This window comes from Pseudomonas sp. BP01 (assembly GCF_022760795.1).
Classification (GTDB): domain Bacteria; phylum Pseudomonadota; class Gammaproteobacteria; order Pseudomonadales; family Pseudomonadaceae; genus Aquipseudomonas; species Aquipseudomonas putida_Q.
On record NZ_JAFBKA010000048.1, the window covers coordinates 1 to 41784 of the forward strand.

Here is a 41784-nt window from a genome sequence, read left to right on the forward strand (position 1 = left end):
CGTGTATCCGGTACCAGGGCGCGGCGTAGCGGCAGGATCGGCAGGCCCTGGCGTTCGCAAGCCATGCACTGGTCAGAAGGGAGCCCGGCTTCGGCTGTCGCAATGGCGATACGTTGACTGAGGGTCATAAGCGCCTCTCGTTTACTGGGAGGGGATCGATCAGGCGACACCATTGCGCCTCAGAATAACGAGCGAGCATTGGGGCAAGAGGACGGCGGTCGTTTACGGCTGCCTCAACCATGCTGCGCACTGCAGCAACGGTATTCAGCTTGGGATGGATGCACAGGTGATGAAGAGCGAAAACCATGATGTCCTCCTCTGCACTCAGGCCCAACGCTCGTGCGTCGTCAATATGGTTGGATACACGCACGGCGGCTAATGGCGGTACCTGGCACTGGCTCGCGTCCTTCGAGCCCGCACGCAGCACTCTCCAGACAGCCAGCACGCGCTCGACCAACGCCACATCCTGCTGAATCCGCTGGGCAGGCTCCGGCAAAGAGTGCCGCGGTCCGCTCTGCCCTTTGAGGTGGGCCAACCTTCCACCGCTACTCAGGAACAACCAGCTGTTGACCGGCCACCACGGGCCATGCTCGACCTGCTTGAACGTTGCCGCGAGCAGCTCCAGGCGAACGGGTTCATAGACTGGGTAAAAGTTGACGTGGCGCTTGGCATCGGGTATTTGGCACATGGCCGTGAGGTGGGCGGCTACCGTGGCCGGTGTTGCCTCGCTGAACAGCCAGCCACTCAAGTAGCGTCGGTGCTGGTGCAGCCCTCTGTACGCTGCACGAGCCGTCAGCTCGAGCAAGTCACTGCGGGGAAAAGATCCGGGCGAGGCCAGGCAGGCCAATACCGGGTGCAGGTGAGGCGCATGGGCGAGATCGGCCCTGTGCACACGCGTCAACGCTGCTTCGCCCAACGTTTCGCGCAGTCGAGCAAGCAAGTTATGGTCGCTTCTAGCCGTGACCGCTAGTGGGTCTATCAGCACATGGCAATGCAAATGCGCCGCATGGTGCCCTTCAAGGCTGCGGGCCAGGTGCTCGATCTTCATGCCTTGACCTCGCACTTGTTACTGCCATCAGCCGTAAACTCAAGTGACTGGCTATTGCCATCCCCCTTCGCTACCGCCTTGGTCTGCCCCTGCAGATCGAGTGTCAAGCCGTTGATGGTAATGCCCTGTGCATCCAGCACGATGCTGCCGCCAGGGCTTCTGAACTCGATGCGTTCACTGGCCAGCAACTGGTAGACCGTCGTGCGTGTTTGCACCCCCTGCCCGACGCTGATCGATTGAGCCCCTTTGATCACAAGCTCGCTGTTGTTACCAACGACGACACGTTGGTTGGCACCCGTTGTCTCGCTACGGTTGTTGCCCACTTGTTCAGTCAGATCTTGCTTGATGTCAACACGGCTGTTTTGCCCGATGAACTGTATATGGTCACGCGCCGTTTCCTGGCGGAAGTTGTTGCCGATGGTCAGTTGCTCATCCTGGCCGACTTGCTCGACACGGTTACGCCCGACACGCGTGGTCTCATCATTGCCGACGATGTTGTTCTGGTCCCGCTGTGCATGGATGAACACTTCCTCCTTGCCCAGTTCATCCTCGAAACGCAGTTCGTTGAAGCCTTTGCCCTTGTGGGTCTGGCTCTTGATGGTCATGCGCGTCTTGTGCTTAGGCAGGTCATACGGCGGCAGCTGATTGCCACAGTAGGTGCGCCCGGTGATCATCGGCTGGTCCGGGTCGGCGTCGACGTACTGGATGATCACGTCCTGGCCAATGCGCGGAATGGCCATCGAACCCCAGCTGCCACCGGCCCAACCCTGCGACACGCGCACCCAGCAGGAGCTGAACTCGTTGTCCTGGCTTTCCCGGTCCCAGGGAAAGCTGACCTTCACCCGGCCCCATTGGTCGCAGTAGATCTCCTCGCCCTTGGGCCCCACCACCGTCGCCATCTGCGGGCCGTCGATGCGCGGCTTGGGTAGCGGCGCCGGGCGCCATTCGGTTCTGCCGGGCACCAGCACGGCTGCCTGCGTGTAGCGAGTGCCTTGCTGGGCACCCGCAGCCTCTTCCTGAAGGCTGGTGAACTGGCTGCCTTCGTGGTGCACGCGGTTTACCCGCCAATGCATGTTCAGGTCTTTGCGCGGGTGCTCGGTCAAGGTGAAGCTCAGCCCCGGCTGCAGGCGCACGTCGTCGCCTTCCACCTCGGCCAGGCGGGCGTCATGGCGTAAAGCTGTGATGCGGGTGGCGGTGAAGGGTGCGCCGACGGCCCCGCGCTTGTAGCGGCCGGGGTAGTCGAAGCGCTCGTACGTGGTGGACTGGTGCTTGAGGTCGCTGCCATCGGCACGCTGCTCCTGGCGGTAGGCGGGGTGGGTGAAGGTGTAGTCGCGCTGCACCTGGCGCGCGGTACGCACCTGCTCGCTGTAACGCAGGTGGCGCAGGCACGGCCTGGCCTGGTCGCCGCCGCTGTTGGCGTGGTACAGCACCTGGTTAGGGTCAATGTCGTCCTGTTCGAAGAAGCCTTCGTCCTCCTCATCGCCCTTGATGGCGCCCTGGCTGATCTGCCCCAGCCCCAACAGCCGGTCGGTGATCAGCAGCCTGTGCAGTTTCGGCGTGTGCTCGAAGCGGTAGACGAAGCCCTCTTCGGCGGCCAGGCGGGCGATGAAGTCGAGGTCGGTTTCACCGGCCTGCACGCAGAATTCGCGCACCTCATGCTTGTCGATGCTCTTCAGCTCGTAGCCAGTGATGCCCTGGCGCTTGAGCATGATCTCGAGAATCTGCGGCACGGTTTTCTGCTGGAAGATGCGCCAGTTCGAGCGCAGCCCGGCGCGGGCCAGCACGGGTTCGACCAGGGCGCGGTAACAGGTGCGATGGAAGCCCGTCTCACCCTGGCTGAAGGTGCTGACCAGGCCGTGCACGTAGCGCAACGGGCGCTCGCCACGCCAGATCGTGAACAGCACCGGCTTGTCGAGCAACTGGCCGAAGTCGACATCGTCTTCAAAACTGACCAGCTCCAGCTTCAGCTGGAACGGCGTGCTGATGGCTTCGTCCAGTTCGAACGACACCACTTCGAATTCACTCCGGCCCACCAGCGGCTGGAAGGTAAAGCGCAAATCGGATTGGCTAGGCATGTGGCGTCCCCCGCTACTGCTGCAGAATCGCGTCGAGCGATTCCAGGACTTCGGCGGTGAGCAGGTCGAGGCGGTAGCTGTAGTAGCTGTAGGCGCAGACCATGGCGACGGCGGAGATCACCAGCGGGCTCCACCAGGGCCACTCCCAGCGTCGCGGGCGGTGGGGGCAATGAACGACGTTGGTGTAGGGGTCGCACACCTCTTCCGGCGTGGGGCCACGCAGTTCGCGGATGACCGTGTGCATGCGCGAGATCAAGGCTTTGATGATCTCTTCGCACTTGGGGTCCAGGGCGTGCTTGCCCCTGAGGCCCAGGCAAAAGCAGTAGTACAGGAACTCCAGTACATCCTGGAATTCCTTGGGCGCCTGCATGACCCGTTCGAGCAGCACGAAGATCTTTTCGCCGCCCTGGGTTTCGTCGTGGAAGATGCTGAGCAGCGGCTCGTGGCTCCAGCACGAATTGTTGCCCCACGGGCGGCTCATCACGGCCTCGTCCAGGTACAGGCACAGGGCATAGGAATAGACTTCCTGGTGCACGATGGGGTACCCGTGCTGCTGGATTTCTTCGCGAATGTTGCTGACCTGGTTTTGCACGGTCTTGTGCACGTAGGCGAGGTTGGGCAGGTCATCCAGGGTGCGCAGGCGAATGACCAGCCCGAACAGCGGGCTTGCCGCGTCGAGCATCAGGTTTGCGAAGCCGCCACGCAGCTGGAACTCCGGGTCGGCGGGGTAACCTTCAAAATCCGGGTCACCTGCTCGCTGCCCCTGGTCAGCCGGATAGGGTGAATCGCTGCCCTCCGGCACTTCGAGCATCGCGTAGACGCTGCGTTCTGAAGCGTCATGAGCATCGACAGCGCCGTCGGGTTTTACCGGAGGCAGATCGGATGGGCCGGGCATGAAGTGGTCCTTGTCTTCGGGAAAACTGAAGACATGAACACTATCGGGGAATCAATTCTCCAAGGAGTCTGGGGCTTCCCAAATGCTTGTAGGATCCTTCTCTACATCAAGTTTCCAAACGTTTCCCTGGCAACATCCTGCTAGCGAATAGCGCCCTGCAGGAGCGGGTTTTCCGCTCCTGCAGGAATCGCACACCCCCTCCACAAGCGCGTCGCGCTCAGCCAAAAAGCCTGGCCAGGCAGGCCAGTTTCTTCTTGTACGACCGCCGCGCCTCCAGCGCCTGCTCCAGGCTCACCGCCAGGAACCGTGCCTGTTGGTTGGGCTGCATCTGGCCGATCAGGTCGAGGTCGGCGCTGATCACCGTGCCGATCATGGCGTAGCCGCCACCCGACACCGCATCACGGTGCAGGATGATCGGTTCCAGCCCCGCAGGCACCTGGATAGAACCGATCGGGTAGCAGCTGTCGACGATGTTGGACGGGTCCGAGCCGGCACCGAACGGTTGCTCCCGCGGCTGGAAGCTCAAGGCGTTGCCGCCTTTGTAGCGATAGCCGATACGGTCCGCTTCGGAGCCGACTGTCCAGGCCTGGGTGAAGAAGCTTTGCGCTGCGGCCTCGGTCAGCCGATGGAAGTACAGCCCCGGCACCACCCGCACCACCACCTCGCCGCCCAGGGCCTGGCGCAGGGCCATGGGCAGGCTTGCGCCGGCGCGGGTCTTGCCGCTGGGCACACCGACCGGCAGCACGTCGCCTGCCATCAGCTTGCGCCCCTGGAACCCGCCCAATGCCCCCAGCGCGTAGGTGGAACGGCTGCCGAGCACCTCAGGTACATCAATGCCGCCGGCAACGGCCAGGTAGGCACGGGCGCCCGCCGTGGGGAAGCCGAAGCGCAACACCTGCCCTGCGCGCACGGTAAATGCCGTGTCGGGGCGCTGCTCGCGGCCATCCAGCAAAGCGGGCATCTGTGCACCGCAGACCGCCACCAGCGCATCCTGCTGGAACTCCAGCTCCGGCCCCACCAGCGCACACTCAAGGGCTGCTGCGCCGGCCGGGTTGCCCACCAGGTGGTTGGCCGCGCGCAGGGCGTACTGGTCGAGTGCACCGGACGGCGGAATGCCCAGGTGGTAGTAGCCTTCACGGCCCAGGTCCTGCACCGAGGTGGCCAGGCCGGGTTTGAGTACCTTGATCATGCCAGTACCTCCTGCAGCGACTTGGGGTAACCGACCGGGTCGGCAAGGAAGGCATCCAGGGAGAACTCGACCGGGCGAATACGCAGGTCGAAGCGGCCCTCCTCCACCTCTGCCACTGCCTGGTCGTAGGCCCGGCGATCAATGGGCTTGAACTGCACGATGTCACCCGGGCGGAAAAACACCATGTGCGCCTTCAGGTAGTTCAGTGTTTGCTGAGGGTCGTAGATCGGTGCCGGGGTGACGCCGAACATCTGGTAGCCCCCTGCACCGCGTACCGAGTAGATGCAACCGAAGCAACCGCCATGGCCTAGGGTGAGTTTGGGCGTGTCGGTACGCGGGCGCAGGTATTTAGGCACCTGCAACTGCCGCTCGCGCTCGACCATCTGGAACATGAACGGCAGGCCGGCCACGAAACCGACCATCGACACGAACCAGGGCGCACCACTGTGGGCGGCAATGAAGGCGTCGACATCGGCCAGCCCATTGATGCGCGCCGCGTATTCCAGGTCGGTGCTGGCCGGGTCCTGGTGGCGGTCTCGGAAACGCATCAGGGTTTCATGGGTCCAGGGGTCGTTGTACAGCACCGGGATCTCGATGATCCGCGTCTGCAAAGAGCGCTCGGCCACAGCCTCGGCCTCGGCACCTTGCACCGCTTCAAGCAGCGCCTGCGGCGCAATGCGGTCGGGGTCGAAGCGGATCTGGAACGAGGCATTTGCCAGGCACACGTCCAGCACGCCATCCAGAGCCAGCCGTTCAACGGCGCGGGTGACGGCCATGCCCTTGAAAAACGCTTCCAGCGACATGCTGTCGCTGACTTCGGCAAACAGGTGCTCGTCTGCGCCGAAGCTGTAGCGGATCGGGGTTGTAGCAAGCGGTTCGGCCATGACTGTTCCTTTTCTTGGAATCTTTATAGAAAGGCAGGCGAAAAAAAATACACGGGCTCCGGCTTGTGCCAGACGGATGCCTCACGGGCTCAGCGTGGCGCGCGCACCACAATACCGGCCGCGTCCAGCGCCCTGCGCGTGGCCTCGACCAGGTCGAGAGCGCCGGGGGTGTCACTGTGCAGGCAGATGGAATCGAATTCGATGGCCAGGTCCTGCCCCTCGACCGTGCGCACCAGGCCCTGCTGGCATGCCCGCAATACGCGCTCGGCAACCGCGTTGGGCTCATGGCCGCGCACATTGCGGGTGAACACGATCGAGCCGCTCAGGTCGTACTCACGGTCGGCGTAGAACTCGCGAACCACCGGCTGGCCAAGCGCTTGGGCAATACGGCAGATCAACGAACCCGGCATGCAGTACAACAGCAGCTCCGGCTCTATCACCCGCAGGTTTTCCACCAGCAGGCGGGCAGCTTCCTCGTCACGCGCCAGGTGCATGTACAGCGCACCGTGCGGCTTGATGTGCTGCAGGCGTACCCCTTGGGCACGGGCAATTTCGCGCAGTGCACCCAGCTGGTAGAGCATGTCGTCGACCAGTTCCTGGGCTGGCGCGTTGATGTGCCGGCGACCGAAGCCGACAAGGTCACGAAAACCCGGGTGCGCACCCACCGCCACGCCCAGGGCCTTGGCCCGCTCAACGGTACGGCGCATGGTACCGGGGTCGCCAGCATGAAAGCCCGTGGCGATGTTTGCCGTGCTTATGTAGCCCATCAGCTCGTTGTCGACGCCGTCGCCAATGGTCCACGGACCAAATCCCTCACCCATGTCCGAGTTGAAATCCACCACCTGCATGACTGTCTCTCCTGGTGCTTGTGACTGCATGCAAGCCACGTTAGATTCTCCTTATCCCCTTGGGAAGATCTATAAACAGATAGGGTGTATTCTGAAAATCAGATACCCCAGGAGCCAACCGTGTCACTGACCCTGCGGCAGGTCCGCTACTTCGTTGCCACCGCCGAGATCGGCCAGATTTCCCAGGCAGCCATCCACCTGAACATCTCCCAGTCGGCGGTGACCACGGCAATCAAGGAACTGGAAGCCATGCTTGGCGTGCTGCTGTTCCAGCGCTCGGCCCAAGGCATGAGCCTGACCGAGGCTGGCCGGCACTTCCTGAACCGCGCCTACGTGATTCTGCGCAGTGTTGACGACGCGCTGAACAGCCCGCTGCCGAACGTGCGCGCCAGCGGCCTGCTGCGCCTGGCGGCAAGCTACACAGTGATCGGCTACTTCCTGCCACACCACCTGCAGCGCCTGGAACACTGGCACCCGGATGTGACCCTGGAGCTGTACGAACAGGAGCGCAGCGCCATCGAGCAAGGTTTGCTGGAGGGGCGTTTCGACATGGCGGTTGTGCTCACGGCCAACCTCACTCACCCCGACATCGTCTCCGAAACCCTGTTCAACTCCGAGCGCCGGCTATGGCTGCCCGGCCACCACCCGCTGTGCGAGCGCTCGGCGGTAAGCCTGGCCGATGTGGCCTGCGAACCGTTCATCCTGCTGACCGTAGACGAGGCCGAGCAAAGCGCCATGCGTTATTGGGAACTGGCCGGGCAGCGCCCGAGCGTGCGGGTGCGGACCAGTTCGGTGGAAGCCGTGCGCAGCATGGTTGCCAATGGCAGTGGTGTGGCGGTCTTGTCAGATCTGGTGCACCGCCCTTGGTCACTGGAGGGCAAGCGCATCGAGACGGTGACCATCAGCGACCCGGTGACACCTATGAGTGTAGGGCTGGCCTGGCACCGTGAGCGGGCATTCAGCCCGGCGATGCAGGCCGTGCGCGATTACTTCCATGATGCGTTTCTGGCGCCCCAGCAGTTGTCCGCCCGGCGCTGAGGGTGTGCTAGCAGGGCCGGCCTCTTCGCGGGTAAACCCGCTCCCACAGCTACTGCACCGGCCTTGAGAACAGTGGCTACCTGAATAAGCCACCGCCCCCTGGTGCGACGCGGTCAATGTGGGAGCGGGTTTACCCGCGAAGAGGCCATCACAGGTTTCAGCCGAACGATCAGGCCACAATGCCGTCATAACCTGAGCCGGTGCCGACACGCAAAGAGGACGCGAAATGACCCAGCCCGACCCGTCATACGTCAAATGGCTCGAAGACCGCGCCATGCTCAAGGCTTCCCAGGCGCGTGCCAGCCTGTATTCAGGGCAGTCACGCCTGTGGCAGCAGCCCTACGCCGAAGCCCAGCCACGCCGCGCCACCGAAATCGCCTCGGTCTGGTTGACCGTCTACCCCGACGCCATCATCGCCCCACAAGACTGTTCCGTGCTCGGTGCGCTTGCCCACGAAGCCCTGTGGAAACGGCTGTCAGAGATCGGCATCCAAGGCCTGCACACAGGCCCCATCAAGTTGTCCGGCGGCATCCGTGGCCGCGAACTCACGCCCAGCGTTGACGGTAACTTCGACCGCATCAGCTTCGATATCGACCCGCTGTACGGCAGCGAACAGGAACTGGTGCAGATGAGCCGCATGGCCGCCGCGCACAATGCCGTGACCATCGACGACCTGATCCCATCGCACACCGGCAAAGGTGCCGACTTCCGCTTGGCCGAGATGGCCCACGGCCCTTACCCGGGGCTGTACCACATGGTCGAAATCCGCGAAGAAGACTGGCCGCTACTGCCAGAGGTGCCCACCGGCCGCGATTCGCTCAACCTGCTGCCGGCCCAGTGCGACGAGCTCAAAGCCCGCCATTACATCGTCGGCCAGTTGCAACGGGTGATCTTCTTCGAGCCCGGTGTGAAGGAAACCGACTGGAGCGTCACGCCGCCCATCACCGGTGTCGATGGCAAAACCCGTCGCTGGGTATACCTGCACTACTTCAAGGACGGCCAACCCTCGCTGAACTGGCTGGACCCGACCTTCGCTGCCCAGCAAATGATCATTGGCGATGCCCTGCACGCCCTGGACTGCCTGGGCGCGCGCGGCCTGCGTCTGGACGCCAACGGTTTTCTCGGCGTGGAAACGCGGGCCAGCGGCACAGCCTGGTCGGAGAGCCACCCACTGTCGATCGTCGGCAACCAGTTGATCGGCGGCATGATCCGCAAGGCGGGCGGCTTCAGCTTCCAGGAACTGAACCTGACCCTGGACGACATCGCGCAGATGTCCAAGGGCGGGGCCGACCTGTCCTACGACTTCATCACCCGGCCGGCCTATCAGCATGCACTGCTGACCGGTGACACTGAGTTCCTGCGCCTGATGCTCAAGGAAATGCACGCCTTCGGCATCGACCCGGCCTCGCTGATCCATGCCCTTCAAAACCACGACGAGCTGACCGTGGAACTGGTGCACTTCTGGACCCTGCACGCCCACGACATGTACCTGTACAAGGGCCAGACCTTGCCCGGCAGCATCCTGCGTGAGCATGTCCGCGAAGAGATCTACGAACGCCTCTCGGGCGAGCACGCGCCCTACAACCTGCGCTTCGTGACCAATGGCATCGCCTGTACCACGGCCAGCCTGATCACCGCAGCCCTGGGCATCCGCGACCTTGAGCAAATCGGTGCAGCAGACATCGAGCTGATCCAGAAAGTGCACCTGCTGCTGGTCATGTACAACGCCATGCAGCCAGGGGTGGTCGCGCTATCTGGCTGGGACCTGGTCGGTGCCCTGCCCTTGCCCGCCGAAGCAGTCGCGCAGCGGATGCTGGATGGCGATACCCGCTGGATTCACCGGGGCGGTTATGACCTGGCCGGTCTCGACCCACAGGCGGAGGTATCGGTGCGTGGCATGCCACGGGCCAGGGCACTGTATGGCAGCCTCGACAGCCAGCTGGAAAACGCTGATTCATTTGCCTGCAAGGTGAAGAAGCTACTGGCTGTGCGGCAGGCCTACGGCATAGCCACCAGCCGCCAGGTGCTGGTGCCTGAGGTCAGCAGCCCAGGGTTGCTGGTGATGGTGCACGAACTGCCAGCCGGGCGCGGTATCCAGATCAGCGCACTGAACTTTGGCCAGGCAGCGATTGCCGAGGAGTTGCAGCTGACCGGGTTCACGCCCGGGACGGTAGTGGACATGATCAATGAAACGGTCGAAGGGGACCTGACCGAGGATGGGCGATTGCTGGTGAACCTGGATCCGTACGAGGCGCTGTGCCTGCGCATCGTCAACAGCAGCGCTCATGTGTAACGGGCGCCGCAGCTAAGGCGGTGCAGTAGCCGTGGGAGAGGCCGGTCTTGCATTTACCGCTCCAGGGGCATAGCGTTCGGAAAGTTTCTTTTCCGTGCCCAGGAGCAACTCCATGTACACCGGCATCGTCCAGGCCGTCCGCCCTCTGCTTGATGTGGCCACCCACCCGGGCCACAAGCAGTTCACCATCGACCTCACCCCGGAGCTGCTCGACGAGCTGAAGATCGGCGCCAGCGTCAGTGTCGAAGGCACCTGCCTGTCGGTCACCGAAATCGCCGGCACGCAAGTCAAATTCGACGCCATGACCGCCACCCTCGAACGCACCAACCTGCGCTTCTTCAAGGCGGGCCAGGGGGTCAACATCGAACGTTCGGCGAAAATGAACGCCGAAGTCGGTGGCCACCTGATGGCCGGCCACATCGCCACCACCGCCGAAATCGTCGAACTGTCGATCAAGGAAACCGGCGCCTTCATCAAGTTCCGCATGCCGCCGGAATGGGGCAAGTACGTGTTCCCGCGCGGTTTCATCGGGGTCAATGGCTGCAGCCTGACCGTCGCCGATGTCGACGACAACGTCATCACCATCAACCTGATCCCGGAAACCCTGCGCCAGACCACTTTTGCCAGCTACAAGGCCGGCGAACAGCTCAATATCGAGGTCGATCACCAGACCATGGTGCTGGTCGATGTGGTGGAGCGCACCATCAAAGGCACTCTGGCCCGCGAAAAACTGCTGCCCTGAGGCCTGCCCATGCTGCCCAACGCCCTCCCCGCGCGCACGGCCACGCGGCTACGCCTGCAAGTGTTGCGTGGCCGGGTCGGCCTTGGCCTGGTCGCCGGTTTGTCGGTGCTGGCTGGCATGACCGATGCTATCGGCCTGCTAGCGCTGGGCGACTTCGTGTCGTTCATGAGTGGCAATACCACACGCCTGGCCGTGGCCATCAGTGAGGCAGACCTGGCCCTGGTGCTGCGCCTGAGTGGCGCGATACTGGGCTTTGTCGCTGGCAATGCGCTGGGCGTGCTGCTGGCCCGTGGCTTGCGCCGTCGGGCCTGGCCTGTGTTGCTGATGGTCGCCGTGCTGCTGGCGTTTGCGGCCGCCTGGCCATTTGCAGCCACCTTTCCGGCTTTATTGGCCGCCACGCTGGCCATGGGCATGATCAATGCCGTGGTTGAGCAGGTGAACGGCCTGCCCATCGGTCTGACTTACGTCACCGGGGCCCTGTCCCGCTTTGGCCGTGGCCTGGGCCGTTGGCTGCTGGGCGAGCGGCGCAACGGCTGGCGGGTGCAGCTGGTGCCCTGGGCCGGCATGCTGCTGGGGGCCGCGTTGGGCGCCTGGTTGCAGCAGCGCCTGGGCCTGCAGGCACTGGCTGGCAGCTGCGCGCTGGCCTGTGTGCTGGCCCTGGTGTCGCGGTTCATCCCACGCGCCTGGCAGCGTGGCTACATGCCGCGCTGATCAATCGATGCGCGGGTGCTGCTGTGCCAGGGTCTGGCGCTTGGCTTCCAGCTCGGCGATCTGCGCATCGATGTCCTCGATCTTCTGCTCGATGTTGTCGTGGTGCTCCTGCAACAGCTCACGCGCTTCCTCGATGTCCGACGCCGCCGGTGCCGCGCCGCGCAGCGGCTTGTTGGCGGTTTCCTTCATGGTCAACCCGGTCAGCAGGCCAATAGCAGCGATCACCATCAGGTAGTAGGCCGGCATGTACAGGTCGCCAGTGCTTTCCACCAGCCAGGCTGTGACGGTGGGGGTAAGCCCGGCGATCAGCACCGAAATGTTGAAAGCGGCCGCCAGCGCGCTGTAGCGGATGTGCGTAGGGAACATCGCGGGCAGCGTCGAGGCCATTACACCGATGAAGAAGTTCAGCAGCACGGCAATGATCAGCAGCCCGGCAAAAATCACCCCCAGCACGCCGCTGTTGATCAGCATGAACGCCGGAATGGCCAGGGCAAACAGGCCGACACTGCCCACGATGATGAACGGCCGGCGGCCGAACTTGTCGCTGAGCAGGCCGATCACCGGCTGCACGAACAGCATGCCGACCATGATCGCAATGATGATCAGCACGCCATGGTCTTCGCTGTAATGCAGGTTGTGCGACAGGTAGCTGGGCATGTAGGTGAGCAGCATGTAGTAGGTGACGTTGGTGGCAATCACCACGCCGATGCAGGTCACCAGGCTGCGCCAGTGCTGTGTGGCCACTTCCTTGAACGACACCTTGGGCCCGGAGGCCAGGCCTTCGCGGTCGCCCTGCTCCAGCTTGTCGACATGCTGCTGGAACGCAGGTGTTTCTTCCAGCGCATGGCGCAGGTAAAGGCCGATGATGCCCAACGGCAGGGCCAGGAAGAACGGCAGGCGCCAGCCCCATTCAAGGAACTTTTCTTCGCCCAGAATGGTGGAAATCAGCACCACCACGCCCGCGCCTAGCACAAAGCCGGCAATCGAGCCGAAGTCCAGCCAGCTACCGAGAAAACCGCGTTTGCGGTCGGGGGCGTATTCGGCCACGAAGATCGAGGCGCCGGTGTACTCGCCGCCCACCGAAAAGCCCTGGGCCATCTTGGCCAGCAACAACAGGATCGGTGCCCAGATGCCGATGCTGGCATAAGACGGTATCAGGCCGATGGCAAAGGTGCTGAGCGACATGATGACGATGGTCGCCGCGAGGATTTTCTGCCGCCCGAACTTGTCGCCCAAGGCGCCGAAAAACAGCCCGCCCAATGGCCGAATCAGGAACGGCACCGAGAAGGTGGCCAGCGCCGCGATCATCTGCACGCTGGGGTCGGCGTTGGGGAAAAACACCTTGCCCAGGGCATAAGCCACGAAGCCGTAAACGCCAAAGTCGAACCACTCCATCGCATTGCCCAGTGCGGCAGCGGTAATCGCCTTCTTCATCTTGGCGTCGTCGACGATGGTAATGTCCTTCAGGCCGATTGGCTGGACTTTTTTCTTGCGAGGTTTCATACCCGTATCCCTGTCGATGAATGCTCTAAGGGATCAGATACAACGGGACACTAAATAATTCAGCGCTTACTGATTTTTTGTGCGTTTGCGCCGCCTCACCCACCGCGCACAAAGAAAAGCCGCTGCAACTGCAGCGGCTTGTTTTACCGAAGGCCAGGCCTCAGATACCTTCGCGCGCCAGGTCCATGGCGAAGTAGGTCAGGATCAGGTCGGCACCGGCACGCTTGATCGCGCCGATGCTTTCACGCACCACCCGGCCTTCATCGATGGCGCCCGCAAGGCCGCCGAACTTGATCATCGCGTACTCGCCACTCACCTGGTACGCCGCCAACGGCAGGCGCGAGGCAGCGCGGATGTCGGCGATCACGTCAAGGTAGGCGCCAGCTGGCTTGACCATCAGCACATCCGCACCCTCTTGCTCGTCCAGCAGCGATTCGCGCACTGCTTCGCGGCGGTTCATCGGGTTCATCTGGTAGCTCTTGCGGTCGCCCTTCAGCGTGGTACCGCCGGCTTCACGGAACGGGCCATACAGCGACGAGGCGAACTTGGTGGAGTAGGCCATGATCGCGGTGTCGCGGAAACCGGCACCATCAAGCGCGCTACGGATGGCCTGTACCTGGCCGTCCATTGCTGCCGACGGAGCGATGAAGTCGGCACCGGCAGCGGCGGCGATGACCGCCTGCTTGCCCAGGTTGGCCAAGGTGGCGTCGTTGTCCACACCATGGTCATGCAGCACGCCGCAGTGGCCGTGGCTGGTGTATTCGCAGAAGCAGGTGTCGGACATCACCACCATTTCCGGCACGGTGTCCTTGCAGATGCGCGACATGCGCGCGACCAGGCCGTTTTCGTTCCAGGTGTCGCTGCCGGTGGCGTCCAGGTTGTGCGACACGCCAAAGGTCATCACCGACTTGATACCGGCACGGGCATAACGCTCGATTTCCTGGGCCAGCAGCTTCTCGGGGATGCGGTTGACCCCAGGCATGCTGGAGATCGGCACGAAGTCATCGATGCCCTCTTCGACGAAGATCGGCAGGATCAGGTCTTCCAGGCGGAATTCGGTTTCCTGGAAGATCGTGCGCAGGGACTCGTTCTGGCGCAGGCGGCGTGGACGAACGGACGGAAATTGGTTGGACATGACAGCTCCAGGGCATTTTGAACGGCGTATACCTTATGCCTGTCGCGCGCCAGTGAAAAGGCTAAATGACGAGATTGTGTCTTGCGTCAATGGTAATGGCCGGGTTTGCCTGTGCCGGCCCCTCCGCGGGTGAACCCGCTCACGCAGAGACAGCACAGCTTCGGGAAAGCCCCACAAAGATGTGAGGCGCCTGCAACGCCTTATTGCAACCAGGGCGGCGTGGGCTCCTCTGCCTTGACCGCGCCATGCTCAGCCTCGTCACGCGCTGCACGGCGGCGTGCATCATCCAGCCGGGCGGCGTCGATTTCGCGCATTACCCCGGACACGTCAGCTTCATGTTCGTCATCTGCGAACACCCCAGTCAACGGGCTGTCGGGCAGCAAATCACCGGCCTCGAACAGCGCCCACATTTCCTGCGCATACCGGGTGCTTTTCAGCTCTGGGGCAAAGCGCCCGAAATAATGGGCCATGTTATCCACATCGCGCTGGAGCATGCTGAAAGCGTGGTTGTTAGCGGCTGCATCCACGGCCTGCGGCAAATCGATGATCACCGGCCCGTCCGGGCCGAGCAGCACGTTGAACTCGGATAGGTCACCGTGCACCAGCCCCGCACAAAGCATCAGTACGATCTGACGAATGACAAAGGCGTGGAACGTGCGGGCTTCCTCGGCTTCCAGGTGCACGTCGTTCAGGCGCGGGGCAGCGTCGCCATCGGCATCGGTCACCAGCTCCATCAACAGCACGCCGTCCTGGAAGTCGTAGGGCTTGGGCACCCGCACACCCGCACTGGCCAGGCGGAACAATGCCGCAACTTCGGCGTTCTGCCAGGCATCTTCGGCTTCTTTACGGCCGAACTTGCTGCCTTTGGCCATGGCCCGGGCCTGGCGACTGTTACGTACCTTGCGGCCTTCCTGGTACTCGGCGGCCTGGCGGAAACTGCGCTTGTTGGCCTCTTTATAGACCTTGGCGCAGCGCACCTGGTTGCCGCAGCGCACCACGTACACGGCGGCCTCCTTGCCACTCATCAACGGCCGCAGTACTTCGTCGACCAGGCCGTCTTCGATCAGGGGTTCGATTCTTTTGGGTGTCTTCATCAGGCTGTGTTCGGGGTCCTGGCTGTGATGGTGGACATCCTCTCACAGCCGGGGACGACTTGCTCGTCTGTCTTCAGCCCAGGCTGATCAGGCGCCCTGCCCTAAGCTGTTGATCGGCACCCCGCGCGCCCGCCGGCGCGTGACCAGCAAGCCGGAACACACCACCAACACAGCCAACACCATGGTCGACACCACTTCCAGGCGATGGTCCGGACGCAGCAGCATCACGACCAGCACGCTGCAGATGAATACGATCACACCCCAAGTGAGCCACGGGAACAGCCACATGCGGTAACCCAGGGTCTTGCCCTGCGCGGTCAGGCGCTGGCGCAGGCGCAGCTGGGAAATCGCGATGACCAGGTACACCAGCAAGGCAATGGCCCCCGAGCTGGCCATGAGGAAGCCGAACACCTTGGCCGGCACCAGGTAATTGGCGATCACGGCCAAAAATGCCGCGCCAGTGGATAGCAGTACCGCTACCACAGGCGTGCCACTGCGGCTGGTCACCTGGGCGCAGGCCGGTGCATCTCCGCGGCGGCTCAGCGAGTAGACCATGCGCGAAGCGGTATACAGCGACGAGTTCAGGCAACTGGTCACCGAAGTCAACACCACAAAATCGATGATTGCCTTGGCATTCGCCACGCCCAGGGTATCCAGCACCGTGACATAGGAACCTTCGGTCGCCAGGCGCGGATCAGTCCAGGGTACCAGCGCGATGACGATGAAAATCGACAGGATGTAGAACAAGGTGATCCGCCAGATCACCGAATTGGTGGCCTTGGAAATATGCTTGCCCGCATCAGAGGATTCGGCTGCGGCAATGGTCACCACCTCGGCGCCGAGGAACGAGAACATGGTGATCAGCATGGCGCTCAGCACCGCACCGAAACCATTGGGCATGAAACCACCGGTATCCCAGAGGCGCGAGACACCGCTGACACCGGAACCGGGCAGCAGGCCGAAAATGGCGCACACGCCAAGTGCAATGAACGCGACGATCGCCACCACTTTTACCAGTGCCAGCCAGAACTCGAACTCGCCATAGTTCTTCACGCTGAACAGGTTGGTGGCGGTCAGCAACAAGGTAATCACCAACGACAATACCCAGATCTCCATCTGCGGGACCCAGGAATTGATGATGGTGGCGGCAATGTTGGCTTCGATGGGAATGATCAGCACCCAGAACCACCAGTACAGCCAACCGATGGTGTAGCCCGCCCACTTGCCGATGGCGAGATCAGCATAGGTGGAAAACGAACCGGTATCCGGCGAAGCCACCGCCATCTCGGCCAGCATGCGCATCACCAGCACCACCAGGCCACCGGCCAGTATATAGGCCAGAATGGTGGCCGGCCCTGCTTCAGCAATGGCACGACCAGAGCCAACGAACAGGCCGGCGCCGATCACACCGGCAATGGACAGCATGGTGACATGCCGTGATTTCAATCCATGACTCAAATTGTTCTTGTGGGTTTGCATGGCACTACCTTGTTGTTTTTGTCATGCCCACGCTGGGGCCGCCGGCTGCACGGTCGCCGACGCAGGCGCGAAAAAGCCCGCCCTGCCCTGAACGGTGAACAGGGCAGTCCGGGTTGAGTAAAAGGAAACCGCAGAACGTATCAGGGCGGTGTCAGCTGGCCGCACGCTGGCTGGCCGCCAGGTCCGCCTTGGGGACGCTGCCACCTGCACGGGTGACCTGCTCACACACCTTCTCGACGATGTAGGCGCCGATCGGGATGGCCGAGGTGGCGGCCGGCGACGGTGCATTGCACACGTTGACGCTGCGTGCGGTGTTGACGAACAGGAAGTCGTCGATCAGCTTGCCGTCGCGCGAAACCGCCTGGGCGCGCACACCGGCCGGGTAAGGCGTGAGGTCGGCCTTGGTGATGCTCGGGCAGTACTTCTGCACCTGCTTGAGGTAGCCGCCCTTGAACAGCGAGTTTTTCATCTCGATCAGGCCCGGGCGGAAGTTCTTCGCCAGCACCTTGAGAATGCCGGGGGTGGTCAGGGTCTGGAACAGGTCGCTGGGGCTGACGTCGGTCTTGCGGTAGCCCTCGCGCTTCATCGCCAGTACGGCGTTGGGGCCAACCGTGACGGTGCCGTCGATCATGCGGGTCAGGTGCACGCCCAAAAACGGCATCGACGGGTCGGGGATCGGGTAGATCAGGTGGTTGACGATCTGGTTGTGCTGCTTGGGCAGCAAGTAGTACTCGCCCCGGAACGGGCAGATGACAAACTCGGTGCGCAGGCCCAGCATGCTGACCACGCGGTCGGCCATCAGGCCCGAACAGGTCACCAGGAAACGGCTACGGAACTCGTCGCGCTGCGTGCGCACGATCACTTCGCTGGCTTGTTCCTGCAGGCCGACCACCTCTGCCCCATAGCGGATTTCGCCGCCGGCACGCTGGAATTCAGCGCCCATCGCAGCAGTCACTTGGGCGTAATTGACGATGCCGCTGGACGGCACGAAGATGCCCCCCATTCCCACGATATTGGGCTCGCGCTCGCGCAGTTCGTCGGCCGACAGCCAGTGGCGCTCCAGGCCGTTGGCCGCGGTACGCTCCCACAGCGCCTTCATGCGCTGCATTTCCAGCTCGTTGGTGGCCACCAGCAGCTTGCCGCACTCATCGAAAGGGATGCCGTGCTGGGTGCAGAAGGCCTTGGTGGCCTTGTTGCCTTCCAGGCAGAAGCGCGCCTTGAGGCTGCCGGGGGTGTAGTACACGCCAGCGTGGATCACGCCGCTGTTGTGACCGGTCTGGTGGCGGGCCGGGCCGGACTCCTTCTCCAGCAGGAGAATCTTTACGTCCGGGTAGACCTTGATCAGGTGCATGGCCGTGGACATGCCCACAATGCCGCCGCCAATAATGATGAAATCGTACACAGCCTTACCTCACACGCAGGCGTTGCCTGGCTCGCCCACCAAGGCCCGCGCGGGCCCTGGTGGCATCATGTTGTGCAACGACGCATGGGCGGGCGCCCACCCTGCGCCCTGTCATTATTGCCCGCGCTGGTACAGCGGTTTGGGGAAGGCGACGTAACCCCGCTGGCGCATCAGCTCACGGCGCAGGCCCTCATGCGGGGTGAAGCGGTCGCGACCGTGCAGCCAGAACAGGTTGTTGATCAGCAGGAAGCTGCCAACCGCCACCGGCACCGAAACCTTCTTCGCGCTGCCTTCCAGCGAATCGGACAGGGCGTTCAGCCAGATGCCTTCTTCGTAGTTTTCCGGCTGCACGAACTGGTCAATGTAGCGCATGGTCGGGCGACCTTCGCCGTCGGTGTCGAACACAGAGTGGAACACATCTTCGGCCACCTTCTTGCTCGGCGGTGCGGTCCAGCGCATTTCGCGGCGGGCCATAGGGTGGCGGAAGAATTCCTCGCACTGCTCCCAGTCGTCCAGGTGCAGCAGCAGCGAATTCCCGCCTTCCATGTTCTTTTCGTCGATCTTCAGCATCAGCACGTAATCGGTGATCTGGTTCACGAAAGTGCCGTCGTTGTGCAACTCCATCACCCGATGCGGCTGACGCAGGTAGCTGTCGGAGTTGTCGGAATTGACCACCACAAAGCGTGCATAGAACTGGCCGCTCATGGCGTCGTAGTTGGAACGGCCGATCAGATGCGCGCAAGCGGTAGTGAACTTGACCATGTCCTCTGCCTGGCTTACGTCATCCAGGCCCAACGGGGTAATCAGCATGCCGCCGGTGGCGCGATCAAGGATGGTGTTGAGCAGCACCGGGCGCAGGGTGCCCTGGCACAGTTCGTCAAGGATTTCACCCAGCCGGAAACGCAGGAACGACTTGTACTCCAGCGCCTGCACCGGCCACTCGGCAACGGCCTGGACAAACGCTTCGACGGTTTCGGGGGCGAAGGTCAGTTCAAGCAGGCGCGGCGACTGTTTCGAAGGGGCGATGGTGTAACCACGCGGCTCGAGCGGCAGTGGCATCACAAGTTCGTCGATCTGCGTAAAAGCGTTCATGGCAGTTTCCTGGCAAATAAAGTGAAGAGCGCCGTCCGGTTGTGACCTGGATCAGTGCGGCCGAAGCAAAAATATCGCCACTACAGCAAAATGTCTACATTTTTATATTTAGGCTACAGTATTGCCGTTTATCCACTGTTTTTCGTAAGCAGACGGTTTCGGTATGATCGCCAAAACGTTTTGAGGAACAGGATCTTGGAAGCGCTCGCCCCCCGACAAAACTCAGCATTCAGCGGGTATGAGAGGCTCAAGAAGGACATCATCCGTGGCGTGTTCAAGCCCGGCGAAAAACTGTTGATGAGCGCCTTGAAGGAACGCTACGACCTGGGCGTGGGCCCGCTGCGCGAAGCACTGTCGCAACTAGTGGCCGAGCACCTGGTCAACGCGATCAGCCAGAAAGGCTACCGGGTGGCGCCCATGTCGCTGGACGAGATGAACGACATCTACGATGCCCGCGCCAACCTGGAGGCCATGATCATCGCCCTGGCAATCGAGCGCGGCGACGACGCCTGGGAGGCGTCAGTGCTGGCCCACTCGCATACCCTGGCCAAGGTGGTTGAAGTAAAAACCCGCGAGCAGCGCCTGGATGTGTGGGACGAGCGGCACAAGGCGTTTCATACTGCCATTGCCTCGGGCTGCGGCTCCAAGCACCTGCTTCAGGCACGCACCTACCTGTTCGACCAGGCCGAGCGCTACCGCCACCTGTGGCTGACGCAGACGGTGTTCTCCGAACAGGCCCTGGCGCTCAAGCGCCAGGAGCATGCGGCGCTGGTCGAGGTGATTCTCGCCCGTGACGCCAAGCGCGCCAGCGCCATGATGCGCTCGCACCTGATGACCCCGGTGCCGATCATTGCGCAGATCATGCATGCTGAAGGTATCGGCGCCCGCTGAAACACCGCGCCGCTTGCTTCGCGGGTGAACCCGCTCCCACAGGGCCCTCACCGATCTTGGGGAGCGCCGCTGTACTTGTGGGAGCGGGTTCACCCGCGAAGAGGCCAGTGCAGGTAAAAGACGCTACATGAATTTTTCTTAAATCGCCGGTTGTCTATTCTTTGGCACAATCAAATCTCTATTAGATGCCCAGGAACCAGCATGCCTCGCGTACTGACCATCGAAGACGACGCCGTCACCGGCCAGGAAATCGTCGCCGAACTTACCAGCCACGGCCTGGAGGTGGATTGGGCCGACAATGGCCGTGAAGGCCTGGCCAAGGCCATTGCCGGTGGCTACGACCTGATCACCCTGGACCGCATGCTGCCCGAGGTCGATGGCCTGACCATCGTCACTACCTTGCGCAGCCTCAAGATCGCCACGCCGATCCTGATGATCAGCGCCCTCTCCGACGTCGACGAACGGGTACGCGGCCTGCGTGCCGGCGGTGACGACTACCTGACCAAGCCATTTGCCTCCGACGAAATGGCCGCACGGGTCGAGGTATTGCTGCGCCGCAACAGTGTGCCCATGACCCAGACACGCCTGCAGGTCGCCGACCTGCAACTGGACCTGATCAGCCACGAGGCGCGCCGCGGTGACAATACGCTCAACCTGCTGCCCACCGAATACAAACTGCTGGAGTACCTGATGCGCCACAGCGGCCAGGTGATCACGCGGATGATGATTTTCGAAGAAGTCTGGGGCTACCATTTCGACCCCGGCACAAACCTGATCGACGTGCATATCGGCCGCCTGCGCAAGAAAATCGACTCCCCCGGCCAGTCGCCGCTGATCCGTACGGTACGGGGCTCCGGCTATGCCATTGCTGAACCCGTCTAAGGGCTGGAGCTCCTCCACCAGCCGCCTGCTGGCGCTGTACAGCTTTCTGTTCGTGGCCTGGAGCAGCATCCTCATGGGTGTGCTGTACTTCGAGGTGTCCAGCTACCTGAACAAGCTCACCCGCCATTCGATGCTGCAGCGCCAGCACCTGTTCGCGCACATGAGCGGCAAACAACTGGACGACGCACTGATCGCCAGCCAGGCCTTCGAGGAGCGAAGCTTCGACGCCTATGGCCTGTTCGACACCCAGCTCAACCCGATTGGCGGCAGTGTGCGTACCCTGCCCCCGGAGCTCAGGCTGGACGGCAAGATCCATGAGTTGAAACGCTGCCTGGATGCCGACGACCCACACCTGCCCCGCGACAGCTGCGATGCGGTGGCGATCAAAGTGCAAGATGGCCGCTGGCTGGTACTGTTCCGCGATAACGGCTCACTGTTCGTGGTTACCCGGATCATTCTCGATGCCCTGCTCTGGGGTATCTCCTTGACGCTGATCCCAGGCTTTGCCGGCTGGTATTTGTTGCGCCGCCGGCCGCTGAAGCGTATCCGTGCAATCCAGGCCCAGGCCGAGCTGATCGTCGCCGGCGACCTGACCCACCGTCTGCCCTTGTCGGCCCGGCGCGACGAGCTGGACATGCTGGCCGCCATCGTCAACGCCATGCTCGACCGCATCGAGCGGCTGATGCATGAGGTCAAGGGCGTGTGCGACAACATTGCCCATGACCTGCGTACCCCGCTTACACGCCTGCGCGCCCAGTTGTACCGCATTCGCCAGCAGAGCGACGTCGACTCCGCGCAAGCCGAGGCGCTGGACCAGGCCATCGGCGAAACCGACACCCTGATGGCGCGTTTTCGCGGGTTGCTACGCATCAGCGAACTGGAAGACCGCCAGCGCCGGGCCGGTTTCGTCCAGCTTGACCCGCATGAACTGCTGGTCGAACTGCACGACTTCTACCTGCCTTTGGCCGAAGATGGCGGCATCCATCTGCAATTGCACCAGCCCGCGCAGCTGCCGGCACTGTACGGTGACCGAGAACTGCTGTTCGAGGCACTGGCCAACCTGGTGGGCAACGGTATCAAGTTCACGCCCGAGGGTGGGCAAGTGCGGATTTGCGCAACGCAGGACGATAACGGCGTGCACCTGGCTATCGAGGACAGCGGGCCGGGTATTCCCGAAGAAGAGCGTACTGCGGTGCTGAAGCGGTTTTATCGCAGCGATGAAGGCCATCGCCATGCCGGGTTCGGGCTGGGATTGTCGATCGTTGCGGCGATCGTCGACCTGCATGGGTTCGGGCTGGAGATTGGGGACAGCGAGCTGGGGGGTGCGAAGCTGGTATTGCACTGCCCGCTTGCGGGGCTGGCCAAGTAAAGGCTGGCACCGCCAGGCGGCGGGTAAACAGCTCGCTTGCTGCCTTGGTTATCTGCGTGAAAGCGCAGCCCAAAGGGCTGGGCGCTCTCCTGCAGACGACGGTGGTATGGCCTCAATGCTGCACGGCGCTCTCCAGCGCCGCCTTCAACGCCGCCGCATCGGTAAACGCCCGCTGGCTCACAAGCACGCCCTGCTGCAGCTGCAACCACTGCACCTGGCCATCCTGCCCGGAATAACGGCTGGCCACACGCCCTTCTCGGTCCAGCAGCACCCGGTAGTTGTAATCGCGCATGGCAGGGATGGCGAACAGCTTGCTGATCAGCGCCGGCATGCGCTGGATGTCGGCAACGAACACCGCATCACGCGCCTCCAGGTAGCCCCGGGGCTGCTCGCCCAGCGCCGCTTTGACCAGCTTGGCACCGTCCATGTCGCGGGCTACCAGCAGGATGTGCGTGCCGGTATCGAGGCTGTAGGCCTGGTCGTGCTGGTCGAGCAGCGTCCACGGGGCCAGCTTCTCGCCCGGTTCCAAGGCATTGGCCAGCAGCGGCAACAGGCTGAACAACAGGGCAACGGCGTACTTCATCAAGGGCGTCCTCAGTGACAGGGGGCAACATGGCGGCAATAGGCCAAGCCAGACAGGTTGCCTGAACACGACCTGAAATACGACACACCCACCCGGAACATTGTCTTTCCCCCGGCCACCCGCCACACTCTGCGAGCCAGCCAGGAAGCGGAGACCAGAGTGCCCACGCCACGTCAGTTCAGCAAGAAGACCAGTACCAGCAACATGCTGCGGCTGAAACCCACCAGCGCCAATGCCCAGGCCCCCTACCGGGTTGATTTCGTCCTGCTCGAACACTTCTCGATGGCCAGCTTCACCGTGGCCATGGACGTGCTGGTCACGGCCAACCTGCTGCGCGCCGACAGTTTCCAGTTCACCCCGCTGTCGATGGATGGCGACCGGGTGACCAGCGACCTAGGGTTGGAACTGGTGGCCACCGAGCTGTCCGCCGGGGCACTGAAAGAACTGGACCTGCTGGTGATCTGCGGCGGCTTGCGCACCCCACTGAAGTACCCTGAACTCGACCGCCTGCTGGACGACTGCGCCGCCCATGGCATGGCGTTGGGCGGCCTGTGGAACGGTGCCTGGTTCCTTGGCCGCGCCGGGGTGCTGGACGACTATGGCTGCAGTATCCACCCCGAGCAGCGCGCCAGCCTGTCCGAGCGCAGCCCGCAAACCCGCATCACCCCGGCCAGCTTCACCCTCGACCGCGACCGCCTCAGCGCCGCCAGCCCCAATGGTGCCATGGAGCTGATGCTGGGCCTGGTGCGCCGGCTTTATGGTGACGGGCTGGCCGAAGGCGTGGAGGAAATCCTGTCGTTCTCCGGGGCCCGCTACCGCCAGGTCGGCCCGGGAGCGAAAAAATCCATGAGCCTGCACCTGCGCACCATCGTCGAGCTGATGGAGAACAACCTGGAGGAAACCCTCAGCCTCGATCAGCTGGCCGCCTATAGCGGGCGCTCGCGCCGGCAGATCGACCGCCTGTTCCAGGCACAGTTGGGCACCTCGCCACGGCGCTACTACATGGAGCTGCGCATCACCAAAAGCCGCCGGCTGCTGCAGTATTCGGACCTGTCGGTGATGGAAGTGGCAGTGGCCTGCGGGTTCGTGTCGGTGTCGCACTTCAGCAAGTGCTATGCGGCGTACTTCGGCTACCCGCCGTCACGCGAGCAACGGCTGGGCGAGTAAGCGGCGTTCAGGCGCAGATATAGCGCAATACGGCGTCACAGATCATGGCTTTGTGACGCAGCTTGACCTGGTCATCAGACAGGTCGATCTGGAAGATCTCGCCGAAGGTGTGGCGATTGGACACCCGGTAGAAGCAGAACGAGCTCATCAGCATGTGCAGGTCGATCACCTCGATGCCGGTGCGGAACACACCTTCCTGCACGCCACGGTGCAGGGTGTTGCCTAGGGCTTCGAGCACCAGGCTGCTCATTTCCCGGATCGCCGGCGACTGCTTGACGTACTCGCCGTAATGGATGTTTTCGGTGCAGATGATCCGCACGAAATCGACATTGCGGTCGTGGTGATCGAAGGTGAATTCCACCAGCCGACGGATCGCCTGCTCAGCCGGCAAAGACTCCAGGTCCAGGCTTTGCTCGGTCTTGCGGATATCGCCGTACAACTTCACCAGGCATTCGCAGTACAGCTGCTCTTTGCTGCCGAAGTAGTAGTAGATCATGCGCTTGGAGGTTGCCGTGCGCTCGGCGATAGCGTCGACGCGTGCGCCGGCCAGCCCTTGCTGGACGAACTCGTTGATGGCCGCCTGGAGGATGTCCTCGCGCGTTTTCTCGGGGTTGTTCTTGCGCGTTTTGCGCCCCCCCTCGGTTTCAGGCTGGCCAAGGCTCACTACGGAATCACTCATACCCACTCACAGGCTATTTATTGGAATACCGGGGATTATCCGCGAGCGGGGCCATGCAGGGAAGCACGCTGTTGGTCGAGTAGCCATGATGCATTGCGCCTGTCCGGCCTTGATATCACGGCCCGCAACCCGCTAGCCTGCCTGCCCCTGCCCTGGATGGACCCTGCCTCATGCAACCGCGCGACCTCGCCGCCTACCTCTTCCTGGCCATAGCCTGGGGCTTTTCGTTCCTGGTGCTGCTCAAGGTGGTGCATGCCTTTGGCTGGGTGGGTGCGGTCAGCCTGCGTGCACTGATTGCCAGCGGCACCCTGGCGATCCTTGCAACCCTGCTGCGCCGCTCGCTGCGCCTGCGGCCGCTGCTGGTACCCTTGCTGGTGGTGGGTGCGACCACCGTGGCCGGGCAACTGATCGGCATGTCGTACGCCACCCCACGCATCGGCACAGCGATGGCGGCCATTTTTGTCGCCACCATTCCGCTGTTCTCGATGCTGATCGGGCGGGTCTGGGGGCTGGAGAAAATCACCTCGCAAGGCCTGGCCGGGCTGCTGCTGGGCATTGCCGGCATCGCCATGTTGGTCGGTTTTCCGGCCCGCGCGGTCGATGACGACTTCATCCACGGCTGCATCGCCTCGCTGCTTGGCGCCATCAGCGCCGCCTACGGCAGCAACTATGCCAGCCTGCACGTGCGCGGCCAGGACCCGTGGACGGTCACCTGCGGCGCGTTCCTGGCTGGCGGGCTGCTGACCCTGCCGCTGTTGCTGCTAGTACCGGTACCCAGCGTGCCACACGCAGGCGACTGGCTTTACCTGCTTATTAGCGGCGCAGTGATGAGCGCTACCACCTACGTACTGTACTTTGGCCTGGTGGCTCGGATCGGCGCCACCCGCGCCATCAGCGTGGAGTTCGTGGTCACGCTGGTGGCAGTGCTGGTCGGCGCGCTGTTCCTCGATGAAGCCCTGAGCCTGTTGCAGGCGGCGGGAGGCCTGGTAATTCTGCTCGGCTGCATGCTGGTGCTGGGGCTGCTGCCAGGGCGCGTGCGGCGCCTGCCCAGCTAGCGCCGGCTCAGTCGCGCTGGGCGGTGTCGTGCGTCGGTGGCGGCGTCAGGTGCAGCACGCGGTTACGCCCGCCTTCGGCCAACAGGTAGCCGCCCTTGCCGTCCGCCACGATCGACTGCGGCGCCTTGAGGAAGGTCAGCATGGTGTGCTGGACGCCGTCAGCGTCGATGAGCAACAAGCGTGCGCGGTGAGTGTTGTCTTCGCTGACCCACAGGCCACGCTGGTCACAGAACAGGAAGGTGGGGTTGCGTAGCCCATCGACCACCACCGGGTCCTGGCCGTCGTCAGACAAGGCGCGAACCTTGCCATTGGCTTTTTCGGTGTAGAGCAAGCGGCCGTCGTTACAGCGGGCAAGGCCTTCGGTTTCGGTCAGGCCGGAACGCAGCACATCAAGCTGGCCGCTGGCCCAGTCATAACGCATCAGGCGGCCATTGCCCTTGCGGTCTTCGATGGCATACAGGTGGTCGCCGTCGTTCCACAGCCCCTGCACGCTTTCACCGTCGAACAGGTGGCTAACCTGGCCATCGCGGGCCAGGCTTACCGGCGCCTGGCCGCCTTCCTGGCTGAACACCCAGCCGCCTTGTGCCGCGACCATGCCATCGGGCTTGGACAGGTTGTCGACCACCACTACGCGGTCGCCGGTCGCGGTGATCTTGAGGATGCTCCCATGGCCATCATCCAGTTCGCGGCTGACCAACAGGCTGCCATCCGCTAGCGGCAACAGCGATGCGGCCTTGGCGACATCACGATGCAGCACCTCGACATCCCAGCCAGAAGCGGCCTGGACCGGGTAGAAGCTCTGCCAGGCGAAGAAACCCAGGGTGGCGGCCAGCAGGCCGGAAGTGGCGGTCAGGGCGATGCAGGTGCTGCGCTTGCGCAGAAATTGCGGCATGAAGGGCTCCTCGGATTGCCGGGGGATGCTAGCAAGCGAATGTGAAAAAAATGTCGAAAGAATGCAAACCGTTACAAAACAAAAGGATATAAAAATAACTAAACGTTCTAACTAAACGGAATATAAAAATTGAAAGCCGAACGCCATCTCCTTAGTCTGGGCCCATCGCCTTCCACCCGGTTTCAAGGAGCATACCCGTGCCAATCCGTGCCTTCTCCCCCCTGCGCCGCCTATTGATTGGCGGCCTGCTGGCCAGTGTCGCCAGCGCCCTGCTGCCCTGGTCCCAAGCCTTGGCCGATGATGCCAAGACCCTTCGCATCGGCTACCAGAAGTTCAACAGCATCAACATCCTCAAAGGCAGCGGCGCCCTGGAAAAGGCCCTGGCCCCGCAAGGCGTCAAGGTCAGCTGGCACGAATTTGCTGCCGGCCCGCAGTTGCTCGAGGCCCTGAGCACCGGCGCCATCGACCTCGGCCACGCCGCCGACGCCCCGTCGGTGTTCGCCCAAGCCGCCGGAAAACCCGTGGTGTACCTGGCCGCCGAACAACCGTACCCACGCGGCATCGGCCTGGTGGTACGCGAGCAGGACCATGTGACCGGTGTGCAGGACCTGAAAGGCAAACGCGTAGCCACCGGCCGTGGCTGGAACGCCCAGTACCTGCTGGCCGTCGCACTGGAACAGGCTGGCCTGAGTTACCAGGACATTACCCCCGCCTACGTCAACAATGCCGCCGATGCCGTGGCCGCCTTGCAGTCGGGTAGCGTGCAGGCCGTGACCCTGTGGGACCCGTTCCTCGCCGCAGCAGAAAGCCAGCCAGGCCTGAAGAACCTGCGTGACGGCAGCGGCCTGTCCAACAACCGCACCTTCTACCTGTCCACCGCCAGCTACGCCGACCAGCACCGTGCGCTGCTGAAAACCTTCTTTACCGAACTGGGCAAAATCAGCCAATGGGCCAACGCCAAGCCTGCAGAGGTCGCCGCACTGCTGGCCCCGCAGCTGGGCATCAACGCCAACGTGCTTCAAGTGGCCAGCGAGCGCCGTAACTACAACGCCGTGGCCATCACCCCGCAGATCGTCGCCGAACAACAAAAACTGGCTGACACCTTCCAGGGCCTGGGCCTGATTCCACACAAGCTGCAGGTGGCCGACGCGGTCTACCCGGCTTCCGTGTTGCCTTGATTGGAGCGCACCTGACATGCCCCGCCCGATCCGCTTCAACGCGTTCAGCATGAACGCCGCCAGCCACCAGTCCCCCGGCCTGTGGCGCCACCCACGCAATACCAGCGTCACCTTCAACCGCCTGAGCTACTGGACCGACCTGGCCCGCCTGCTGGAACGCGGCCTGTTTGACGCCCTGTTCATTGCCGATGTGCTGGGCATCTACGACGTCTACCAGGGCGGGCCTGAAGCCGCCCTGCGCGGTGGCGTGCAGGTACCGGTCAACGACCCGCTGCTGCTGGTGCCAGCCATGGCCGGCGTCACTGAGCACCTGGGGTTTGGCGTCACCTTTTCGCTCACCTATGAGCACCCCTACCCGTTCGCCCGGCGCATGTCCACACTCGACCACCTGAGCAATGGCCGGGTCGGCTGGAACATCGTCACCGGCTACCTCGACAGCGCCGCGCGCAACCTCGGCCTGGCGCGCCAGCTGGGCCACGACCAGCGCTACGACCTGGCCGAGGAATACCTGCAGGTGTTGTACAAGCTGTGGGAGAAGAGCTGGGACGACGACGCGGTGCTGCTGGAGCGCGACAGCGGGCGCTACATCGAGCCAACCCGGGTGCACCCTATCAACCATGTGGGCGAGCACTTCCAGGTGCCCGGCATGCACCTGTGCCAGCCGTCGCCGCAGCGCACCCCGGTGCTGTTCCAGGCCGGTGCTTCGGCACGCGGCCAGCAGTTTGCCGCGCGCCACGCCGAATGCGTGTTCATCAGCGGCCCGACCCCCACCGTGTTGCGCCGCTACGCGGACGGCATTCGCCAGGCCAGCGAGGCCGCCGGGCGGGGTCGTGATGAAGTGCTGATCTATGCCCAGGCGTTGTTAATCGTCGCCCCTACCCGGGAAGAGGCCGAGGCCCGCTTCGCCGAATACCGTCGCTATGTCGACCTGGACGCCGCCCTGGCGCTGCTGTCGGGCTGGACCGGCATCGACTTTGCCGGCCTCGACCCCGATGCGCCGATCGAATACGTTGAAAATGACGCCGGCCGCGCCGCCCTGGCCGCGTTTACCGCCGCCGACCCGAACCGCCGCTGGACCGTACGCGAGGCCGCCGAGTTCGTTGGCCTGGGGGGGCGCGGCCCGGTGCTGGTAGGCGCCGCCAGCGAGGTCGCCGACCAGCTGGAACGCTGGCTGGACCAGACCGGCATCGACGGTTTCAACCTGACCTACGCCGTGCAGCCGGACGACCTGGCCAATGTGGTCGAGTTGCTGGTGCCCGAGCTGCAACGCCGCGGCCGCTACTCGTCGGGCTACTCCGAAGGCACCCTGCGCCACAAACTGTTCGGCCAAGGCGATCGACTGCCGGAACAGCATGCCGGACGCCAAGTAGACATTCAGCGATCAAATACCGGGTATTCCAACATTTAATTTGTGGATGGCGCGCGCTCGACCCTATTCTGTTGCCACATCCCCTGCACCGCACCGGCCGGTGCGGTTCACGGCACGGGGAGAGAACAACAAGTCGAGATTGTCCATGTCGAACCATTCGTACTTCGCCCCCCACGGTGGGCACCCAGCTCAAACCGAGCTGCTGACTGACCGTGCCATGTTCACCGAAGCCTATGCCGTCATCCCCAAGGGCGTGATGCGTGACATCGTCACCAGCCACCTGCCGTTCTGGGACAAGATGCGCATGTGGGTCATCGCCCGCCCGCTGACCGGTTTTGCCGAAACCTTCTCCCAGTACATCGTCGAGCTGGCCCCGGAAGGCGGCAGCGAGCGCCCTGAGCTGGACCCTAACGCCGAAGCCGTGGTGTTCATCGTCGAAGGCGAATTGGACATCACCGTTGAAGGCAAGCACCACACCCTGGTGCCAGGCGGCTACGCCTTCCTGGCCCCGGGCGCCGAGTGGAGCCTGCGCAACAACAGCAAGTCCAACGTCACCTTCCACTGGCTGCGCAAGCACTACCAGAAAGTTGAAGGCCTGGACGTACCGGAGTCGTTCGTCACCCACCGCGACAACGCCACCGTCATCGAGATGCCAGGCACCGAAGGCCGCTGGAAAACCACCCGTTTCGTCGACATGGCCGACATGCGCCACGACATGCACGTGAACATCGTCACCTTCCAGCCGGGCGGCGTGATCCCGTTCGCTGAAACCCACGTGATGGAACACGGCCTGTACGTGCTGGAAGGCAAGGCGGTGTACCGCCTGAACCAAGACTGGGTCGAAGTGGAAGCCGGCGACTTCATGTGGTTGCGCGCCTTCTGCCCGCAAGCCTGCTACGCCGGCGGCCCAGGCAACTTCAGCTACCTGCTGTACAAGGACGTGAACCGTCACGTGCACCTGACGCTGAACCCTAAGCGCTAAGCTCAGGCTGATGCCCGCGAGCCCGCCAACCTGGCGGGCTTTCTGTTTGCCGCGCATACTTGAACATCTATCCCCCGCGCGGTACCAGCCATGAACCGCTGCCTGCTGCTCGCCGCCCTGCTGCTGTGCGCCCCTGCCCTGGCTGCCGATGACTGGAACCTGGCTTATGACCGCGAAGGCATACGCGTGTACCTGCGCGGCGCGGCTGACTCGTCCTACCAGCAATTTCGTGGTGTGAGCACCATGAAAGCGAGCGTACGCACCCTCACCGACCTGCAAGAGAACCTGCGCGTAGCCTGCAAATGGCTGTACGCCTGCGACCAGATGCGCCTACTGGAGGTGGATGGCGCCAATACCTGGGTGTACCTGACCACCAACCTGCCGTGGCCGACGATGCCGCGGGACATTGTGCTGAAAGTAACCAGCGAACGCCTGGACGACGGCACATTGCTGCGGCGCCTGAGCGCCGAGCCCGACAGGATCCCCAAGGTTGAAGGCCTGATCCGGGTGCAGCATCTGAGCGGTGAGTGGCGGATGAAACCACTGGGCGAGCGCGAGACGGAGGTGACCTACCAGTTGCAGGCCGACCCTGCCGGCGATGTGCCCGGCTGGCTGGCCAACCGGTTTGTGGTGGATGCGCCGGTGGTGACGTTGCGTACGTTGCGGGCAGTTGCTGAACGCCAGCCTTGAGGTGACTCGCCGGCAAGCCAGCTCCCACTGGTACTGCGCAGATCTTGAGCGTTGCGCGGTCCAAGTGGGAGCTGGCTTGCCGGCGATGGGCTGCGCAGCAGCCCCAGGGTCCTATGTAGCAGTCGCTGTCTGCGGTTGCGCAGAAGCCTTGGTCCTGCGTCGATAGGCCAGCAACAGGCCCGCATACCACAACGGCATCACGTACAACGCCGTGCGGGTGTCCGGTTCCAGCGCCAGCAGGCACAGCACGAAAATCAGGAACAGCTGCGCCAGCGCGGCGGTGACCTTGCCGCCGGGCAGCTTGAACCTGGACTGCTCATGCGCCTGCGGATTCTGTCGACGGTAAGCGAAGTAGGACAGCAAGATCAGCGACCAGGTAACGATGATCATCACCGCGGAAATGGTCGACACCAGGGTGAACACGGTCATCACTTCCGGGATCACGAACAGCAGCGTCAACGCAATTGCCATGCACACCCCAGAGAATACCAGCGCCCGCACTGGCGTACCCGACCCGGATAGCCGCCCGAACGCCGTCGGCGCCTGTTGTTGGTGCGACAGGCCGTAGAGCATGCGCGAGCCCGAGTAAACACCACTGTTGGCCGACGAGGCCGCAGAGGTCAGCACCACGAAGTTGATGATGCCAGCAGCAGCGGGCAACCCGCCAAGCAGGAACAATTCAACGAATGGGCTGCGGTTGGCCGGCACGTTGGCCCAGGACACCACACTGATGATGCACACCAGCGAACAGATGTAGAAAAGCAGGATACGCACGGGGATGGTATTGATTGCCTTCGGCAGGGTCTTCTCGGGGTCTTTGGCCTCCGCCGCTGCGGTGCCGATCAGCTCGGTGCCGACGAAGGAGAAGATAGCGATCTGGAACCCGGCGAGGAAGCCAAGGATGCCATGCGGCATGACCACGCCAGGCGCCACCAGGTGGCTGAACGACGCCGTCACCCCGCCCGGCGAGGTATAGGAGGTGGCGACCATCACCAGGCCGGTTACCACCAGCAGCACGATGGCGACGATCTTGATCAGGCCGAACCAGAACTCCACTTCACCAAAGGCCTTCACCGCCAGCATGTTCAGGCCCAGCAACAGGAACATGGTGGCGAAAGCCGGTAGCCAGGTAGGCACATCGGGGTACCAGTACTGCACGAACCCTGCGACCACCACCACGTCGCCCACCGCCGCCACCACCCAGCTGAGCCAGTACGACCAGCTGAGAATGTAACCGGCCCGTGGCCCCAGGTAGTTGTGCACCAGGTCGGCGAACGATTCCATCTGCAGGTTGGCCAGCAGCATTTCGCCCATGGCGCGCATGATGCAGAACACAAAAAAACCGATGATGGCGTAGACGAGGATGATCGAAGTGCCAGACAACGCAATGATCTTGCCCGAGCCCATGAACAACCCGGTGCCAATGGCGCCACTGATCGAAATCAGCTGTATGTGCCGGTTTTCCAGCCGTCGCTTAAGCACTCGGCCCTCTTGCGGATCAGCACTTTGCGCATTGCACGTTTGATGCATAGTCAACCTCTTATTCTTTTTTGGTAAAACTTCAGCGCCCCGCGCCGCACCAATTGATTGGCACTAAGGTGCAGGTTCCCTGTTATTGAAAATGATAAAAGCGCAGGTAATAACGAAAATGGAAACTCACGCCCGACGCAACTTATCTGCGGGCTTTTTTATTGTTTGAACCGCACCCTGGGTGGCGCGCCTTGTACCGTTGCACGAATACAGTTTCATTCTGCCAGTGGCCCGGGCCAAGCGGAACGCTACAGAATGCGCACAGCCAAAGGGATTTTTTGCACTGTGGAAAGCCTGGGTGACAGTTTGCGCAATGCACCTGTCAAAAGGCCTGACCCAGCGGTCACATCTTGTAGGTGGAGAGCAGGATGCTGGTCTCGGTATTCTCGATGTGCGGAATGGAGCGAATGGTGTTCAGCGCCCGGTCGAACGCTTCAAGGGTGTCTGCGCGCAGCTCTGCCATCAGGTCCCAGCGGCCATTGGTGGTGTGAATGGCCACCACGTTGGGGTGCCCACGCAGCGCATGCTTGACCTCTGCGGCGTGGTGGCCGCTGATGCCGATGCTGGTGATCGCCCGCACGCCTTGGTCCAGCGCATCGGAGCGCAAGCGTACCGTGTAGCCGATGATCACGCCCTGCTCTTCGAGGCGGGTGATGCGGTTTTGCACCGTTGCCCTGGCCACCTTGAGTTTTTTTGCCAAGGTCAGCACGGGGGTACGTGCATTGTCCCGCAACAGCGCAATCAGTTCCCGATCGATAGTGTCCATATGCCTGCCAAATAATCAGATTGCTACTTTGGGGTGGCAGATTGTCTAGAAAGTTGGCGAAACTGGCAACCTGCATTCTTCCTGTTGACGCAACCTTTCATCAAAATGTTCGAGCCGGCGACACTTCGATAACCCTAAGCGCTCACCCTGCAATATCCAGAGGGCAGCGCACAATAACAAGGTGCAAGAGCATGACGTATTTCATTGATGTTCCAACCATGTCGGACTTGGTGCACGACATCGGCGTGGCGCCGTTCATAGGTGAACTGGCTGCGGCCATTCGTGAAGACTTCAAACGCTGGCAGGAGTTTGATAAATCCGCACGGGTTGCCAGCCATTCGGAAGTGGGTGTGATCGAACTGATGCCGGTCGCCGACAACAGCCGCTACGCTTTCAAATACGTCAACGGCCACCCGGCCAACACCGCGCGTGACCTGCATACCGTGATGGCCTTCGGCGTATTGGCCGATGTCGAAACCGGCTACCCGGTGTTGCTGTCCGAACTCACCATTGCCACCGCCCTGCGCACTGCGGCCACCTCGCTGATGGCCGCCCAGGCACTGGCCCGACCGAACTCGCGCAAGATGGCGCTTATCGGCAACGGTGCGCAAAGCGAGTTCCAGGCACTGGCCTTCCACAAGCACCTGGGCATCGAAGAAATCGTCGCCTACGACACCGACCCGCTGGCCACCGCCAAGCTGATTGCCAACCTCAAGGAATACAGCGGCCTCACCATTCGCCGGGCCGGCTCGGTGGCCGAAGCGGTGAAAGGCGTAGACATCATCACCACGGTAACGGCCGACAAGGCCTACGCCACCATCATCACCCCCGACATGCTCGAACCCGGCATGCACCTGAATGCCGTGGGGGGTGACTGCCCGGGCAAGACCGAATTGCACGCCGATGTGCTGCGCAACGCCCGGGTGTTTGTCGAGTACGAGCCGCAAACCCGTATCGAAGGTGACATCCAGCAGTTGCCCGCTGACTTCCCGGTGGTTGACCTGTGGCGTGTGCTGCGCGGCGAGACCGAGGGGCGCCAGAGCGACAGCCAGGTCACGGTATTCGACTCGGTGGGCTTCGCCCTGGAAGACTACACCGTACTACGATACGTACTACAGCAGGCCGAAAAGCGCGGCATGGGCTCGAAGATCGACCTGGTGCCATGGGTGGAAGACGACCCGAAAGACCTGTTCAGCCACACCCGCGGCCGCGCTGCCAAAAGCCGCATCCGACGCGTTGCCTAACCCTGCTCTTAACCCGGTATTCCACATGGCATTTCCAACGCGTTCGATTCAAGCACCTGCAGCAGTGGTCATGGTCAGGCCACATGCATTCACCCCCAACCCGGAAACCGCAGCCGACAACTCGTTCCAGCGCAGCAGCCCCGGCCTCGCCGCACAGGCGCTCGCCGAGGTTGCCCGCGATGAAGTCACCCAGGCCGCCGGCCGCCTCGAGGCCGAAGGCGTGCGCGTACACCTGTTCGACGATTTTGGCGAGCACAACACCCCGGACTCGGTGTTCCCCAATAACTGGTTTTCTACCCACCCCGGTGGACACATCGCGATCTACTCGATGTACTCGCGCAACCGCCGCCGCGAACGGCGCGCCGATGTGATCGAGATGCTCAAGCATGAGTACCGCGTGCAGGATGTAATCGATTATTCAGGGCTGGAGCAGGACGAACTGTTCCTCGAAGGCACCGGCGCCATGGTATTCGACCACCTGTCGCGGGTGGCTTACACCGCGCGCTCCAACCGCGCCGACCCGATTGCCCTGGAGCGCTTCAGCACGCACTTCAATTTCGAGCCGATGGTGTTCGACACTGCCGATGAACAGGGCGCGCCGATTTACCACACCAATGTACTGATGTGCGTGGCCACCGAGTTTGCCCTGGTGGGCTTCGACACGTTCACCAACAAGGCGCGGGCAAAGGAAGTGCGCATGCGCCTGATCGAGTCGGGCCGCGACGTGATTGACCTGAGCAACCAGCAGATCAGCCAGTTTGCCGGCAATGCGATCGAGCTGTCCGGGCGTGACGGGCGAATCCTGGCGCTGTCACGCAAGGCGTTCGACAGCCTGAACGCCGAACAGCGCCAGCGTATCGAGCGCTCGGCGCGGCTTGTGCCGCTTGACGTGCCGACCATCGAAATGGCTGGGGGCTCGGTGCGCTGCATGATTGCCGGCATTCACCTATCGCCACGCCTGGCGGCGGCTTGCGCCTCCCCTGATCATCTCAGTCGGCCGATGCACGCCGTTGGTACGGGTTGACGCTCCTACACCGACCGCGTCAGGCCGTGTCAGATCCCACCACCCGCCAGCAGTTGTGTCATGACCTCGGCCAACGCCTTGACCATCACATCTGCCGTCGGCCGGTGGACGATGACGATTTCATAGCTGTCGACCTCCGGCAGCCCTTGCCCTACGCCCAGCACCCGATGCTCAGCCGTTGCCGCCCTTGGCGGCAGCAGGCTGATGCCCATGCCATCCGCAACTGCCGCCTGAATGCCGCTGAGGCTTGAGCTGGTGAAACTGATGCGCCAGCGCCGGCCCATGCTTTCGATCGCATTGATCATGTCCTCACGGTACAAGCCGCGAGGGGGGAAGGTCACCAGCGGGATAGGGTCGAGCTCGAAGGCAGGCGTGCGCGCGCTGTCGATCCATTGCAGGCGCTCTGGCCAGCAGGCCACGCCCTCTCGGGTGTTGCGCCGCTGCTTGAGCAGCACCAGGTCGAGTTCACCGTTGTCGTAGGCCTGGCTGAGGTCGCGGCACAGGCCGCTGGTCACTTCCAGTTTCACTTGCGGGTGCAGCCGGCTGAACGCCGACAGTGCATTGGTCGTGCGCCCGCCAACGAAGTCTTCGGGCACGCCAAGGCGTACGGTGGTGCCCACCATCGCCCCCGCCAGGGCTTCGAGCATCTGGTCATTCAGCGCTAGCATGTGCCGGGCGTAGCCGAGCAAGGTCTGCCCGGCATCGGTCGGTAGCACATCGCGGTTGCCACGCACCAGCAAGCGGTGGCCGACCATGTCCTCCAGGCGACGCACCTTCTGGCTGATGGTCGACTGGGTCGAGTGCAGGCGCGCCGCCGCCGTGGTGAAGCTGCCGCAATCGGCCACCACCACAATGGCGCGTAGCAGGTCGAGGTCGAACAGGGCTCTATTCGATTTCACGCTGATAGACATCTTGGTATTCAACTGCTGAATGGCAAGACTGCGTTCTATCACGGCTAGTCGCCGAGGGCCACACCTTCACGCCGAGGGTCGGCGCCACCGGACCAGCCATCGCCGTTGCGCTGGATGATCTGCATGCCGCTGGTCATGGTCATCGGTGTCACCTCATGGCCCCAGGCTGCCAATTGGCGGATCAGCGCCGGGCTGGCCAGCCCGGCTTCCACTTCGGTGCCGGCATTGCGGCTGCCGAAGTTGGGCAGGCCGGCCGCCTGTTGCGGGTCGAGCTGCCAATCCAGCAGGCCGATGAGCGCCTTGTTCACGTAACCAATGATCTGCGAGCCGCCCGGAGAGCCGAGGCTGGCCACAAGTTCGCCAGAGGCCCGAGAAAACACCAACGTCGGTGCCATCGCCGACAGTGGCCGCTTGCCCGGCTGCACCCGATTGGCCACGGGCTTGCCGTGCTCCTGAGGGATGAACGAGAAGTCCGTCAGATGGTTGTTGAGCAGGAAGCCCTTGACCATCAGGTGCGAACCGAACGCGGCCTCCACCGAGGTGGTCATGGCCAGCGCCTGGCCGCTGTCATCCACTGCGCTGAGGTGCGAGGTGGAAATGCGCAAAGGCGAGCGATCGGGTGCCAGGGCCAGGTCGGCGCCTGGTGGTTGGCCCGGCCGGGCGCGCTTCATGCTGTGCTCGCCGATCTGCGCTGCTCGGCTGGCCAGGTAGGTGGCGTCGGTCAGGGCCTTGACCGGGACCGGCACGTAATCACTGTCGGCCAGGTACTGAGCGCGGTCGGCGTAGGCCAGGCGCTCGGCCTCGGCGACCAGGTGCACGGCCAGCGGCGGTGCCTCCAGGCCTGCCGGGGACGTGTTCGCCCGCGGCCGCAAATCCGCCAGATCGCGTTCTGGCATGGCGCGCTGCACGGCTTCAAGCACACCCAGCGTCTGCAACACCGTCACCCCACCCGATGATGGCGGCGGCATGCCACAGATGCGCCAGGCCTTGTAGGGGCCGCATACCGGCTCGCGCTCCTTGGCGGTGTACTGCTCAAGGTCCTGCAGCGACAGGTAACCGGCATTGGCATGGCTGCGCACCTTGGCCACGATGGCCTGGGCGATCTCACCCGTGTAGAACGCCTGCGGACCGTGCGCGGCAATCTGCTCGAACGTTTGCGCGAGTGCGGGGTTGCGCAACGTCGTGCCCACCGCCAGCGGCTTGCCGTTTTTATCCAGGAAGTAGCGAGCCATGGCCGGTGAACGGGCAATATACGGGTCGCCCGCCACCAGGGTGTGAAGGCGTGCTGAAACCGGGAAACCGTTACGTGCCAATGCAATGGCCGGGGCAAAGAGTTGCTGCCAAGGCAGCTTGCCGTGCTGCTCGTGAGCCAGCTTCAGCGCGCGCAGAACCCCGGGCACACCCACTGAACGCCCGCCGATCTGTGCCGACGTGAACGGCATCGGCGAACCATCGGCTTGCAAGAACAGCTTTTCCGTGACCTGCGACGGGGCTGCCTCGCGGCCGTCAAAAGCCTGCACGCGTTTGCCGTCCCAATAGAGGATAAAGGCCCCACCGCCAATGCCACTGGATTGCGGCTCCACCAAGGTCAGCACCATCTGCATGGCGATGGCCGCATCAATGGCGCTGCCACCGGCACGCAGCATCGTCCGCCCCGCTTCGCTGGCCAGCGGGTTGGCGGCGGCGGCCATATGCCGGTTGGCGTGCACCGGCTGCAGGCCGGTGCGGTAGCCGGAGGCCAGTTCGGGTGGCGCGGGCAATAGCTGCTCAGCGCAGGCCCACCCACTGGCAATCGCCAGGCATAGCGCGCTCATCAGCGGTGTGGAGAAATTCATCGTTTTGTTTCCTGCCTTGTCTGTTCAGCACGCCACTGTCAGTCATGCGTAAACTTGAGTTCAAGACCTGATGTGGTTTTTTCCAGGATGCAGGCAGGTCATTCAGGAGCCCACCCTATGCGTACACCCGTCGCAGCCATGCTGTTCGCCCTGTTCACCAGCCTTGCTGCCCACGCCGAGAACACCACCATGGACAACCGCCTGCACAACGCCGCCCGCCACGACGACGTGCACACCTTGCAACAGTTGTTAACACAAAGTGCCCAACTGGAAAGCCGTGATGAGCAAGGGCGCACTGCACTGTTGGTTGCCACCCACGGCAACCACGTGGCGGCGGCGCAAGCGCTGATAGAGGCCGGTGCCGATGTGAACGCCAAGGACAATATTGCTGACAGCCCTTATTTGTACGCCGGTGCCCGCGGCCTGAACGACATCCTGCGGCTGACGCTAAGCCACGGTGCCGACCTCAAGAGCACCAACCGATACGGGGGAACTGCGTTGATCCCGGCGGCCGAGCGTGGGCATGTCGAGACCGTGCAGATGCTGATCGATGCCGGGGTGGACGTGAACCACCTGAACCGGCTTCACTGGACCGCGCTTATGGAAGCAGTGATTCTGGGGGATGGCGGGCCGCGGCATGTGGAGATTGTGCGCCGGCTGTTGGCGGCGGGGGCGGACCGGCAGATTGCCGACAAGGATGGGGTCACCGCGCTGGAGCATGCGCGCCAGCGGGGGTATCGGGAAATGGAGGCGCTGCTGGCCCAGTAGGCAAGGTTTGCATGGCACGGGCTTCGCCCGTGATCGCCGGCAAGCCAGCTCCCACAGGGATCGCGCCCGCTTTTAATCGCGCCAGCTTTTAGAAGTTGAGCAAGACAGTTGCTCCCACATTGACCGCATCGTATTCAAGTCATGTGCAGTACCTGTGGGAGCTGGCTTGCCGGCGATGGGGCCAGGACAGGCAGCACAGAACCTCAGACCACTTCTTCGTACGGCAGCCCCACATAGTTCTCGGCAATGTTCATCAGCCCCGCCGGCGAGGCCAGGAAGTACTCGCGGTCGGCCTCCTGCATCTTCTGGTCCCAGGCATCCTTGTGGCTGCCGAAGTCATGCAGCAACTGGGTCATGAACCAGCTGAAACGCTCACCTTTCCATACCCGGCGCAGGGCCAGCGGCGAATACTGCTGAAGCAGGTCAATACGCCCTTCGCGGTACACCTTGACCAGAATACGGTAGAGGTAGTTGACGTCCGAAGCTGCCAGGTTCAGGCCTTTGGCACCGGTGGGTGGGACGATGTGCGCAGCGTCACCCACCAGGAACAGGTGGCCGTACTGCATGGGTTCGACCACCAGGCTGCGCAGCGGCGCGATGCTTTTTTCCAGCGCTGGGCCAGTCACCAGATCAGCCGCTACGTCAGCGGGCAACCGGGCTTTGAGTTCGTCCCAGAAACGCTCGTCAGACCACTCCTCGACCCGGTCCTGCAAAGGAACCTGCAGGTAGTAGCGGCTGCGTGTCTGCGAGCGTTGGCTGCACAATGCGAAGCCACGTTCGTGGTGGGCGTAGATCAGCTCGTGATTGACCGGCGGTGTGTCCGACAGCAGGCCCAGCCAGCCAAACGGGTAAACCCGCTCGTACTGTTTCAGCACACCCTCGGGGATGCTCTGTCGCGAAACGCCATGGAAGCCGTCACAGCCAGCGATATAGTCGCAGTCCACCCGGTGCGCGCGGCCATCTTTTTCATACGTCAGATACGGCTTCTCACCCTTCAGCTCATGCGGCTGGACATTGCTGGCGGAATAGATGATCGGTGCACCTGTGGCTTCACGGGCCTGCATCAGGTCACGGGTGACTTCGGTCTGGCCGTACACCATCACCGTCTTGCCACCGGTCAGGGCTTTGAGATCCAGGCGTTGACGGCGCCCGCCAACCAGCAGCTCCACACCTTCGTGCACCAGGCCTTCACGGTCCATGCGCTCGGCTACGCCGGCTTCGCGCAGCAGGTCGACTGTGCCTTGCTCCAGCACACCGGCGCGGATGCGGCCAAGGACGTACTCGGGCGTCTGGCGCTCTACGATGACGTTATCGATACCGGCCTTGTGCAGCAGTTGGCCCAGCAGCAGGCCAGACGGGCCTGCACCAATAATTGCAACCTGAGTTTTCATTGTTGTTGTCTCTGTTCGGACGATGCCGGCCCTGGACTGGCAGTGGGGCGGCATCTGCTGTTAGGGTTTGCCCTTGCATTTTTACTGGCAAAAAATGCCCATTAAGTGTGCTATTCCATGAATAACCTGCACTTTTACAAAAATCGTTCGATTAACGGACAGGCCTGCCCGCATGAAATCCACCCTCCCCGGCGTCCCGTTGTTCAAGCTGTATGGCGAAAACACGGCCTGGCCCGGCACTGACCTGCTGCACTGCGAGTCCATCCCGGCGCGTAGCCGTTTGCACCACTGGGAAATCAAGCCGCATCAGCATGCCGAACTGTTCCAGCTCCTTTACGTACAGCGCGGCCAGGCCCAGGTTGAGGTCGAAGGCGTGCGCAGTGCCATCGGCGAGGCGGCGATCCAGGTGGTGCCGCCGATGACCGTGCATGGCTTTCGCTTCAGTGCAGATATCCAGGGGTATGTGCTGACCTTTGGTACCGCGCTGGTGGCGAACCTGGAACAGCGCCTCGGCGCGCCGCTGACGGTGCTTGCGAAATCGGCGTGTTACCCGCTGGGCCAGGACCGCTTGCACCTGCGCAGCCTGATAAGCACCTTGCAGCAGGAATACCAGGGCAATGCCCCCGCGCGGGCGGCCATGCTCGAAGCGTTGGTGACCGCGCTGATGGTGTGGATCAGCCGCCGCCAGCAGTTGGGGCAAGCGCCGCGAAATCGGGATGAGCGTGACCGCCAGTTGTTGGGGCAGTACCTGCGACTGGTCGAAGCGCATTACCGCGAGCACCTGTCGATGGAGGACTTCGCCGCGCGACTGAATGTTCCGAGCCTGCAACTGAACCAGTTGTGCCGGGCGCTGAGTGGGCAGACTGCGCTGCAGGTGCTGCACCAGCGTTTGTTGCTGGAGGCGCGGCGTAACCTGATTTACACGCGGATGAGTATCGGGCAGCTATCAGATAGCCTGGGGTTCACGGACCCGACGTACTTTGCCCGATGGTTCAAGCGCTTGAGTGGGCAGACGCCCAATGGGTATCGCCGGTCGGTGCAGCCAGAATAAATTGTGGTTGTCTGTACCGGCCTCTTCGCGGGCTTGCCCGCTCCCACAGAAGTGCGCCGCTTGCGGGCCTGACGCAATACCTGTGGGAGCGGGCAAGCC

At 62.8% G+C, this 41784-nt stretch carries 37 protein-coding genes; 17 read left to right on the forward strand and 20 right to left on the reverse strand.

All coding sequences use genetic code 11. The annotated features are described in order from the left end of the window. Positions 1 to 124 precede the first annotated feature (124 nt). The 6 genes from JOY50_RS27290 to JOY50_RS27315 form a co-directional block, all read right to left on the reverse strand. Entirely contained in the window at positions 125 to 1048 is a 924-nt protein-coding gene (locus JOY50_RS27290) for a hypothetical protein (protein ID WP_132843360.1), read from the reverse strand. Beyond that, positions 1045 to 3123, reverse strand: coding sequence for a type VI secretion system Vgr family protein (locus tag JOY50_RS27295; RefSeq protein ID WP_132843362.1), 2079 nt, complete (start codon positions 3121 to 3123; stop codon positions 1045 to 1047). The genes JOY50_RS27290 and JOY50_RS27295 overlap by 4 nt, the downstream gene beginning before the upstream one ends. Before the next feature lie 13 nt (positions 3124 to 3136). Beyond that, on the reverse strand, positions 3137 to 4018 hold the full coding sequence (icmH, locus tag JOY50_RS27300) for a type IVB secretion system protein IcmH/DotU (RefSeq protein ID WP_132843364.1): 882 nt from the start codon (positions 4016 to 4018) through the stop codon (positions 3137 to 3139). 217 nt (positions 4019 to 4235) lie between these two features. Beyond that, entirely contained in the window at positions 4236 to 5207 is a 972-nt protein-coding gene (locus JOY50_RS27305; protein WP_132843366.1) for a biotin-dependent carboxyltransferase family protein, read from the reverse strand. Beyond that, positions 5204 to 6091 carry an allophanate hydrolase subunit 1 gene (locus tag JOY50_RS27310; RefSeq protein WP_138737000.1) on the reverse strand — a complete coding sequence of 296 codons (888 nt, stop codon included), beginning with the start codon at positions 6089 to 6091 and terminating at the stop codon, positions 5204 to 5206. The genes JOY50_RS27305 and JOY50_RS27310 overlap by 4 nt, the downstream gene beginning before the upstream one ends. A gap of 89 nt (positions 6092 to 6180) precedes the next feature. Beyond that, positions 6181 to 6939 (reverse strand): 5-oxoprolinase subunit PxpA, encoded by a 759-nt coding sequence (locus JOY50_RS27315; protein WP_243056119.1) that lies wholly within the window; start codon positions 6937 to 6939, stop codon positions 6181 to 6183. A 120-nt stretch (positions 6940 to 7059) separates the two neighbouring features. On the opposite strand from JOY50_RS27315, the gene JOY50_RS27320 reads away from it, so the two are divergent. The 4 genes from JOY50_RS27320 (at position 7060) to JOY50_RS27335 (ending at position 11723) form a co-directional block, all read left to right on the forward strand. Continuing rightward, positions 7060 to 7977: a LysR family transcriptional regulator gene (locus tag JOY50_RS27320; protein ID WP_132843370.1), complete on the forward strand. Its 918-nt coding sequence runs from the start codon at positions 7060 to 7062 to the stop codon at positions 7975 to 7977. Between the two features lie 226 nt (positions 7978 to 8203). Continuing rightward, positions 8204 to 10270 (forward strand): maltose alpha-D-glucosyltransferase, encoded by a 2067-nt coding sequence (gene treS, locus JOY50_RS27325; RefSeq protein ID WP_132843373.1) that lies wholly within the window; start codon positions 8204 to 8206, stop codon positions 10268 to 10270. A 112-nt stretch (positions 10271 to 10382) separates the two neighbouring features. Continuing rightward, on the forward strand, positions 10383 to 11012 hold the full coding sequence (locus JOY50_RS27330) for a riboflavin synthase subunit alpha (RefSeq protein ID WP_243056120.1): 630 nt from the start codon (positions 10383 to 10385) through the stop codon (positions 11010 to 11012). Positions 11013 to 11021: 9 nt separating this feature from the next. Beyond that, positions 11022 to 11723: a YoaK family protein gene (locus JOY50_RS27335; RefSeq protein ID WP_138737003.1), complete on the forward strand. Its 702-nt coding sequence runs from the start codon at positions 11022 to 11024 to the stop codon at positions 11721 to 11723. Here the strand turns inward: JOY50_RS27335 and proP are convergent, their stop codons facing one another. The 6 genes from proP to glaH all read right to left on the reverse strand — a co-directional run bounded on the left by proP (position 11724) and on the right by glaH (position 19428). Further along, positions 11724 to 13226, reverse strand: coding sequence for a glycine betaine/L-proline transporter ProP (gene proP / locus JOY50_RS27340; protein WP_132843379.1), 1503 nt, complete (start codon positions 13224 to 13226; stop codon positions 11724 to 11726). It abuts the gene before it with no gap. Positions 13227 to 13386: 160 nt separating this feature from the next. Then, positions 13387 to 14361, reverse strand: a complete 975-nt coding sequence (hemB, locus tag JOY50_RS27345; RefSeq protein ID WP_132843381.1) for a porphobilinogen synthase — start codon at positions 14359 to 14361, stop codon at positions 13387 to 13389. Positions 14362 to 14561: 200 nt separating this feature from the next. Further along, the gene (locus tag JOY50_RS27350; protein ID WP_028613033.1) at positions 14562 to 15455 is read right to left on the reverse strand and encodes a PA4780 family RIO1-like protein kinase; all 894 of its coding nucleotides are present in this window, start codon (positions 15453 to 15455) and stop codon (positions 14562 to 14564) included. Positions 15456 to 15542: 87 nt separating this feature from the next. Beyond that, on the reverse strand, positions 15543 to 16934 hold the full coding sequence (gene gabP, locus JOY50_RS27355; protein WP_028613034.1) for a GABA permease: 1392 nt from the start codon (positions 16932 to 16934) through the stop codon (positions 15543 to 15545). 151 nt (positions 16935 to 17085) lie between these two features. Further along, positions 17086 to 18336 carry an L-2-hydroxyglutarate oxidase gene (gene lhgO, locus JOY50_RS27360; protein WP_132843384.1) on the reverse strand — a complete coding sequence of 417 codons (1251 nt, stop codon included), beginning with the start codon at positions 18334 to 18336 and terminating at the stop codon, positions 17086 to 17088. Between the two features lie 114 nt (positions 18337 to 18450). Beyond that, complete coding sequence (glaH, locus tag JOY50_RS27365; RefSeq protein ID WP_132843386.1) at positions 18451 to 19428, reverse strand: glutarate dioxygenase GlaH; 978 nt, start codon at positions 19426 to 19428, stop codon at positions 18451 to 18453. Positions 19429 to 19623: 195 nt separating this feature from the next. On the opposite strand from glaH, the gene csiR reads away from it, so the two are divergent. From csiR to JOY50_RS27380, 3 genes are all read left to right on the forward strand, one after another. After that, positions 19624 to 20319, forward strand: coding sequence for a DNA-binding transcriptional regulator CsiR (gene csiR, locus JOY50_RS27370; protein ID WP_028613037.1), 696 nt, complete (start codon positions 19624 to 19626; stop codon positions 20317 to 20319). A 201-nt stretch (positions 20320 to 20520) separates the two neighbouring features. Beyond that, positions 20521 to 21201 (forward strand): response regulator transcription factor, encoded by a 681-nt coding sequence (locus JOY50_RS27375; protein ID WP_012272507.1) that lies wholly within the window; start codon positions 20521 to 20523, stop codon positions 21199 to 21201. After that, positions 21179 to 22570 (forward strand): HAMP domain-containing sensor histidine kinase, encoded by a 1392-nt coding sequence (locus JOY50_RS27380; RefSeq protein ID WP_132843388.1) that lies wholly within the window; start codon positions 21179 to 21181, stop codon positions 22568 to 22570. The genes JOY50_RS27375 and JOY50_RS27380 overlap by 23 nt, the downstream gene beginning before the upstream one ends. Before the next feature lie 112 nt (positions 22571 to 22682). On the opposite strand, the gene JOY50_RS27385 is transcribed toward JOY50_RS27380, so the two are convergent. Continuing rightward, positions 22683 to 23153 (reverse strand): FAD/FMN-containing dehydrogenase, encoded by a 471-nt coding sequence (locus JOY50_RS27385; RefSeq protein WP_132843391.1) that lies wholly within the window; start codon positions 23151 to 23153, stop codon positions 22683 to 22685. Between the two features lie 159 nt (positions 23154 to 23312). Between JOY50_RS27385 and JOY50_RS27390 the strand changes: the two genes are divergently transcribed. Then, positions 23313 to 24320 carry a GlxA family transcriptional regulator gene (locus JOY50_RS27390; protein ID WP_132843393.1) on the forward strand — a complete coding sequence of 336 codons (1008 nt, stop codon included), beginning with the start codon at positions 23313 to 23315 and terminating at the stop codon, positions 24318 to 24320. A gap of 7 nt (positions 24321 to 24327) precedes the next feature. Here JOY50_RS27390 and JOY50_RS27395 read toward each other — a convergent pair whose 3' ends face one another. Continuing rightward, positions 24328 to 24999, reverse strand: coding sequence for a TetR/AcrR family transcriptional regulator (locus JOY50_RS27395; protein WP_028613041.1), 672 nt, complete (start codon positions 24997 to 24999; stop codon positions 24328 to 24330). A 170-nt stretch (positions 25000 to 25169) separates the two neighbouring features. Here JOY50_RS27395 and JOY50_RS27400 point away from each other — a divergent pair, with 170 nt between their 5' ends. Continuing rightward, positions 25170 to 26054: a DMT family transporter gene (locus tag JOY50_RS27400; protein WP_243056121.1), complete on the forward strand. Its 885-nt coding sequence runs from the start codon at positions 25170 to 25172 to the stop codon at positions 26052 to 26054. Positions 26055 to 26061: 7 nt separating this feature from the next. Here JOY50_RS27400 and JOY50_RS27405 read toward each other — a convergent pair whose 3' ends face one another. After that, positions 26062 to 26946, reverse strand: a complete 885-nt coding sequence (locus tag JOY50_RS27405; protein ID WP_132843397.1) for a hypothetical protein — start codon at positions 26944 to 26946, stop codon at positions 26062 to 26064. A 197-nt stretch (positions 26947 to 27143) separates the two neighbouring features. On the opposite strand from JOY50_RS27405, the gene JOY50_RS27410 reads away from it, so the two are divergent. The 4 genes from JOY50_RS27410 (at position 27144) to JOY50_RS27425 (ending at position 31165) form a co-directional block, all read left to right on the forward strand. Further along, a complete protein-coding gene (locus JOY50_RS27410) occupies positions 27144 to 28124 on the forward strand; it encodes an aliphatic sulfonate ABC transporter substrate-binding protein (RefSeq protein WP_132843399.1) in 981 nt (326 codons plus the stop codon). 16 nt (positions 28125 to 28140) lie between these two features. Continuing rightward, on the forward strand, positions 28141 to 29532 hold the full coding sequence (locus tag JOY50_RS27415; protein WP_132843402.1) for an LLM class flavin-dependent oxidoreductase: 1392 nt from the start codon (positions 28141 to 28143) through the stop codon (positions 29530 to 29532). A 106-nt stretch (positions 29533 to 29638) separates the two neighbouring features. Beyond that, entirely contained in the window at positions 29639 to 30475 is an 837-nt protein-coding gene (locus JOY50_RS27420; protein WP_016499386.1) for a bifunctional allantoicase/(S)-ureidoglycine aminohydrolase, read from the forward strand. A 90-nt stretch (positions 30476 to 30565) separates the two neighbouring features. After that, complete coding sequence (locus JOY50_RS27425) at positions 30566 to 31165, forward strand: START domain-containing protein (RefSeq protein ID WP_132843404.1); 600 nt, start codon at positions 30566 to 30568, stop codon at positions 31163 to 31165. Between the two features lie 111 nt (positions 31166 to 31276). On the opposite strand, the gene JOY50_RS27430 is transcribed toward JOY50_RS27425, so the two are convergent. Next, on the reverse strand, positions 31277 to 32695 hold the full coding sequence (locus tag JOY50_RS27430) for an amino acid permease (RefSeq protein ID WP_028613047.1): 1419 nt from the start codon (positions 32693 to 32695) through the stop codon (positions 31277 to 31279). A 343-nt stretch (positions 32696 to 33038) separates the two neighbouring features. Further along, complete coding sequence (locus tag JOY50_RS27435; RefSeq protein WP_016499380.1) at positions 33039 to 33461, reverse strand: Lrp/AsnC family transcriptional regulator; 423 nt, start codon at positions 33459 to 33461, stop codon at positions 33039 to 33041. A gap of 191 nt (positions 33462 to 33652) precedes the next feature. On the opposite strand from JOY50_RS27435, the gene JOY50_RS27440 reads away from it, so the two are divergent. Next, positions 33653 to 34705 (forward strand): ornithine cyclodeaminase, encoded by a 1053-nt coding sequence (locus JOY50_RS27440; RefSeq protein ID WP_132843406.1) that lies wholly within the window; start codon positions 33653 to 33655, stop codon positions 34703 to 34705. 25 nt (positions 34706 to 34730) lie between these two features. Beyond that, positions 34731 to 35729, forward strand: coding sequence for a citrulline utilization hydrolase CtlX (gene ctlX / locus JOY50_RS27445; protein WP_405046016.1), 999 nt, complete (start codon positions 34731 to 34733; stop codon positions 35727 to 35729). Positions 35730 to 35758: 29 nt separating this feature from the next. Here ctlX and JOY50_RS27450 read toward each other — a convergent pair whose 3' ends face one another. Together JOY50_RS27450 and ggt are read right to left on the reverse strand one after the other, a co-directional pair. Beyond that, on the reverse strand, positions 35759 to 36640 hold the full coding sequence (locus JOY50_RS27450) for a LysR substrate-binding domain-containing protein (protein ID WP_132843408.1): 882 nt from the start codon (positions 36638 to 36640) through the stop codon (positions 35759 to 35761). Positions 36641 to 36684: 44 nt separating this feature from the next. Next, positions 36685 to 38475 (reverse strand): gamma-glutamyltransferase, encoded by a 1791-nt coding sequence (gene ggt, locus JOY50_RS27455; protein ID WP_243056122.1) that lies wholly within the window; start codon positions 38473 to 38475, stop codon positions 36685 to 36687. Positions 38476 to 38592: 117 nt separating this feature from the next. Between ggt and JOY50_RS27460 the strand changes: the two genes are divergently transcribed. Next, positions 38593 to 39243 carry an ankyrin repeat domain-containing protein gene (locus tag JOY50_RS27460; RefSeq protein WP_132843413.1) on the forward strand — a complete coding sequence of 217 codons (651 nt, stop codon included), beginning with the start codon at positions 38593 to 38595 and terminating at the stop codon, positions 39241 to 39243. A gap of 203 nt (positions 39244 to 39446) precedes the next feature. Here the strand turns inward: JOY50_RS27460 and pobA are convergent, their stop codons facing one another. Further along, positions 39447 to 40634, reverse strand: a complete 1188-nt coding sequence (gene pobA, locus JOY50_RS27465) for a 4-hydroxybenzoate 3-monooxygenase (protein ID WP_243056123.1) — start codon at positions 40632 to 40634, stop codon at positions 39447 to 39449. A gap of 172 nt (positions 40635 to 40806) precedes the next feature. On the opposite strand from pobA, the gene JOY50_RS27470 reads away from it, so the two are divergent. Continuing rightward, positions 40807 to 41685, forward strand: coding sequence for a helix-turn-helix domain-containing protein (locus JOY50_RS27470; RefSeq protein WP_132843418.1), 879 nt, complete (start codon positions 40807 to 40809; stop codon positions 41683 to 41685). The last annotated feature ends 99 nt before the right edge of the window (positions 41686 to 41784 follow it).

What these genes read in the sequence shown, in the direction of transcription:
- JOY50_RS27400 (WP_243056121.1), top strand. Translation starts at nt 25,170, where the DNA reads ATGCAACCGCGCGACCTCGCCGCCTACCTCTTCCTGGCCATAGCCTGG.
- JOY50_RS27290 (WP_132843360.1), bottom strand. Translation starts at nt 1,048, where the DNA reads ATGAAGATCGAGCACCTGGCCCGCAGCCTTGAAGGGCACCATGCGGCG.
- glaH (WP_132843386.1), bottom strand. Translation starts at nt 19,428, where the DNA reads ATGAACGCTTTTACGCAGATCGACGAACTTGTGATGCCACTGCCGCTC.
- JOY50_RS27415 (WP_132843402.1), top strand. Translation starts at nt 28,141, where the DNA reads ATGCCCCGCCCGATCCGCTTCAACGCGTTCAGCATGAACGCCGCCAGC.
- icmH (WP_132843364.1), bottom strand. Translation starts at nt 4,018, where the DNA reads ATGCCCGGCCCATCCGATCTGCCTCCGGTAAAACCCGACGGCGCTGTC.
- JOY50_RS27450 (WP_132843408.1), bottom strand. Translation starts at nt 36,640, where the DNA reads ATGTCTATCAGCGTGAAATCGAATAGAGCCCTGTTCGACCTCGACCTG.
- pobA (WP_243056123.1), bottom strand. Translation starts at nt 40,634, where the DNA reads ATGAAAACTCAGGTTGCAATTATTGGTGCAGGCCCGTCTGGCCTGCTG.
- JOY50_RS27375 (WP_012272507.1), top strand. Translation starts at nt 20,521, where the DNA reads ATGCCTCGCGTACTGACCATCGAAGACGACGCCGTCACCGGCCAGGAA.
- JOY50_RS27440 (WP_132843406.1), top strand. Translation starts at nt 33,653, where the DNA reads ATGACGTATTTCATTGATGTTCCAACCATGTCGGACTTGGTGCACGAC.
- treS (WP_132843373.1), top strand. Translation starts at nt 8,204, where the DNA reads ATGACCCAGCCCGACCCGTCATACGTCAAATGGCTCGAAGACCGCGCC.
- JOY50_RS27350 (WP_028613033.1), bottom strand. Translation starts at nt 15,455, where the DNA reads ATGAAGACACCCAAAAGAATCGAACCCCTGATCGAAGACGGCCTGGTC.
- JOY50_RS27460 (WP_132843413.1), top strand. Translation starts at nt 38,593, where the DNA reads ATGCGTACACCCGTCGCAGCCATGCTGTTCGCCCTGTTCACCAGCCTT.
- JOY50_RS27435 (WP_016499380.1), bottom strand. Translation starts at nt 33,461, where the DNA reads ATGGACACTATCGATCGGGAACTGATTGCGCTGTTGCGGGACAATGCA.
- JOY50_RS27405 (WP_132843397.1), bottom strand. Translation starts at nt 26,946, where the DNA reads ATGCCGCAATTTCTGCGCAAGCGCAGCACCTGCATCGCCCTGACCGCC.
- JOY50_RS27470 (WP_132843418.1), top strand. Translation starts at nt 40,807, where the DNA reads ATGAAATCCACCCTCCCCGGCGTCCCGTTGTTCAAGCTGTATGGCGAA.
- ggt (WP_243056122.1), bottom strand. Translation starts at nt 38,475, where the DNA reads ATGAATTTCTCCACACCGCTGATGAGCGCGCTATGCCTGGCGATTGCC.
- JOY50_RS27305 (WP_132843366.1), bottom strand. Translation starts at nt 5,207, where the DNA reads ATGATCAAGGTACTCAAACCCGGCCTGGCCACCTCGGTGCAGGACCTG.
- gabP (WP_028613034.1), bottom strand. Translation starts at nt 16,934, where the DNA reads ATGCAAACCCACAAGAACAATTTGAGTCATGGATTGAAATCACGGCAT.
- ctlX (WP_405046016.1), top strand. Translation starts at nt 34,731, where the DNA reads ATGGCATTTCCAACGCGTTCGATTCAAGCACCTGCAGCAGTGGTCATG.
- JOY50_RS27380 (WP_132843388.1), top strand. Translation starts at nt 21,179, where the DNA reads ATGCCATTGCTGAACCCGTCTAAGGGCTGGAGCTCCTCCACCAGCCGC.
- JOY50_RS27430 (WP_028613047.1), bottom strand. Translation starts at nt 32,695, where the DNA reads ATGCATCAAACGTGCAATGCGCAAAGTGCTGATCCGCAAGAGGGCCGA.
- JOY50_RS27425 (WP_132843404.1), top strand. Translation starts at nt 30,566, where the DNA reads ATGAACCGCTGCCTGCTGCTCGCCGCCCTGCTGCTGTGCGCCCCTGCC.
- JOY50_RS27310 (WP_138737000.1), bottom strand. Translation starts at nt 6,091, where the DNA reads ATGGCCGAACCGCTTGCTACAACCCCGATCCGCTACAGCTTCGGCGCA.
- JOY50_RS27295 (WP_132843362.1), bottom strand. Translation starts at nt 3,123, where the DNA reads ATGCCTAGCCAATCCGATTTGCGCTTTACCTTCCAGCCGCTGGTGGGC.
- JOY50_RS27315 (WP_243056119.1), bottom strand. Translation starts at nt 6,939, where the DNA reads ATGCAGGTGGTGGATTTCAACTCGGACATGGGTGAGGGATTTGGTCCG.
- JOY50_RS27335 (WP_138737003.1), top strand. Translation starts at nt 11,022, where the DNA reads ATGCTGCCCAACGCCCTCCCCGCGCGCACGGCCACGCGGCTACGCCTG.
- JOY50_RS27330 (WP_243056120.1), top strand. Translation starts at nt 10,383, where the DNA reads ATGTACACCGGCATCGTCCAGGCCGTCCGCCCTCTGCTTGATGTGGCC.
- JOY50_RS27420 (WP_016499386.1), top strand. Translation starts at nt 29,639, where the DNA reads ATGTCGAACCATTCGTACTTCGCCCCCCACGGTGGGCACCCAGCTCAA.
- JOY50_RS27385 (WP_132843391.1), bottom strand. Translation starts at nt 23,153, where the DNA reads ATGAAGTACGCCGTTGCCCTGTTGTTCAGCCTGTTGCCGCTGCTGGCC.
- hemB (WP_132843381.1), bottom strand. Translation starts at nt 14,361, where the DNA reads ATGTCCAACCAATTTCCGTCCGTTCGTCCACGCCGCCTGCGCCAGAAC.
- JOY50_RS27395 (WP_028613041.1), bottom strand. Translation starts at nt 24,999, where the DNA reads ATGAGTGATTCCGTAGTGAGCCTTGGCCAGCCTGAAACCGAGGGGGGG.
- proP (WP_132843379.1), bottom strand. Translation starts at nt 13,226, where the DNA reads ATGAAACCTCGCAAGAAAAAAGTCCAGCCAATCGGCCTGAAGGACATT.